The organism is Ruegeria discodermiae (genome assembly GCF_030758345.1).
GTDB lineage: Bacteria > Pseudomonadota > Alphaproteobacteria > Rhodobacterales > Rhodobacteraceae > Ruegeria_C.
The window spans coordinates 402,051-446,313 of the sequence record NZ_JAVAMO010000002.1; the positions used below are offsets into that span (position 1 = coordinate 402,051).

The 44,263-nt window shown below is 57.4% G+C and carries 38 protein-coding genes and 1 pseudogene (1 of these 39 running past the window's edge); 19 read left to right on the forward strand and 20 right to left on the reverse strand.

Going from position 1 to position 44,263, the window contains the following annotated elements:
• Positions 1 to 8, reverse strand: the beginning of a protein-coding gene (locus Q5Y75_RS08865) for a beta-ketoacyl synthase N-terminal-like domain-containing protein (protein ID WP_306196389.1). 1,138 nt of this gene lie to the left of the window's left edge; the window shows 8 of its 1,146 coding nt (coding positions 1–8); its start codon is at positions 6 to 8; the stop codon falls past the left edge of the window.
• A gap of 402 nt (positions 9 to 410) precedes the next feature.
• Here Q5Y75_RS08865 and Q5Y75_RS08870 point away from each other — a divergent pair, with 402 nt between their 5' ends.
• Entirely contained in the window at positions 411 to 1,445 is a 1,035-nt protein-coding gene (locus Q5Y75_RS08870) for a cytochrome P450 (protein ID WP_306196391.1), read from the forward strand.
• A gap of 171 nt (positions 1,446 to 1,616) precedes the next feature.
• On the opposite strand, the gene Q5Y75_RS08875 is transcribed toward Q5Y75_RS08870, so the two are convergent.
• From Q5Y75_RS08875 to Q5Y75_RS08920, 10 genes are all read right to left on the reverse strand, one after another.
• On the reverse strand, positions 1,617 to 3,209 hold the full coding sequence (locus tag Q5Y75_RS08875) for a trimethylamine methyltransferase family protein (RefSeq protein ID WP_306196393.1): 1,593 nt from the start codon (positions 3,207 to 3,209) through the stop codon (positions 1,617 to 1,619).
• Positions 3,206 to 5,269, reverse strand: a complete 2,064-nt coding sequence (locus tag Q5Y75_RS08880) for an oxidoreductase (RefSeq protein WP_371933243.1) — start codon at positions 5,267 to 5,269, stop codon at positions 3,206 to 3,208. The genes Q5Y75_RS08875 and Q5Y75_RS08880 overlap by 4 nt, the downstream gene beginning before the upstream one ends.
• Positions 5,270 to 5,523: 254 nt before the next feature.
• A complete protein-coding gene (locus Q5Y75_RS08885; protein ID WP_306196398.1) occupies positions 5,524 to 7,341 on the reverse strand; it encodes a BCCT family transporter in 1,818 nt (605 codons plus the stop codon).
• A 247-nt stretch (positions 7,342 to 7,588) separates the two neighbouring features.
• Entirely contained in the window at positions 7,589 to 8,749 is a 1,161-nt protein-coding gene (locus Q5Y75_RS08890; protein WP_306196485.1) for a Gfo/Idh/MocA family protein, read from the reverse strand.
• The gene (locus tag Q5Y75_RS08895) at positions 8,749 to 9,516 is read right to left on the reverse strand and encodes a sugar phosphate isomerase/epimerase family protein (protein WP_306196400.1); all 768 of its coding nucleotides are present in this window, start codon (positions 9,514 to 9,516) and stop codon (positions 8,749 to 8,751) included. The genes Q5Y75_RS08890 and Q5Y75_RS08895 overlap by 1 nt, the downstream gene beginning before the upstream one ends.
• A gap of 3 nt (positions 9,517 to 9,519) precedes the next feature.
• Positions 9,520 to 11,895 carry a beta-mannosidase gene (locus tag Q5Y75_RS08900; protein WP_306196402.1) on the reverse strand — a complete coding sequence of 792 codons (2,376 nt, stop codon included), beginning with the start codon at positions 11,893 to 11,895 and terminating at the stop codon, positions 9,520 to 9,522.
• A gap of 47 nt (positions 11,896 to 11,942) precedes the next feature.
• Positions 11,943 to 13,016, reverse strand: a complete 1,074-nt coding sequence (locus Q5Y75_RS08905; RefSeq protein WP_371933244.1) for an ABC transporter ATP-binding protein — start codon at positions 13,014 to 13,016, stop codon at positions 11,943 to 11,945.
• On the reverse strand, positions 13,016 to 13,924 hold the full coding sequence (locus Q5Y75_RS08910) for a carbohydrate ABC transporter permease (RefSeq protein WP_306196406.1): 909 nt from the start codon (positions 13,922 to 13,924) through the stop codon (positions 13,016 to 13,018). The genes Q5Y75_RS08905 and Q5Y75_RS08910 overlap by 1 nt, the downstream gene beginning before the upstream one ends.
• A complete protein-coding gene (locus tag Q5Y75_RS08915; RefSeq protein ID WP_306196408.1) occupies positions 13,917 to 14,789 on the reverse strand; it encodes a carbohydrate ABC transporter permease in 873 nt (290 codons plus the stop codon). Before Q5Y75_RS08915 ends, Q5Y75_RS08910 begins: the two co-directional genes overlap by 8 nt.
• A 127-nt stretch (positions 14,790 to 14,916) precedes the next feature.
• On the reverse strand, positions 14,917 to 16,146 hold the full coding sequence (locus Q5Y75_RS08920) for an ABC transporter substrate-binding protein (RefSeq protein ID WP_306196409.1): 1,230 nt from the start codon (positions 16,144 to 16,146) through the stop codon (positions 14,917 to 14,919).
• A gap of 172 nt (positions 16,147 to 16,318) precedes the next feature.
• Between Q5Y75_RS08920 and Q5Y75_RS08925 the strand changes: the two genes are divergently transcribed.
• The 5 genes from Q5Y75_RS08925 (at position 16,319) to Q5Y75_RS08945 (ending at position 20,293) form a co-directional block, all read left to right on the forward strand.
• The gene (locus Q5Y75_RS08925) at positions 16,319 to 17,320 is read left to right on the forward strand and encodes a LacI family transcriptional regulator (protein WP_306196411.1); all 1,002 of its coding nucleotides are present in this window, start codon (positions 16,319 to 16,321) and stop codon (positions 17,318 to 17,320) included.
• Between the two features lie 480 nt (positions 17,321 to 17,800).
• Positions 17,801 to 18,172: a YciI family protein gene (locus Q5Y75_RS08930; RefSeq protein ID WP_306196414.1), complete on the forward strand. Its 372-nt coding sequence runs from the start codon at positions 17,801 to 17,803 to the stop codon at positions 18,170 to 18,172.
• Positions 18,173 to 18,176: 4 nt separating this feature from the next.
• On the forward strand, positions 18,177 to 19,412 hold the full coding sequence (locus Q5Y75_RS08935) for an RNA polymerase sigma factor (RefSeq protein ID WP_306196415.1): 1,236 nt from the start codon (positions 18,177 to 18,179) through the stop codon (positions 19,410 to 19,412).
• A 70-nt stretch (positions 19,413 to 19,482) separates the two neighbouring features.
• Positions 19,483 to 19,869 (forward strand): VOC family protein, encoded by a 387-nt coding sequence (locus Q5Y75_RS08940; RefSeq protein ID WP_306196417.1) that lies wholly within the window; start codon positions 19,483 to 19,485, stop codon positions 19,867 to 19,869.
• Between the two features lie 25 nt (positions 19,870 to 19,894).
• Complete coding sequence (locus tag Q5Y75_RS08945; protein ID WP_306196419.1) at positions 19,895 to 20,293, forward strand: MAPEG family protein; 399 nt, start codon at positions 19,895 to 19,897, stop codon at positions 20,291 to 20,293.
• A gap of 182 nt (positions 20,294 to 20,475) precedes the next feature.
• On the opposite strand, the pseudogene Q5Y75_RS08950 reads toward Q5Y75_RS08945, so the two are convergent.
• Positions 20,476 to 20,691 (reverse strand): annotated as a pseudogene (locus Q5Y75_RS08950) (winged helix-turn-helix domain-containing protein); the annotation flags it as partial.
• Positions 20,692 to 21,283: 592 nt separating this feature from the next.
• Between Q5Y75_RS08950 and Q5Y75_RS08955 the strand changes: the two are divergent.
• Together Q5Y75_RS08955 and Q5Y75_RS08960 are read left to right on the forward strand one after the other, a co-directional pair.
• The gene (locus Q5Y75_RS08955; RefSeq protein ID WP_306196421.1) at positions 21,284 to 22,438 is read left to right on the forward strand and encodes an efflux RND transporter periplasmic adaptor subunit; all 1,155 of its coding nucleotides are present in this window, start codon (positions 21,284 to 21,286) and stop codon (positions 22,436 to 22,438) included.
• Positions 22,439 to 25,558 carry an efflux RND transporter permease subunit gene (locus Q5Y75_RS08960; RefSeq protein ID WP_306196422.1) on the forward strand — a complete coding sequence of 1,040 codons (3,120 nt, stop codon included), beginning with the start codon at positions 22,439 to 22,441 and terminating at the stop codon, positions 25,556 to 25,558.
• Between the two features lie 346 nt (positions 25,559 to 25,904).
• Here Q5Y75_RS08960 and Q5Y75_RS08965 read toward each other — a convergent pair whose 3' ends face one another.
• Positions 25,905 to 26,675 carry a DeoR/GlpR family DNA-binding transcription regulator gene (locus Q5Y75_RS08965; RefSeq protein WP_371933245.1) on the reverse strand — a complete coding sequence of 257 codons (771 nt, stop codon included), beginning with the start codon at positions 26,673 to 26,675 and terminating at the stop codon, positions 25,905 to 25,907.
• A gap of 264 nt (positions 26,676 to 26,939) precedes the next feature.
• Between Q5Y75_RS08965 and glpD the strand changes: the two genes are divergently transcribed.
• The 8 genes from glpD to glpK all read left to right on the forward strand — a co-directional run bounded on the left by glpD (position 26,940) and on the right by glpK (position 36,188).
• Positions 26,940 to 28,529 carry a glycerol-3-phosphate dehydrogenase gene (gene glpD, locus Q5Y75_RS08970; protein WP_306196426.1) on the forward strand — a complete coding sequence of 530 codons (1,590 nt, stop codon included), beginning with the start codon at positions 26,940 to 26,942 and terminating at the stop codon, positions 28,527 to 28,529.
• 12 nt (positions 28,530 to 28,541) lie between these two features.
• Complete coding sequence (locus Q5Y75_RS08975; RefSeq protein ID WP_306196428.1) at positions 28,542 to 29,630, forward strand: ABC transporter ATP-binding protein; 1,089 nt, start codon at positions 28,542 to 28,544, stop codon at positions 29,628 to 29,630.
• Positions 29,631 to 29,641: 11 nt separating this feature from the next.
• The gene (locus Q5Y75_RS08980) at positions 29,642 to 30,718 is read left to right on the forward strand and encodes an ABC transporter ATP-binding protein (RefSeq protein ID WP_306196429.1); all 1,077 of its coding nucleotides are present in this window, start codon (positions 29,642 to 29,644) and stop codon (positions 30,716 to 30,718) included.
• Positions 30,718 to 31,587, forward strand: a complete 870-nt coding sequence (locus tag Q5Y75_RS08985) for a carbohydrate ABC transporter permease (protein ID WP_306196431.1) — start codon at positions 30,718 to 30,720, stop codon at positions 31,585 to 31,587. Before Q5Y75_RS08980 ends, Q5Y75_RS08985 begins: the two co-directional genes overlap by 1 nt.
• Positions 31,588 to 31,590: 3 nt before the next feature.
• Positions 31,591 to 32,442, forward strand: a complete 852-nt coding sequence (locus Q5Y75_RS08990; protein WP_306196433.1) for a carbohydrate ABC transporter permease — start codon at positions 31,591 to 31,593, stop codon at positions 32,440 to 32,442.
• Between the two features lie 24 nt (positions 32,443 to 32,466).
• Positions 32,467 to 32,739: a DUF2160 domain-containing protein gene (locus Q5Y75_RS08995; protein WP_306196436.1), complete on the forward strand. Its 273-nt coding sequence runs from the start codon at positions 32,467 to 32,469 to the stop codon at positions 32,737 to 32,739.
• A gap of 82 nt (positions 32,740 to 32,821) precedes the next feature.
• Positions 32,822 to 34,543, forward strand: a complete 1,722-nt coding sequence (locus tag Q5Y75_RS09000) for an ABC transporter substrate-binding protein (protein ID WP_306196439.1) — start codon at positions 32,822 to 32,824, stop codon at positions 34,541 to 34,543.
• A 157-nt stretch (positions 34,544 to 34,700) separates the two neighbouring features.
• Positions 34,701 to 36,188 carry a glycerol kinase GlpK gene (gene glpK, locus Q5Y75_RS09005; RefSeq protein ID WP_306196441.1) on the forward strand — a complete coding sequence of 496 codons (1,488 nt, stop codon included), beginning with the start codon at positions 34,701 to 34,703 and terminating at the stop codon, positions 36,186 to 36,188.
• Positions 36,189 to 36,576: 388 nt separating this feature from the next.
• Here glpK and Q5Y75_RS09010 read toward each other — a convergent pair whose 3' ends face one another.
• The 3 genes from Q5Y75_RS09010 to Q5Y75_RS09020 form a co-directional block, all read right to left on the reverse strand.
• Positions 36,577 to 37,581 (reverse strand): peptidoglycan-binding domain-containing protein, encoded by a 1,005-nt coding sequence (locus Q5Y75_RS09010; protein ID WP_306196443.1) that lies wholly within the window; start codon positions 37,579 to 37,581, stop codon positions 36,577 to 36,579.
• Between the two features lies 1 nt (position 37,582).
• The gene (locus Q5Y75_RS09015; RefSeq protein ID WP_306196445.1) at positions 37,583 to 37,840 is read right to left on the reverse strand and encodes a DUF1127 domain-containing protein; all 258 of its coding nucleotides are present in this window, start codon (positions 37,838 to 37,840) and stop codon (positions 37,583 to 37,585) included.
• A gap of 105 nt (positions 37,841 to 37,945) precedes the next feature.
• The gene (locus tag Q5Y75_RS09020) at positions 37,946 to 38,902 is read right to left on the reverse strand and encodes a homocysteine S-methyltransferase family protein (RefSeq protein ID WP_306196448.1); all 957 of its coding nucleotides are present in this window, start codon (positions 38,900 to 38,902) and stop codon (positions 37,946 to 37,948) included.
• Positions 38,903 to 39,011: 109 nt separating this feature from the next.
• Here Q5Y75_RS09020 and Q5Y75_RS09025 point away from each other — a divergent pair, with 109 nt between their 5' ends.
• The gene (locus Q5Y75_RS09025; RefSeq protein WP_306196450.1) at positions 39,012 to 40,622 is read left to right on the forward strand and encodes a winged helix-turn-helix domain-containing tetratricopeptide repeat protein; all 1,611 of its coding nucleotides are present in this window, start codon (positions 39,012 to 39,014) and stop codon (positions 40,620 to 40,622) included.
• On the opposite strand, the gene Q5Y75_RS09030 is transcribed toward Q5Y75_RS09025, so the two are convergent.
• Positions 40,597 to 41,628, reverse strand: a complete 1,032-nt coding sequence (locus tag Q5Y75_RS09030; RefSeq protein WP_306196452.1) for a hypothetical protein — start codon at positions 41,626 to 41,628, stop codon at positions 40,597 to 40,599. The genes Q5Y75_RS09025 and Q5Y75_RS09030 overlap by 26 nt on opposite strands.
• Before the next feature lie 102 nt (positions 41,629 to 41,730).
• A complete protein-coding gene (locus Q5Y75_RS09035; protein ID WP_306196454.1) occupies positions 41,731 to 42,306 on the reverse strand; it encodes a LysR family transcriptional regulator in 576 nt (191 codons plus the stop codon).
• A 145-nt stretch (positions 42,307 to 42,451) separates the two neighbouring features.
• Here Q5Y75_RS09035 and Q5Y75_RS09040 point away from each other — a divergent pair, with 145 nt between their 5' ends.
• Positions 42,452 to 42,874, forward strand: coding sequence for a RidA family protein (locus Q5Y75_RS09040; protein ID WP_306196456.1), 423 nt, complete (start codon positions 42,452 to 42,454; stop codon positions 42,872 to 42,874).
• Positions 42,875 to 42,895: 21 nt separating this feature from the next.
• Positions 42,896 to 43,348, forward strand: a complete 453-nt coding sequence (locus Q5Y75_RS09045) for a VOC family protein (protein ID WP_306196458.1) — start codon at positions 42,896 to 42,898, stop codon at positions 43,346 to 43,348.
• 115 nt (positions 43,349 to 43,463) lie between these two features.
• Here Q5Y75_RS09045 and Q5Y75_RS09050 read toward each other — a convergent pair whose 3' ends face one another.
• Together Q5Y75_RS09050 and Q5Y75_RS09055 are read right to left on the reverse strand one after the other, a co-directional pair.
• Complete coding sequence (locus tag Q5Y75_RS09050) at positions 43,464 to 43,799, reverse strand: type 2 periplasmic-binding domain-containing protein (protein ID WP_371933241.1); 336 nt, start codon at positions 43,797 to 43,799, stop codon at positions 43,464 to 43,466.
• Positions 43,800 to 43,927: 128 nt separating this feature from the next.
• The gene (locus Q5Y75_RS09055; RefSeq protein WP_306196464.1) at positions 43,928 to 44,167 is read right to left on the reverse strand and encodes a transporter substrate-binding domain-containing protein; all 240 of its coding nucleotides are present in this window, start codon (positions 44,165 to 44,167) and stop codon (positions 43,928 to 43,930) included.
• Positions 44,168 to 44,263: the final 96 nt, after the last annotated feature.

The window sequence follows — 44,263 nt, forward strand, 5'->3', positions numbered from 1 at the left end:
TGCATCATTCGATTTACCCGTCTTCGCTTGTGTCAGTGTTTTGAAGGTTGCCACTCGCATATGGACCTGATCCAGCTCTCTGTCTATAAATGGGAACTGCTTGAAATCCATGATGAGCGAAAAGAAATCACCAGTTCAGAAAATCGTCAACCTAGCCTGGCAAACTGCCTATCTTCTTGTGTTCACTAAGAACTTACTTAAGGAATCCCGCTATGCAATTTGATCAGCTTCCACTTCGAAACGAAGGCGGGTTGTTGCGTATGGATATGGGACAGGATCCGTTTCCGGTCTACGAAGAGCTTCGCGAGAAAGACCCGGTACACTTCGATGCGTCTTTGAATGGCTGGGTCATCACCCGGAACAAGGACATCCGAAAGATCCTGAAAGACCCGCGGTTTTCAGTCGACCGTGTGACACCCGTTCGCGCGCATTACGCCGAACGTTTTACACCGGTATTTGACGATTTTGATGGCTTGCTGTCGCACATGGATGGCGATGATCATACCCGCATCCGGAATCTGGTCCACGCGGCCTTCACCCGAACGGAGGTCGATACCTACACGCAATGGATCGAAGCCTTGGCAGACCGATTGATGACCGCCTGTGTAAACAGCGGGGAGGCAGATTTGGTGCAGGATTTCGCGGTGCCGCTTCCAATCACCGTAATTTCGGAAATCGTCGGGATTCCGCCGGAAATGCGCCCACAAGTCAAAGCCTGGAGCGATGACTACGCCGCCGTCGCGGTAGACTTTTATACGTCTGTCAGCACCGAGGTGATGGAACGTGGGATGAACTCCATCAGCGAGTTCCGCGCATATTTGTTGCAACGTATTGAAGAGCTGAGAAACGATGACAGCTCCGCCTTGCTGCGTACGCTCGCTGAGGCGGAAGCAGACGGCGAAGTGCTGTCCAACAATGAAGTGCTGGCAAATACGATCCTGATGCTGGCGGCCGGAAATGAGACCACCACGGCCACATTGGGACATGGGATGCGCCTCTTCTTCGAGCATCCTGACCAAGTGGCTCTGATCCGTGACAATCCGACGATGATGACCAATGCGGTGGAAGAGATCATGCGGCTGCATGGCCCAATCCAGTTCATTGGCCGCTTTGCGCTGGAGGATGTCGAGGTCGGAGGCAAGACGATCCCGAAAGGGGATCTGCTTCTACCCGTCATCGCATCGGCCAACAGGGACCCCGAAGCGTTTCCTGATCCAACCACTTTCGACATCACCCGCGATCACATTCACCATCTGGCCTTCGCCACTGGTCGGCATATGTGCGCGGGTTTACAATTGGCAAAGCTGGAAGCCCGGTTGGGTCTGGAAGCGTTCTTGAAGCACATGGACAGCTTTGAATTGACCGAGACGGAGTTCCCACTCTTCAAGGTCTTCAACATTCACGGCTTTTCCAAGCTACGCGTAAAAACCAAGGCAACGAACTAGGTCATGTCGAACAGGGCTACTCAGCCTGGCAAGGCCAGCGTTGGTGAGACGTAGACTAGCAGGAATGCTGGAGCGGAAAACTTCACGACATCAGCGAAGTTTCATCCCCAAAGCGGCATGTTCTGCCTGATCTGTTCCATGCAGCTGGAGTCTACAGCTTCCGAACCGGATTCAGCTTCTGGAGGTTCGCATTTCCGCTGCACTCAGGATAATTGGAAACTCCTCGCGGATCTGCCGGTCTGCCAGTCCAAAATAATTCGGGAAATGATCCGTTAGAATGGCGTCGGCACTCTCTCCTGCCCGCTCCAGCAAATCGACGCGACCCTGGTTTTCCCAAGTGTCTGTGCGTTCGCGATCCATCAATTGCGGATACACGAATTCAGAGTTCATGAACTGAAGCGTGTGCGGGTTCCCTAGGAAATGCCCCGGCTCGATCGCGCATTTATGGATGATATCTACGGCCATGGTCTCATCCGTCACCTCGATACCCCGCAGCGAGCGCAGGATCATACCGCCGGCCTCGTTGTCTATGACCATACTTTCAAAGCTGCATCCCATGAGGCTGCCCAGCATTCCGCCGAATTCGCAGACCCGGTTGGCTCCGGCATGGGCGGCCAGCGCAAAGGTGAGCGCCTTTTCCAGCCCGTATTGCGCGTCCGGTAGCTTCGCATCGGTCATTCCCGCACCCACCGATGTGGGCAGGCCATAGTAGTTGCCCATCTGAACCGCCGCTGCCCCGATCAGAGCCTGTTCGCCGCTGCCCCCGGTAAACGAGCCACTGCGCAGGTCCGTGATGAAGGGCCATGCGGCAAAGCTGACCGGGCAGCCCGGGGTGATCAGGTTCGCGATGGCGACACAGGCCAGGGTTTCGGCAACCGCCTGAACCAGAGTACCCGCCAAGGTTGCCGGTGCAGTAGCACCCGCTTGGGGCGGCACAGCCAGATCGACGGTTAGTCCTAGCTTGGCCGTGTCGATCAGGATTTCCATATTCTCCCGCCCGATCCGCAGAGGCGAGACAATAGGACAGCCGCCAAAGATCACCGAAGGCTTTTTCATGAAAGCCCCTTCGCCACCGGATGCCAGATCAAACATCCGGATTGCATGGGGGATATGGCTGCGATCACGAAAGGCCATACAGGCCGGTTTCTGGCTGGCCGACAGCATGGCATAGACCATGTTCATGTCATGAGTGAAATCGTCAGGGACATCGGTCGCCAGCACCGTGGCCCCCAGCATGTGGATGTTGTCCAGCTTGTCTACAAGACGGGTGAAATCATAGATGTCCCGCAGATCGGAGGGCCGATAAGACTTTGTTTTCGCGTCGAATGTAGTGACGGCCGTGCCGGAATTGGCGAAGTAGACGCTCTCGGCCGTGCAATGCATGTCATCCTTGCCCGCCCGCTCACCGCGCGCGAAGACGTAGTATTCCTTGGCCGCGTTTGACAGAACATCTTCCATCAGTGCGCGGGGAAAGCACAAACGGTCATGTTCGTTCAGAACGGCACCCTTTGGCAGAACGAGGTCCAGCAATTCCGGGAAGTGATCTGCCAGCCCGGTTTGTTCCAGCACGGTCAGAGCGGAGTGGTGAATGCTCTCCATATCCGTCTGCGACAAAGGGCGATAACGACCACCTGCCAGCCCGCCATGCACCGCTTCGTTGCCCGTTGTCGCTTCTTGCAGCGCGATACGCGCAGCGCGACCACCGCCGCGGCGACGACGGCTTGTGTCAGGGGTGGCTTTCCCGGTCTCAATTCTGTCCGTCATATCGCGTCCTCCCGCAGATCAGTGATTTCCCGGCGGAACCAGTCTTGTTCGGCCTCGGATTTTGGGCGTTCAAAGTCACGCGCGGCGCGGTGGCCGGCAAAGACGGCATCCGCGATCAGTCCCGGAGCCGCCGCATCGCCAACGAGTTCAAGCGTTTCCAGACCCGTGCCGCGCAGCGCTCCGAATAGTGTGGTGTTTCGATGCCGCTCGGTAACCAGCACGGCAGAGGCGCAATCCATCTCGCTTTGCCGCGCCGAAAATCCGCAAGCCACGGTCGCCTCGTGATCGCCGACCATGTGCAGCACCTGATTGCATCGAATGTCGATGTCCAGCTCAATGAGCCGAGCCTGAATGCGATACTGTTCCAGCGTGTTGACAGAAAAGCACGACACAAGGCTTTCGGGCGTTACGAACACCACCTTGCGCCCCGCCAGCGCCAGCTTCTCAGCAATGACACCCGCGAGATAGATATGATCGTCATCATAGACCATGACAGGTCCGTCAGGAACAACGCCTGACATGATGTCATCTGGCGTAAATACCTTGGCCGACGGTTTGATTTGGGGCGGGCGCCGCCGCGTGCTGCGGCCTAACCCATCAGAGCGCCATGACGAACCGGTCGCAAGGAACACATGCGGGATGCCAAGCTCAGCCACTTGGGCGGCGTCGAGAGCACTGTTGGTGAACATCTGAACATTAGCACGCTGCCGCAGCTCGTTTAGCCGGTAGTCCGCAACCCGTGACCAGGCCGCAAGCCCCGGCAATCTGCTCTCACGCAGAACTCTACCGCCGAACTCTGGGTCTGCCTCGGCCAGTGTCACCTCATAGCCGCGACGCGCCAATTGCAGGGCGCATTCCAGACCTGCCGGGCCGCTCCCAACAACCAGTGTTTCGACCGCACGCTTACGTGGGGAGATGTATTCGGGGTGCCAGCCACGCCGCCATTCCTCGCCCATCGTCGGGTTCTGGGTGCAGCGGATCGGAACGCCGAGCGCATCAGAGGCGGCGCAGATGTTGCAACCGATGCATTCGCGGATCTCGTCAATGCGCCCTTCCTCGATCTTGCGCGGAATAAACGGGTCAGCAATCGAGGGGCGTGCCGCGCCGATTAGGTCAACGATGCCTTTGCGCAGCATCGAAACCATCATGTCTGGCGAGGTCAGCCGCCCAACACCCACAACCGGCTTGTTGGTGGTCTGCTTCACGAATGACAGATACTCATTCTGGTATCCGTCCTGGGGCTGAAAGCGCGTGGTTGCGGAATCGTTGGACCAGTCAGAGACATTCACGTCCCAGATATCGGGCAGATCGGCCAACAATTCGACCACAGCACGGCCCTCCTCGGCGGCCTGCATCCCGTCGGGTCCCTGCATCTCGTCTATGGCAAAGCGCAGGGCAATCGCGCAAGTATCCCCGACGGCATCGCGCGTGTCCTCCAGCAACTCGCGGGTCAGGCGCACACGGTTTTCCAGTGATCCGCCATACTCATCGCTGCGGCTGTTCATATGTGGCAGCAGGAAGTGCTGCGCGAGCGTCATCCCATGCCCGGCATAGACATAGACGATGTCGAACCCGGCCTCTTTTGCGCGCAGCGCGGCGTCCCTATGCCATTGCCGAAGGGCGCGGATATCGGCCTTGTCCATCGCGCGACCCTGTTTTGGTTGTGCCGTGCTGATCGACATGTCCGACGGCGCCAGAACCGGTGCGCGCGACAGCAGGTTCGTTGCGTGATTGCCGTTATGAACCAGTTGAATGGCAGCCAGCGCGCCATGCTCGTGAACCGCGTCAGTCATCAAGCGCAATGCCGGAACATCTCGCGCGTCCCACAAACGGCCTTCGGCATAAGGCGACAAATCCGAAGTGGGATGAATCTCGGTTTCCTGCGTCGAAACGACCCCCCAGCCGCCTTCGGCCTTCATGCCGCGCAGCGCGGCCTCGGCCCGTGGTCGCACGTGCCCCAGCCCGGTGCAATGCGGCACCTGGTAAAAGCGGTTTTTTGCAGTGACCGGCCCCAGCCGGACCGGCTCAAAAAGCGGTGCGTAAACCTGTGCGTCAAACATCATGCGCCCCTTCTTGGCTGTATGGGGAGTGCATCGCACTCTGGACGTCCGAACATGCCAATTGCTTGGCGGGATCGTGGTGTTAGAGCCGTTTGCTATTCAGTATGGCCGTAAAGATACGTGATCGTTATCGCTAAGGAGATGCAGCGTAGTTCTTTGACGGTTCCGACAGACTTAGAGATAACAGATTAAGACCAGCACACGTCAAAGATTAAGAAAGACCCTCCCAACGTTAACAATTCGGCAATACCCGGTCAGTTCGACATGTCCGGGTGCTCTTCGTTACTTGATCGGCGCAGGTCGTTGATCATCGCCTTGGCCAGCGAGACACACATGAGCAGCAAAACAACGCTAAATGGCAATGCGCCGATGATCATCGAGTTTGTCAGTGCCTCCAAGCCACCGCCACCAGCAATCAGTAGTGTCCCAATCACCAGCGTCAGCAAAACACCCCAAATGATGCGATGCAACAATCCGGTATCCTCTGATCCACCCGACATGATGGTGTTCATAACCAGGATGCCGGAATCAGCTGACGTGACCAGAAATGTCATGGTCAACAGCACACACATGATGCTTATGATCGTCAAAAAATGACCCGAGATCATTTCGCCCAGCGTGACAAACAATGTGGCCGTGGTGGACGCGGCAAGGATTGCTCCGTTGGCACCCCCGTTCAATTCCAGATCGATGGCCGATCCCCCCAGAATTGTCATCCAGGCAAAACACACCAGGGACGGCGCAACGACCGCCCCGATTATGAATTCGCGCACTGTGCGTCCCTTGGAGATACGCGCCAGAAACAGACCGACAAAAGGTGAAAACGCGATCCACCACGCCCAGTAGAATGTCGTCCACCCGGCCTGCCACTCAAACAACCGCCCCTGTGTGCCCGCCTCATAAGCCGCGGCTTTGGTCTGATCGGAGAGACCAGCGGCATCAGCGCTCAACGCGTCCAGAAAGGTCTCTTTTGTTCCCCAGGCATCTGTTGCGCCCGTGAACAGTTCCCCGACAAAAGGCGCTGCCTCGGCAGGCAGAACGGACGCGAAATCCGCCTGTGACATCGGACTGTAAGCCTGAAAACTCAGCGGTATGAAATTTGCGATATAGTCCACCAAAGCGGCGGCATAGGTCGTCATTGCAAAAGAAAATGAGCCGAAGGCAATGAAGACCGCCAGTAACACCAGAGACAAAACCAGGTTGATATTCGACAGGTATTTGACGCCGCGCCCGACCCCGGAAACGGCCGAGAGTGTCGACATCATCATAACCAGTGCCAGCGCGGCGATCAGCCCGGCGGTCGACGGGTTCGCTGTGGCTTGGGCACCGTCCACAAGCCATTGCATGCCGGTGATCAGAAACGCGCCATCCACCAGTTGAGACACGCCATACCCAATCGTCACAGCCACGCCCAGTATCGTTGCCACGACGCCGAGGATATCGATCACATGACCCGCAACCCCGTTGGCATATTCTCCGAGTAGCGGGGTCAACGCCGCGCGGATCGTCAGCGGCATATCGCGTGTATACGCGTAGTAGGCCAGGCTGAGGCCGGTGACCACATAGATGGCCCAGGCATGGAAGCCAGTGTGCAGAAACGTATAGCGGTAGGCCCCCTCGATGGCCTCCTCGCTCTTGGGCGCGACTTCCCCTGACACGGTCAGCGGGTTGGTTTCCCACAGGCCCAGCGGCTCGGCCGTTGCATAGACCATCAGGCCCACACCCAGACCCGCACCAAACATCATCGAAAACCACGAGAAGTTCGAGAATTCGGGCCGTTCATCTTCGGCCCCGAGCCGCATGCGACCGGTTGCAGGTATGAGCGCGATTAGCAACAGGAAGAATGCAAACAGACCGACCGAAACATCGTAGAATGTGTTGAACTCGCTCAACAACCCCGATTTCCATGATCGCAGTGTATCATTCGCCGCAAATGGCCAGACCAGCGCCCAAAGGACCAACAGCGACACGGACAGTTTGCTGACCAGGGCAATCGGTAGGCTATAGCCCTTATAAAACCCGGACGACTGCGTTTCTATTTTGAGGTCAGTGAAGGGGTCCTCAAGCGACATCTCGTCCCGGTCTCACAAATTTGACTGCCTCGCACGCAGCGCTTCCGGGTTCGATCTTTCGAAGGAATGTGCGTCGGATTTTCAACATCCAAAAAAAACGCAGGGACTGCAACATTTTTCCGGGTTTCAAAATTACGACGCCGGGACAGAACACTTAGCGCAGGGCGGTGCGACTCTTGCGCTAGCGCGGGTTATCCCACCAGCTTGGCAACATGCGCAAACGGGCCTCTCAAATGGGTCGATTTGATCAAACAGAGCTCGCTGAATGTCTTTCAGACTCTAAGATTCTCGAAGCCAGTTCAGGCGGCAAGGGTGCAGGTCGCTGGCAAGTTGTGGTCATATTGACGAATTCACCGCTCTCAGCCGACTGCAAGATTGCCGTCATCACATCAACGCTATGCACCGCTAACTCAAGCGCGCAACGATGGGGCGTGTCAGATTGGAGGCTAGCGATCATATCGGCCAGCCCTGCACAACGGTAGTTTGCGCGGGGATCGGTGCCCTCGACACCTTCGTTGGGAACCCCGAACGGGTGGTCCCAGGGGTCAATGGACTGAAACTGGCCATCCTCGCCCGCCATGCTCAGCGCACCGCCAAAGAAATTCGGGTCCGGTACCAGCAGCGAGCCATGGCTGCCATACAGCTCCATATTGCTATGGGCATGCGCCTTCACGTCCCAGCTTGCGCCCAGTGTAATGACGGCACCGCTTTCAAATTCCAGCAGCGCCATGAGCGTTGTTGGCGTCTTGACAGGAACCGTTTCCCCGCGGCGCGGCTCCGAAGTGATTGTACGCTCTGAAAAGGCCGTCTGCGACAGAGCTGCCACCTGCCGGACCGGACCAAGCAGATTTATCAGGTTGGTGATGTAATACGGCCCGATGTCCAGAACCGGCCCTGCGCCGGGCAGAAAGAAAAAGTCGGGATTGGGATGCCAATGTTCCATACCCGGACCCATCACATAGGCCGTCCCTGAGACGACCCTGCCGATGGCCCCATCGTCGAGCAAATGTCTGGCCTGCTGATGGCTGCCCCCCAGGAACGTGTCAGGTGCCGAGCCGACACGCAGATTGTGCTCTGCAGCCAATGCGGACAGGGCTTCGCCCTCGGATTTGGTCAGGACAACGGGCTTTTCCGAATACGCGTGTTTTCCTGCTTTGAGGATTGCTTTGGTCACCTCAAAATGCGCCGCGGGGATAGTAAGGTTTACCACGACATCAACATCGTCTGCCGCCAGCAACGTGTCGACCGTTTCCGCCCGAATTCCGAACTCCGCCGCGCGTGCAGCGGCCGCTTCCATATCCAAATCGGCAATCGCGCGGATTGCGAAGCCTCTGAACAGCGGAGCCAGCCGCAGATACGCAGCCGAAATGTTCCCTGCGCCGATAATACCAACGCCCATATGCTCCATCACTGACCCTCTCCAAGTGATCTGGCGGCGGCCAGCGACCGCGTTGCGAAACGGACATGATCGGATGGATTGTCATGTTCCATGATGAAATGCCTTGTTGAGGTGCCCTGCAGGGCAGCGTGTAGGCTGACCCAGTCCAGCGTTCCCTGGCCAACATCGGCCCAGCCGTCTTCGTCCGCGCAAGCACCATCCGGCGCGGTATCCTTAATATGCGCGGCGCGGAGTCGATCCTTGTAGCGGCTGATATAGTCAAACGGATCGCGCCCGCCCCTTGCGACCCAGGCGACATCCAGTTCCAGCACCAAATCCTCTGAGGCTTGCAGAATCAGATCAAGCGGCGCCTCGGGCACGCCTAGATCGGCCAATTCGAAATCGTGATTGTGCCAGCCAAAGGCCAACCCCGCGTCCTGCAACGGCTTGCCGATCTCGGACAGGGATTTGCCGAAGGCCTCCCAACCTTGCGCATCGCTCGGCCGCTTCTCGGGCATCAGAAATGGAAAGAACACCGTCTCGATACCGATTTGGCGGCAGAGGCCGGTCACCTCGGTCGGGGATTGTCGGACAAAATCCACCCCGAAATGGGCGGTTGGCATGCGTAACCCGGTTTGCTCCATTGCTATGCGTAGTTCACGCAGCAGGTTTGCGTCCTGAAACAGCGCCCCGTATCCCTCAATCTCTTCGTACCCAAGTCCAGCCAGCATGGGCAGCGTGTCTGTGAGGGGCGGAAAGTTCCGAGAACTATAAAGCTGATAGCCGAAAGCGGTCATGAGTTATCCTTTTGAGGTCTCGCCATAGGTGGCAGAGTGCAGATCGCGCAGGGTGAATTGGGGGTCCGCCCCGGATATTGATGGCGTGAATGTCAGGTGTCGTGGCGCACCCGGCAGTACCAGCAGCGCATTGTCAGAAAAGCGTCCGGGCTGATCCGCCTCAATGCCGGCATAAAGCGCTGGCCGGTCGGCGCTCAGCGTCAACTCGATCTGATCACCTGCCCGCTGTGTTGTCAGGCGCAGGCCCGTTTGAAGCAGATCATAGGACTTATAGGGCAGCGGCGCGTAGTGGTCGGTCTGCACCGACCCATCCGGCAAGGTCATGCGATAGAGCAGGATTTCATCCGCCGCCAACGCGGTCTTTGGGATTTGCAATAGGGTTGCGGCGGCATCTGTCGCGACGCCGCACCTGGCCTTGCCAACCGGTCGCTCGCTGCCATTAAGACGGAGGGCAGCGACGGATAAGCTGACAGTCACCGGGGTTGCCGTATCGTTGACGGCCACCAAATTGTATCCATCGCGCGTGGGCACCACAGTCACAGCGACCGGGGCATAGAAACGGCGCGCCATGTGATGCAACAGCTTCCAGCCGCCGCCGTAATCCAGCGAAGACCAGCTCGCCACCGGCCAGGTGTCGTTCAATTGCCAATAAAGCGTGCCCATGCAACGCGGTTTTTGCGCCCGCCAGTGCGACACGGCGGTTTTGATCGCAAGCCCCTGCTGAATCTGACTGAGATATACGAAGTTCTCGAATCCTTCCGGGAACCGGAAATAGCGGAACATGGTCTCTGCGATCCGCGCATTGCCGCCCGCGTTTTTCTGATGGCTTTCCAGTACCGGAGCGGCGATGTTGAAGTCCCGCTCGGTAGCGAAACTGCGGATCACATCCATCGACGGGTAGGATTGGAATCCGAACTCGCTGCAGAACCTCGGTGCCACATCGCGGTAATGGTCGAAATCGCGGCGCTCGTGCCAGACCGACCAGAAATGCATGTCGCCTGCCTGATCGTCATGCCAGCCATCGCCGAAATTGAGCGGCCCGAGCGATGGAGAGGACGGCCACCAATTCACATCCTCGCCCAGCGTGTCATTGATCGCACGCTCGATCGTGCGGTTCAGCCGGTCATAAGCGACCAGATACCGGTCGCGATCCTTGACGCTTTCCTCATACCACCCCAGCGCGCCGACCAGTTCATTGTCACCACACCAGAGCGCAAGACAGGCATGGGTCGAAAGGCGGGCAGCCTGTTCGCAAAGCTCATTATGGACGTCGTTCAGGAACGCATCATGCGCCGGATAAAGGTTGCAGGAGAACATCGCGTCCTGCCAGATCATCAGACCCAGCTCGTCGCAGGCTTCATAAAAGCTGTCCGGCTCGTACCGTCCGCCACCCCAAATACGCAGCATGTTCATGTTGGCGTCGACCGCCGATTGCAGCAGATCGCGGGTCTTCTCAGGCGTGATCCTGCCCGGCAGCGCATCGGCAGGTATCCAGTTCGCACCTCGACAGAACACATCAACGCCATTCACACGCAGCTTGAAGCTGGTACCGATCTCATCTGGCTCGGTGATGAGTTCTATGTTTCGCAGCCCGACCTTGCGGGTTTCGCTCGTAGGGCCGGAGGTGAGCGTCAACTCATGCAAGGTTTGCGCGCCAAGCCCCCTCGGCCACCAAAGTTCGGGGCTGTTGATGACGAAGTCCGCAGTGATCCCGCCGCTGGCATCGGATGAGACGGATTGCGTTTCTCCGGCGAGGGTCACATCGGCCTTATCGGCCCCATCAAGCTGCGCCCGAACGGTCAGGGTGACGTGCCCCTCGGCATGATGTTGCGTGGTTCGGAGTCGTGAAAAGCTTGGTGCGTCCTTGGGGACCAACCGCATTTCGCCATAGATGCCAAACGGGGCCAGTGCGATGTTCCAGTCCCAACCGAAATCGCATTGCACCTTGCGCAGCATATTGCCGTTGGGGATCGGGCAATTCCGGGGATGGCTGGGTACAGGGTAAGGTAGCGCCGCCTGGCGCGCCGCGCCCTCATTCACACTGGATCTTATCGTGATCTGCAAGGTGTTCTCACCCGAACGCGCCGCATCCGACACATCGACGCGATGGCTTCGGAACACATTTTCGGATTGCGACACCGGCATCCCGTTCAGCGTGATCTCGGCGACGGTGTCGACCTCGGACAGGTGCAGATAAAATGCGGAGTTTTCCAATTGAAAGCGGCGCTCGAACACCCAGTCCCGCTCGGCGATCCAGCGCAGTTCATATTCGTTGCGACCAAAATACGGCTCGGGGATCGCACCGGCATTGTGCAACGCCGTGATCCCGTCACCCGGCAGGTTGATCATGAGATCATGCACGCCCTCTGCGTCATGCATCCTCCATGGACCTGTGAGGTCAATGGATCTGTCACCGATGATATCCTTCACAGGCGCACCTCGGTTTCTGCGTCAAAGAACGAGGCTTTTGACAGGTCGATACCGATCTTCAGCCGGTCACCGGGCCGAATGCTGGTTTGACCATCAAGCCGCACGCGAAATGGCTCATCCGCGAGGCGGGTCCAGGCGAGCGTGTCCGAGCCCATCGGTTCAATGACTTCGACGGGTACGTCAGTGTTGAATGATAACGCCTCAGCAGCAGCGCCAGTTGCCACATGTTCGGGACGGATGCCCATTGTAGCTAGGCCGCCAGGCTGTTTGGCAAAGGGATAGTCCCGGATTGACAGCACCTGATCCCTGGCTTCGAACCGATCCTCGATCAAGAGGCCTTCGACAAAATTCATCGCCGGTGAGCCAACGAAATCCGCCACATAGCGGTTGCCCGGCCGGTTATATATCTCCGTTGGCGAGGCCAGCTGCTGGATTTGCCCGCCCTTCATCACGGCGATCCGGTCGGCCAGCGTCAGAGCCTCGACCTGATCATGGGTCACATAGATGATCGTGTTTTTCAGCTGTTGATGCAGGCGTTTGATCTCGACCCGCAGGTCAGCGCGCAGCTTGGCGTCGAGATTGCTGAGTGGCTCGTCGAACAGGAACACATCCGCATCGCGAACAAGCGCCCGACCAATGGCCACACGCTGTCGTTGTCCGCCTGACAAAGCTGCGGGTTTGCGTTTGAGCAGCGGTTTGATCTGTAAAATCTCTGCCGCCCGTCCCACGCGCTTTGCAATCTCGTCCTTGGACATTCGCGCGTTTTTCAGGCCAAAGGACAAGTTCCCCTCGACCGTCATCTGCGGATAGAGCGCGTAAGACTGAAACACCATGCCGATGCCCCGGTCCGAGGGTTCCTCCCAGGTTACATTGCGGTCCTTGATGAAAATCTGGCCATCGGTGACCTCCAGCAGTCCGGCGATACAGTTCAGCAATGTGGACTTTCCGCAGCCGGACGAACCGAGCAGAACCAGGAACTCTCCGTCTTCAATGTTCAGGTTCAAACCCTTGAGCACCTCGATGGCGCCAAAGCTCAGATCCAGATCGCGAATTTCGACAGAATGCATGATTAACCCTTCACGGCGCCAGCAGCGATGCCACGCACGAACAGTTTGCCGGAGACAAAGTAGATGACGAGTGGAACAAGCCCGGTCAGCAAGGTGGCGGCCATGTTGACATTATATTCCTTCACGCCCTGCACCGAGTTGACGATGTTGTTGAGCTGCACCGTCATCGGGTAGGTTTCAGGCTTGGTGTAGATCACGCCGAACAGGAAATCATTCCAGATACCAGTGACTTGCAGGATGATCGCCACCACGAAAATCGGCAGGGACATCGGCAACATGATACGGAAATAGATGCTCCAGAACCCGGCGCCATCGACCCGTGCGGCCTTGTGCAGATCTTCGGGGATCGAGGCGAAATAGTTACGAAACAACAGTGTCAGGATCGGCATGCCGAAGATCGTATGCACCAGGACCAATCCCGAAAGGTCGCCCATCAACCCGATCTCGCGCAGGATGATCACGAGCGGGTAGAGCATCGTCTGATAGGGAATGAAGGCGCCCACGATGAGGATGGTGAAGAACACTTCTGAGCCCTTGAATTTCCAGCGCGCCAACGCGTAGCCGTTGACCGAGGCTACGGCGATGGACAGCACAATCGACGGGATCAGAATCTTGACCGAATTCCAGAAGCCCCGGCTGAGCCCATCGCAATTGATGCCGGTACAGGCTTGCGCCCAGGCCTTGACCCAGGGCTGAAAGGTGATCTCAAGCGGCGGCGAAAAGATGTTGCCCGCCCGGATTTCCGGCATCCCCTTCAGCGAGGTGACAACCATCACATAGAGCGGCAGCAGATAATAAACCGACACCACGATCAACGTGCCATAAAGAAAGATATTCGCCCGGCTAAAGCTGCGCCGAGGCTTGGGGCCGCGTGGCCCCTCGGCATAAGGGGAGGAGGTCAGATCAACCACGTTTGCGCCCTCCGAATTCCAGATAGGCCCACGGGATCAGAATGATCGCCACTGAAACCAGCATCATGGTCGAAGCGGCAAAACCCTGCCCCAGATTCTGCGCGCGAAACATGTACTGGATCACGTATTTCGCCGGCACCTCCGAGGCGATGCCCGGCCCGCCATTGGTCAGCGCGACCACCAGGTCGTAAAGCTTAATGATCCCACTCATGATCAGAACCAGCGCAGTGACAAAAACCGGTCGCATCATCGGGATGATCACCACGATATAGGTCTTGATCGTACCGATCCCGTCGACCCGCGCGGCCTTCCAGATGTCTTCGTCGATGCCACGCAACCCGGCCAGCATGATCACCATGATCAGCCCCGTGCCCTGCCAGAGCCCTGCGATCAGAATGCCGTAGATCACGATGTCGGGATCGTTGAGCGGGTTGAAGGTGAAGCTTTCCCAACCCAACCCGCGCACCACGTGTTGAATCCCCAGATCGGGGTTCAATATCCATTGCCAGGCCAGCCCGGTGACAATGAAGCTGAGCGCAAAGGGGTAGAGGAAGATGGTGCGGAACACGTTCTCTCCGCGGATCTTGCGATCCAGCAGCGCGGCCAGCGTGAACCCGATAACCAGCGTGAAAATCAGCGACAGCATCCCATAGAGCGCCAGGTTCTCGATCGATACCAGCCAGCGCCGCGTCGTCCAGAGACGTTCATACTGATCGAAACCGACAAATTTCGTGTTGGGCAGCAACTTGGACGAGGTGAAGGAGTGAACCACCGTCCAAGCAGTGCCCCCTACAAAAACAACCAGCGCGGTCAGTATCATGGGGATGGAGGCGATCTTGGCGGGCAGGTTGCGAAACAGCGACATAGGTCTCTGCGCACGCTTTCCGTCTGGCGAGTGGGAGGAAGACAGGTCTGCCATAAGGGTCCTTTCGCGCAGTTTTCACTAGCCCGGGGCCACAAGGACCCCGGACCAGCGCGCGAGTGGCTGCGCTTTATTCTGCGGCTCGGATCAGGTCGGCATAATGTGCCTGGGCATCCGCGGCTGACATGTCGGTTGACCAAAACTCGGCCATCAGGTCTTCGATCTGTGTCTGGGTATCCGGGGTTAGGTTCATGTCACCCGATGGCAGAATGCCCCCAGCCTTGAGGATGTCCAACCCCTTTTGCATGCAGTCATTTGCAGCTGAAAGGTCTATATCGCCGCGCACCGGCAGAGAGCCCTTCTTGAGGTTGAAGGCCACTTGCACATCCGGTGAAATTAGTGTCGAGGCGAGCTCCAACTGCGCCTTCTGAACTTCCGGGTCGTCGATGACCGGGAAATAGAAAGCATCACCTCCGGTATCGAGAACTTCGTTCATACCGAGACCGGGCAGGCAAGTGTAATCCTCTCCGGCAACCTGTTCGGCAATCTGGAACTCGCCCTGCGCCCAGTCGCCCATGATCTGGGCTCCGGCCTTGCCGGTAATGACCATGTTGGTGGCCTGGTTCCAGTCCTGAACATTTGAATCGGCGGCCAGTTGGCGCGCTGTTTCGATCGCCGCGAAGACGTTTTGATATTCCGGCCCCATCGCGGCGCCCACATCGCGATTCACAACCACTTTGCGCCAGGCGTCGACACCCGCAATTGCAACGGAAAGCACATCAAACGCGCCACGTTGCTGCCAGCTTTGCTGACCTATGGCCAGCGGCACGATACCCGCTTCCTGCAGTTTTGGAGCGCTCTCGATAAACGCGTTCCAGTCAGATGGCACGGGGATACCCGCAGCGTCATAGGCCCCGTGGCTCAACCACATCCACTGCCAGGAATGGATGTTCACCGGGACGCAATAGATGCGGCCCTCGAAGGTGCAGGCCTCCAGCAGCGAGGGCGGGTTCACAATGTCCTTCCACCCCTGCTGCTCGGCCAGTTCCGTCAGATCGGTTAGCAATCCCGCCTCAATCAGCTCTTCGGCCTGACGCCCATGGTTTAGCTGAGTGGCCCCCATCGGATCGCCTCCGATGATGCGGCTGATGATGATCGGGCGCGCCGTACCACCCGAGCCCGCTATGGCTCCATCGATCCAGTTGTGATCGGTATTCTCATTGAAGGCTTTTGCAAATTCAGAAACGGCGGCGGCCTCTCCTCCAGATGTCCACCAATGCGTGACCTCCAGGTCTGCCGCATGGGCTGTTCCAGCTCCGGCCAGGAATGTTCCAGCAAGCATCTTTGCCAAGCGATTCATTGATTCCTCCCAATCTAAATCGATATAGATCGCTACTATAACGATTTAGAAACCTCTTGCAACGGATTTACACGCGCAGCTAGGCGGACTAGTTTATCCGGGAGGAAGCTGGGGCTGTGCCGCAAAAAACTAAGTTGCAAAGGTCGGGATCAGCAGAAAGGCCAATTGTTCAATGCCCGAATCCGGGAAAAGCCGACCAACTTTGCGCACCATTGCCGAACTTTCGGGGCTGGCGGTGCCCACCGTGTCGCGCGCGCTCAACGATGCGCCCGATATCGGGACGGCAACCAAAGAGAAAGTGCGCGCCATCGCGGCCCAGATCGGTTACATTCCAAACCGGGCCGGACTGCGCCTGCGTACTGGCAAAACCAACGTGATCTCTATTGTCCTCTGCTCGGACCACGAAGTGACAGATCATACCGGACAGCTCGTCTCGTCAATTGCGCACGCGCTGCGGGACACCCGCTATCACCTTATCGTCACGCCCTATTTTCCCGATGAAGACCCGATGCAACCTGTCCGCTACATCCTGGAAACCGGGTCGGCGGATGCACTTATCCTTAACCGCATCGAGGTCGATGATCCGCGCGTCGCCCACCTGCTTGAGCGCAAGTTTCCCTTTGCCACTTATGGGCGCTCGAAATGGCGCGACCTGCACCCCTATTTCGACTTCGACAACACGTCCTTCGGTCACCTCGCGGCGGAAACCCTGATAGGTTCGGGGCGCAAAAACATCGCGATGCTGACGCCGCCGCTGAACCAGAACTACGCGCAGGATATGCTCAAAGGCGCTAGAGAGGTGATTTCGCGATCTGATGCAACTTTCGAAGTCGTTCCAGGTATCACCAGCGATGTAACCGGCGAGGATATCAAACAGGGCATCGCGGCTTTTCTACAAAACCGTGCCGACATTGATGGCATCATCGCGCCCTCCTCCACCTCAGCCATATTCGCCAGCGTCGGTGCCGAACGCGCCGGTCGCGTGATTGGCAAGGACCTGGACGTCTTTGCCAAAGAAGCCGTACCCTTCCTGAAGCACTTTCGAGAAGCCATCAAAGTTGTAAAAGAAGACGTTCAGAACGCCGGGGCGTTTCTGGCCACGGCAGCGATACAGGCGATCGAGTCGCCGGACAAAAAGCCGAGGCAGAGTCTCATCTCCGCTCGCCTAACTTAGCATTGCATCTCATCAAGCCATACATCCAGCGTGGCAGGGCGCGGCCAGCGAGTGCATCAAAGTGTGATGGTCGGACCGGCCTGGGCTTAGGCAGCAACAAAACAAGGCAGCTTGAGTTCTACTTTGGCGACGCGTTGGCACAGGATGCGGATACGATCCCGATTATCGATGCGGTTCAGTCAAACTTTGCTCGTTTCGGCGCAGCTACGGCTGCACGGCTGGGTCTGAAATCCGTTCTACAATTTGAAGAGCGCGTGACGAACATGGACTCAGAATATTACAAATCCGGGAATGGCCGCACAGCCCACGCCTATAAAAAGAGCGGCAGACATGTCTGAGCTATTCTGGCCAACGGATGCTCAGATGGCGCGTCTTGCGTCCTACTTCTCCGGATACAACGACAAACCGAGCGGCGATGTCGGATTTGCATTCTCTCGCGCGTCCTTGCAGCATTGAAGTGTTGAGCGGAGACAAAGCGGCATGTTGTATGCGATTGCGATTTACGGCGAAGCGGGTGTGTTCGAGGCCTTGAACGGCGCGCGTCAGGACGAGGTGATGGGCGGCCATCGCGCCTTGCAGACAGCACTGGAGGCGCGGGGCGACTACCTTTCGGTCAAACTCATGCCGCCCTCAACCGCTGTCACCGTCGATCCGCCGGGATCGCCCGGTCAGGCGCCGTTGATCGTCGATGGGCCGTTCGCCGAAACCAAGGAGAGTTTCCTTGGCTTCTATGCCGCCGATTTCCGCGATCTGGACGAGGCGATTTCGTTTGCGCGCATGATCTCGTCGCCGGTCGCGCGGCTGGAGGTGCGACCCATCGCCTGGGCGGGCGGTGTGATCTCTTCGGACTAGGCACGTGTCCGATTGGTTCGAAGCAACCTTCCAGACGCAGCGGCCAAAAGCGCTGGCCGCTCTGACGCGCTATTTCCGCGATGTGGAGATCGCCGAGGAGGCGTTTTCCGAGGCTTGCGTCAAAGCGCTCGTCGACTGGCCCAAACGCGGCACCCCCCGCGACCCATTGGCCTGGTTTCTGACCACGGCGCGGAACGCGGGACTGGATCGCGTCCGCAAGGCGCAGCGGCAGCGGCGGCTTCTGTCTCAGGCGCCGGAGGACCTGATTGTTCCGGAATATCCCGTGCCCGACCCTGATGCCTTGCGCGACGATGTTCTGCGGCTCTTGTTCATCTGTTGTCATCCCGCGCTGGAACGGCAGGACCAGATTGCGCTGGCACTGCGCATCGTTGGCGGGCTGACGGTTGCGGAAATTGCCCGTGGGTTTCTGGTGAAGCACAAGGCAATGGAGCAGCGCATTACCCGTGCAAAAAAGAGGATCGCCGCCAACCCTGTCGCGTTTCAGACACCCAGCCCGCAGGAACGCGGCAGGCGGCTGGGTGAGGTATCGCTAATGATCTACCTCATGTTCAACGAGGGCTGGTCAACCTCGGATAGCGACACCCAGATCCGGCTGACGCTCTGTGAAGAGGCCATCCGTCTGGCCCGATTGCTTGCCGAGTTGTTTCCCGGGATGGGTGAACAGGGCGCGCTGCTGTCATTGTTGCTGTTTCAGCATGCAAGACGCGACGCCCGCATGGACGGCGCCGGCAAATTGGTGGCCTTCGAAGTTCAGGACCGGACGCTCTGGCATCGGGGCGAAATGCAGGAGGCGCGGGCCTGGCTGCAGAAGGCGCAGCGGATCGACCATGTCGGCCCATACCGCATTCAGGCGGCCATCGCTGCCGAACATGCGTTTTCACGCACGGCTGATGAGACCAACTGGCCCGTAATCGAAGCACATTACGCCGCTCTTTATGCGATGCTGCCCTCGCCGGTGATCCGGCTCAACCATATCGCGGTGCAGGCCAGAACCAGGGGGTCGCGATATGCTCTGGATGCTTTGGCGGAGATCTCGGAGGAGTTGGGCGGATATCGCTGGTTCCACACGCTGCGGGCGGGCCTGCTGCAAGAGACCGGAGAGCCTGATGCAGCGGTCGCCGCTTATGAGCGAGCGCTTGCGCTGGGGCCAACCGGGCCGGAACAGGTGGTGATCCGCGAAAAGATCGCAGCTTGTCAGAAAAATCCCGGCAGGCTGTAGGTTCACAGCTCAGCCATGCGTCCTTGTGTCAGTCCCGAAAGAGCGGGGCGCGCAAAACGGAGCACAGATCATGAGCATTCTAGACATGACCACCCCCGGCAATTCCGGCTGGATCGGACATTCCGGTCCGGATCAGGCCAAAGCCAAGGCGTTCTACAAAGACGTGCTGGGCTGGACCATCAACGACATGCCGATGCAGGACGGATCGAGCTATTCCGCCATCGCCATCGATGAGACGGCCATTGGGGGGTTTTCGCCGATGCCCGAGGAGAACGGCAACTGGACCATCTATTTCACAATCACCGACGTGGATGCTGGCGTCGCCCGGGCGCAGGCGCAGGGGGCAGAGGTAATCGCACCAGCGATGGATGTGCCCGGCGTGGGCCGCATGGCGACACTTTGCGATCCGCAGGGCGCGCGATTTGCGCTGATTACCTACGAAAGCATGACGGCCTAGGCCGCAGGAACGAGGAGGTATGCAGATGGGCTTTGCACTTCAGATCACCCTCTTTTTCACCGCGATATTCGTGATCATCAGCGTTCCAATGTCGATTGCGGTGGGGCTCAGGCGCGTCCAGACCGGGATCACGCTGTTGCACGGCGAGGACGAGGAATTGCTCCGGCGCATGCGCGCGCATGGCAATTTCATCGAATATGTTCCGCTTGGGCTGATCGCCCTTGCCGCAGCCGAGGTAGCCGGCGCGCCGGTTTGGCTGCTGATCCTGTGTGGTTGCACCTTGTTGCTCGGGCGGGTGCTGCACTACCTGGCAATGCGCTGGTCACCCGACGGCAAGGGACGCCCCGCCGGGGCACTGCTGACCTCGGTCACGCTTGTCGCGCTAGGCGTGACGATCCTGCTCCGCCTCGCCAGTGCGATCTGACGAAACGCCCGCCTGGGCGATGGCCTGCCCCGATCCGCTATACCGCGCGGGGCGGTCCACACCCGAGGCTTCGATCCACGACAATCAAGCACGCGTATTCGGGATGGGATACTCATTAGGGTTGATTGGAGGGTACGATAAAATACGGAACTTTCGGCACCACTGGCGCGCTCCGACAGCAACTAATCCATCCGGTATCCGACGTTTCTCAGCGTCACAATCCGTGAGCCTTCTTCTCTGATTTTTCGCCTCACCCGGCCCACATAGACGTCGACAACATTGGTGAGCGAGTCGGCATTGAGACCCCAGACGGCGTTCAGTATCCGCTCGCGAGACAGCACTCGGCCGGTATTGGTGAGGAACAGCATCAAGAGATCACGTACTTTTTTTGACAGATCAACTTCGGCGCCCTCAACCGATACCTGTAACGAAGAGCGCCGGTCGCAGTGGCAAGCGCATCGCGCAGGTCAAAAAGGGTAATGTCCGGGTCCTGGGCCACCAGTTCCGGGAAGAACCCAACATGGGCCGCTAACTTTCCGCTCCCTCGTAGGCGACCCATAGGAGCGACAAAGGCCGCGCCAGATTTGTATATCTGATGCCGCCAGCGCGCCGGTCGCAGCGGACAATTGAAGGTGTCGCGATGCCTCCCTCCCCGACAGACCCTCTTCGATCAATCAAGCAAAACGGTCCTGGAGTTCTTTCGGCAAAGGTGCCGGCATGTTCATGATCCTCCAACAAAAATGATCCACAAATCAAACCTCACGAGAACCCCGCAGATCCAAACTTTGATCGAAACGATTTAGGGCCCCGTGTGAAGCGTGGACCCTTGCGTAGCAACCAGCACGGCGTCTCTGTTTCCATCATCTCGTTAGGGGATGCCCATTCCATCAGAACCCAAAGAAGTAAATTTCTGCTAAAAACAGTTGTTCGTGAAAACGCAGGCAATTTAGGCTAGTCATGAACAAGGGTGACATAATTTGGGGGGAATGAGTGCGTTTTCGGCAGATCACGACCAGGAACAGGAGCCTGCGCCAGCTAGTGGTGTTGTGCCTGCTGGCACCGCTAGCGGGTTGCTACGAGAAAAAGTCGGAAGCGCCGGCAGCCACAGCGCCGAAGGTTGTTGTTGAAAAGGCAACGGCAGAAGATGTACCGCTCTATCTCGAACTGACGGGACGCACCGAAGCGCCCAACACTGTTTTCATTCGATCACGTGTCGACGGTCATGTTGAGGCCCGACCCTTCAAAGAAGGCGCCGATATTGCCAAAGGCGACACGCTGTTCGTTGTCGACCAACGCCCCTACACTACTGAGCTCAAACGGCTCAAGGGCGAGCGAAATAGGGACCAGGCCAGCCTGGATTTCGCAAACAGGGAGAAGGAGCGGTTTACTGCTTTGGCAAGTGACGGAACCGTCGCGCAGGAGCAATTGGACCAAAAGACCACCAGCGCGGCCGAAGCACAGGGCGATCTCGACAGCAGCCAGGGCGCGGTTGAGTCAGCGCAGGTCAACGTTGACTACACCACCGTATCGGCGCCGATCAGTGGACGCATCGGGCGGGTTTTTCAGGATGTCGGCAATATCGTATCGGCCAATGACACGGTATTGGCTGAGCTTGTCGAGATGGACCCTCTCTACGTCTATGTAAGCCCCAGCGAAACGCAGTTTTTGCAGTTGGAAAAATACAGATCGGCCAATCCTGATCTCAAGGTCGCGATCACACTGATTGACGGCAGCGTCCACCCACATTCAGGCGCGCTCGACTTCTCCGATCCCGGTGTTGATCCCACAACGGGCACGATCGCGGTGCGGGCGGTGTTCCCCAACCCCGAAAAGACATTACGCCCCGGTCAATATGCAACTGTGAACATCGAGCTTACCGAACAGACGGGGCAGATAACCGTACCCTCAGAAGCCATTGCGCAGGATCAGGCCGGGTTCTTTGTGTTTGTTGTCGGCAAAGATGACAAGGCAGACATGCGGCGCGTAACTGTTGGCCGCACCTATGAAGGTCGGCGCATCGTCATGACCGGATTGAAAGAGGGTGAAACGGTCATCGTGCAAGGACAGCAACGGGTCCGATCGGGCATGGCCGTGCAAATCAAAAAACCATCCGACGGCTCGGATGGCAATAAGGCTGATGGCTGAATGCTGAGCCGGTTCTTCATCTTCAGACCCGTCTTTGCCTCGGTGATCGCCCTGGTCATTGTGATCGCAGGGTTGATTTCTATACCCCTGCTTCCCGTTGGTGAGTTTCCGGAGGTTGTGCCGCCGACGGTTGTCGTCAGCGCCACATATACCGGTGGCAGCGCCGAAGTGGTCGAAGAGACGGTAACCATTCCCCTAGAGGAGCAGATAAACGGCGTTCAGGGCATGGTTTACATGTCATCGACCAGTTCCAACGACGGAACCTCGAATATCACCGTAACCTTCGAGGAAGGTTATGACCTCAGTATTGCCGCAGTGGACACTCAAAACAGGGTCTCCACGGCCATGGCGCAGCTTCCGGATGAGGTCGTTGCCTCTGGCGTGACGGTCACAAAAGAGTCGGTTGACCTGACCATGGGGGTCAACCTGATTTCACCAAACGGACAGTTCGACGAACTGTTCATCTCGAACTACGCAGACATCCACATAACCGACCGGCTCAAGCGTATCCCGGGCGTCGGAACGGTGATGGTATGGGGCGAGCGGGTTTACGCGATGCGTATCTGGCTTGATCCCGAAAAGATGGCAAGCCTCGGCCTGACCGCTTCTGACGTCTACGACGCGATTACCCAGCAAAACCAGCAGGTCGCCGCCGGTTCTCTGGGTGCGCCCCCGACGGGCGATAATCAAAAGTTCCAACTGACACTGACCGCAAAGGGACGGCTCGATAGCAAGGAAGAGTTCGAGGATATCATCCTGGGCGTCGGCGACGACAGCGCTGTCATTCGGCTGAAAGACGTGGCGCGCGTCGAACTGGGCGCCGAAGATTACTCGTTCACTTCCACGCTGGACAGCGGGCCGACAGTGGGCCTTGGTATCATGCAGCTTCCCGGGGCCAACGCTCTGCAACTGGCATCGCAGGTTCGCGAGACCATGGCAGAGCTGTCCCAGGACTTCCCCGATGGCCTTGAATACACCGTCATCTACGACACGACGAATTTCGATCGCGAGGCAATCCGGGACGTTCTTTTCACACTTGGGCAGGCAATTCTGCTTGTCGTTTTTGTCATCGTGATCTTCCTGCCCAACCTGCGGGCGGCGATTGTTCCGGTGATTACAATCCCGGTCTGCCTGATCGGCACCTTCGCCCTGATGCTGGCCCTTGGCTTTTCCATCAACTTGCTGACGTTGTTCGGTCTCGTGCTAGCGGTCGGATTGGTCGTCGATGATGCAATCGTTGTGGTGGAAAACGTCTCGCGCCATATCGAGAATGGCGAGACGGACGCAAAAAAAGCGGCAAGCCTTGCCATGGATGAGGTCACCAGCCCGATTGTGGCCACCTCACTGGTGCTTATGGCAGTGTTCATACCCGTGGCATTGATGCCGGGTCTGACAGGGAAGCTATACCAGCAGTTCGCTCTGACCATCGCGTCGGCAGTCGCCATTTCGGCGATCAACGCCCTGACGCTTAGCCCGGCTCTGTGTGGATTGCTGCTGGGCGGTGCCCGACCCAAAGCCAAGATCATCCAACGGTTCGATGCTGGCTTTGCTTGGTTTACGCTTCGCTATGAAGCGGTGGTTGGGTGGTTTATCCGGGTTTGGCAGCCGGTGGCATTGGCGTTCGCTGCTCTTTTGGCGGGAACTGTCTATATGTTTACCGTTGTGCCTGCTGGATTTATCCCAAACGAAGACCAGGGCTATTTCATCATCAGCCTCGAAACGCCTGAAGGTACGGCACTGGGACAGACCCAGAAGGTCGTCGATGAAGCGTACGAAATCCTGCATGATCTGCCCGGCGTCAAAGGCGTCATCACTTTTGCAGGCTTCAGTTTTCTCACAAACACCACTGCCTCCAACCAAGGCAACCTGTTCGCCGTTCTCGAATCTTGGGACAAGAGGAAAGGCTCGGGTGAAAGCGTAACCGCGCTCATGGCGAAGGCGCAGGCGCAGTTTGATGAACTCCCCGGTGGGGTGCTCACCACCTTCAATCCGCCGCCCATCTTCGGCCTGTCCCCTACCGGCGGATTCCAATTCGAACTGCAGGATACGACTGGCGGTTCACTGCAGGATCTGGAACAGATAACGCAAGAAATGGTTACGGCTGGAAATGCCCGGCCTGAACTTTCCGGTCTGTTCAGCCCGTTTTCGGCCAGCACGCCGCAGCTCCATCTCGAACTTGACCGGACCAAAGCGCTAACCGAGGGCATTTTGGTCGATGATGTATTCGATGCGCTGCAAACCTTCTTGGGAGGCATCTACGTCAACGATTTCAACATCTATGGCCGGGTTTACAAAGTTTATCTGCAGGCCGACATAAATGCGCGACAGGCCGAAGAGGATATCGGCCGACTTTATGTGCGCAATGACCAAGGCGGCATGGTGCCGTTGAGCGCGTTGGTAACGGTGCAGCCCCAAATCGGGGCGCGCACGATCAACCACTACAACCTGTTCCGCTCAACCAGCATCAACGGCGCCGCCGGAGAGGGGCACAGTTCCAGTCAGGCTATTGCCGCCATGAACAGCCTTGCAAAACAGACATTACCGCAGGGCTACAGCTTTGAATGGACAGGAAATGCCTATCAGGAACTCAAGGCCGGGAATGTTGCGCCGATCCTGTTCGGGCTGGCCGTTGTCTTTGCCTTCCTCTTTCTGGCCGCCCAGTATGAAAGCTTCGTCATGCCCCTGATGGTTTTGCTGGCGGTCCCGCTTGCGATCTTCGGCGCGCTCGTGGCACAGTGGCTACGCGGCTATGACAATAACCTCTACTGCCAGATCGGGCTGGTCATGCTGATTGGTCTGGCAAGCAAGGGGGCCATCCTGATCATCGAATTTGCCCGGCGTCGACGCCAAGAGGGCCTGTCGGTCGAGGAATCAGCGATGGAGGCCGCACGCATCCGTATCAGACCGCTCCTGATGACCGCGTTTGCTTTCATCCTCGGCGTTCTGCCGCTGGTGATTGCCAGCGGCGCCGGCTCTGCTGCCCGACGGTCTCTTGGAACCGCCGTCTTTGGCGGCATGATAGTCGCAACTGTGTTGAGCCTAGTATTGGTGCCGGTTCTATACGTCATTATCGAACGGCTGCGGGAGCGAGCGTCTGGCAAGCGGACAATTTCCGAATGAGACCATGTTGTAAGGCCAAGCCCGCTCCGTCAGGTGCTTCAACGTGACGTTGCCACGCTAATTTTTCCAAAAGTGGATCTGAAGTTGCAGACAGTCTAAAGACGCGCCATTTGTTCGGCATTCAGCCAGAAAAGATCAGACATGTTCACCGCTCATTTTATGCTGTCGGCCCTTATCCCAAGCCACTTTCACTCGCGCGAGTCCGGCGTCAGTCAGCAACGGGCTCTTTGCTCTGGTTTTTTTGATGCTCGAATGGTTTCGTCCATTGGAAAAGATTGCCGATGCCCGCGTGCCGCGCGGTAACGACCGGCGCAGCTTCAGGTTTCAGTTTTCGAAACCGAGTGCTTCAATCGCTTTGGCCCGGATGTCGAATCAATGTCGAGTTCTGGTCGCAAACTCTCTTGCACATCGGGTCCACCGGCTGGTCTGAAAAGAACACATCGATATCCGCCAGGGACCCGATCAGGACAGGCGCATCTCTTTCGAATTTCGACGTGTCCGCAACCAGGAAGACCTCCTTGCAATGTTTGATGATCGTCTTACTTACGCGCACTTCCTGAATATCAAAATCGAGTATATCCCCGGTATGTGTCAGGGCTGAGCAGCCGATAATGCCATAGTCGAAACGAAACTGTTCGATGGTTTGTTCAGCGAGGTAGCCGATCAGCCCACCGTCCGATCGCCGCAGGCTACCACCCGTCACAACGACATCAACCTTGGGGTTCTCGGACAAAATCAGAGCCACGTTGATGTTGTTTGTCACAACAAGCAAACCTTCGTGGTTTAAGAGCTCATTGGCCACAGCCTCGGTCGTGGTGCCGATGTTCAGAAACAGCGAGCAATCGTTGGGGATGTTTTGGGCGCACAGTTTTGCAATGTCGAACTTCGCGCTGAGATTGAGCTCGCGGCGATCGCTGTACCCGATATTGGTGGTACTCGAAGGCAGAACCGCACCACCATGTATCCGATCAAGGTGGCCATCGTCAGCGAGCTCGGAAAGATCCCGCCGAATAGTCTGGGGTGTCACCCCAAAGTGGCCAACGAGGCCTTCGACGGTTACTCGACCATCCCGCCGCGCCATGCTGATGATCTCCGGTTTTCGTAATGTGCGCGCCATGTCGAATTCCTCGTCAGCGAACTTTTCGTTTTCCGTATTTTGCGAGCATATGCGCTTCACATCAAGCATACGCACAGTTTTGGAAGTAACTTAGCCCATCAGAGCCTCGTCATAGCTTTTCGGCACCTTCAGCTTACAAAAAATATTTAAAATGAGATGGTTACAGTAAAACGAAACAAAGCGAACATTTTTTCTTTCAATTTCGCGCGCTTTTTGCAATAACAGAACCGGGGAGCAAAACAATTCGTGATCGGGAGGAGAGTCATGGATGCGGACGTCGACCTGCTGATCATTGGCGGGGGCATCAACGGATGCGGCATTGCACGAGACGCTGCTGGCCGGGGTATGTCTGTCGCCCTTGCGGAAATGAACGATATCGGATCAGCGACATCAGCATCATCGACGAAGCTGTTCCATGGCGGCCTACGCTATCTTGAGTATTTCGAATTCAGGCTCGTGAGAGAGTCGCTGATTGAGCGCGAACGCTTACTGCGCGCTATGCCGCACATCTCATGGCCGATGCGCTTCGTGTTGCCGTTTCACTCGAGCATGCGGTTCGAATCCGATACGCCGACCTCAAGATTGCTGAATGTCTTCATGCCCTGGATGAAAGGGCGCAGGCCTGTGTGGCTTATCCGTCTGGGCTTGTTCATGTATGACAATCTTGGAGGCCGCGAAATTCTGCCGGGCACAAAAAGCATAGATTTGCGCAGCGACCCGGTCGGACGGCCTTTGAACGAAAAATTCCGCAAGGCCTATGAGTACTCTGATTGCTGGGTCGAAGATTCGCGGCTTGTCGTTTTGAACGCGCGAGACGCACAAGCGCGAGGTGCGCGCATCTTGCCACGGCACAAGGTGGTCAAGGCCAACGCGGCAGATGGCATCTGGCGGGTGACACTCAGAGACACACGGAGCGGTGACGAAGAAGAAGTAACCTGTCGCATGTTGGTAAACGCCGCCGGTCCGTGGGTTGCAGAAATGGCGCGGGGTACCCTGCGCAGCAATCAGCAGGCCAGCGTACGCCTAGTCCGTGGCAGTCATATCGTGACCAAACGGTTGTTCGATCACGACAAATGCTACTTTTTCCAGGGCACCGACGGGCGCATCATCTTCGCAATCCCGTATGAGACTGACTTTACGCTGATCGGTACGACCGATGCGGATCATTCCGAACCGTCAGAAAAACCCGAATGCACCGAAGAAGAGCAGCAGTACCTGCTGGGCTTTATCAATCAGTATGTCGCCAAACCAGTTACTAGCGATGACATCGTCTGGACCTACTCTGGCGTTCGGCCACTTTATGATGACGGGGCAAGCAGTGCGAGCGCGGCCACACGAGACTACGTGCTGAAGGTCGATGAATCGATCGGCGCTCCGTTGTTGAACATATTTGGCGGCAAGATCACGACGTACCGGCGGCTGGCGGAAAGCGCAATGAAGGAAATTCGCACCTTTTTTCCGAAACTGTCTGAGGATTGGACGGCCGGAGTGGCTCTGCCTGGAGGTGATTTTCCTGTGCAGGGATTTGATGACCTAGTCACCAAGCTTAGGCAGCAAAATACCTTCTTGGATGATCGTTGGGCGCGCCGTCTGGCGCGGGCTTACGGCACCGAAGCGATGAAAATCCTCCAAGATGTTCGCAGCGCTGCTGATATGGGCGAAGAATTTGGGGCAACGCTGACCGAAAAGGAAGTCCATTGGCTTATGAACAACGAATATGCCGAAACTGCTGAAGACGTGCTTTGGCGCCGTAGTAAGCTGGGCCTGCACATGTCTCGCGATCAGATCGAACGGCTGGCCGAGTGGATGGAAGACAAACAACCAGTTCAGCCCGTTGGCGCTGCAGCTGAATAAGGGGAGGATTTGATGACACTGGAGCTCAAAGGCGTCATGCGGAAAGTTGGAAGCGAGACGCATATTCACCCAACAAATCTGACGCTTGAGAAAGGAACGATGAACGTTCTGCTTGGGCCGACGTCGTCCGGAAAAACCACATTGATGCGGCTCATGGCGGGTTTGGATGCGCCGACAACCGGACATGTGTACTGGGAAGGCGAGGACGTCACAGGAGTCCGCGTTCAGGATCGCCAGATCGCTATGGTCTACCAGCAGTTCATCAACTACCCATCGATGACGGTTTATGACAACATCGCATCTCCGCTACGGCTGCTTGGTGCGTCTTCGTCTGAGATCGATGCGGCGGTGAAAAAGTCCGCCGACCTCATGAAACTGACCCCGATGCTTGATCGCAAACCACTGGAGCTTTCGGGTGGTCAGCAGCAGCGCTGCGCGCTTGCCAGGGCTTTGGTAAAGAATGCCGGTCTGGTGCTGTTGGATGAACCACTGGCCAATCTCGACTACAAACTGCGCGAAGAACTGCGCGTCGAGATTCCCAAGATTTTCGAAGAATCCGGTTCCATCTTCGTCTATGCGACGACGGAACCCGAAGAAGCGCTGCTGCTGGGCGGAAACACCGCAACCCTATGGGAAGGTCAGGTCACACAATTCGGTCTGACACCAACGGTTTATCGGCAGCCCGCCGACGCGGCGACCGCGCGCGTGTTTAGTGACCCACCAATGAACTTCCTTTCGATCAGTAAGACCGGCGCCCAGCTGATGTTCGGCGACGGCCAGAGTGTTGCGGCCGAAGGAGCGCTTGGTTCTCTGGCAGATGGTCGCTACATCGCCGGGTTCCGCCCCAATCACGTAGAGATCGAACGCCATGGTGCCGACGCTATGCAGTTCGAAACCAAGCTGGTGGTCACCGAACTGACTGGGTCCGAGACCTTTGTTCATTTGGATCATCACGGCGAGCGCTGGGTTGGCCTGGTGCATGGCGTTCATGAGCTGGAACTCGGCAGTGCGCTGAACGTCTATCTCGACCCCAGCCATGTCTACATTTTCAGCGAAGCCGGGCAGTTGGTCGCGCCGGCCTCATACGCGATTGCGGCCTGAGGAGGGGCACAATGGCAAAAATCACTCTCGACAATCTCGCGCATTCCTACTTCCCGAACCCCAAATCGGAAGATGACTTTGCGCTCAAAGAACTAAACCATGTCTGGTCGGACGGGGAAGCATATGCACTTCTTGGATCGTCAGGCTGTGGTAAATCCACGCTTCTCAACATCATTTCTGGATTGCTTATGCCAAGCCAGGGGCGGATTCTTTTTGACGATGTAGACGTGACGGCGGCCTCTACGGCAGACCGCAACATCGCGCAGGTTTTCCAGTTTCCAGTTGTCTACGACACTATGACTGTGCGCGATAATCTGGCATTCCCGCTGAAGAACCGCGGCGCCAGCGCATCATATGTGGCTCAACGTGTTCAGCAGATCGCCGAGATGATCGGCATGGAAGCGGAACTGGATCGGCGCGCGCGCGGTCTGACGGCAGACGCCAAGCAGAAAATCTCGCTGGGTCGCGGTATGGTGCGCGAAGACGTGAACGCGCTTCTGTTTGACGAACCGCTGACCGTGATTGACCCGCATATGAAGTGGGAGCTTCGTACACAGCTCAAATCGCTGCACCACGAGTTCGGCCACACCATGATCTATGTGACCCACGACCAGACCGAGGCGCTGACCTTCGCCGACAAGGTTGTGGTCATGTATGACGGTCGCGTGGTTCAGATCGGTACGCCCGAAGAGCTGTTTGAAAAGCCCGAGCACACATTTGTCGGCTACTTCATCGGTTCGCCGGGGATGAACGTCATCCCTGCACAGGTCGAAGGCAATATGGCAACCGTGCACGGCTCGTCGGTAGAGCTATCCCAGCGGTTCCCAACCCTGAACGGCAACGTTGCATTGGGCGTCCGTCCCGAGTTTGTGACGCTAACCGAAGGTGACGGCCTGCCCGTTAAAGTGCGCCGCGTCGAGGACGTGGGTCGCCACAAGATCGTACGCGCTGAGCTTTTTGGAAATGAAATCAATATTGTAGCCAGCGAAACCTTATCGATCTCACCAGACATGAACCGCGTGGTGTTCGATCCATCGCGTGTCAATGTCTATGTCGATGAATGGCTCAAGGAAGGGGAGGCAGCCTGATGGAAAAGACGGTCAATCAAAGAGCCTGGTTTTTGATCCTACCGGTTCTGATCCTGGTTGCATTCTCAGCGGTCATTCCGTTGATGACGGTGGTCAACTACTCGGTGCAGGACACTTTCGGCAACAACCAGTTCTTCTGGGCCGGTCTGGAATGGTTCGCCGAGATGCTCAGCAGCGAACGTATGTGGGACGCTCTTGGTCGCCAGATCATGTTCTCGGCAATCATTCTGGCAATCGAAATCCCCTTGGGTATTTTCGTTGCGCTGAACATGCCCAAAAGCGGGTTCTGGTCCAGCTTCTGCCTTGTGCTGATGTCCCTGCCATTGCTGATCCCGTGGAACGTGGTTGGCACGATCTGGCAGATTTTCGGTCGCGTTGACATAGGTTTGCTGGGCTTTGTTCTTGATAAGCTGAACATCCCCTACAACTACACGCAGGACATCGTCTCGGCCTGGATCACCATTGTTGTCATGGATGTCTGGCATTGGACTTCACTGGTTGCGCTGCTGGCGTTCGCGGGCCTCAAATCGATACCAGATGCCTACTACCAGGCCGCAAAAATCGATCAGGCATCACGCTGGAAAGTGTTCCGCTTCATCGAACTACCGAAAATGATGGGCGTTTTGATGATCGCCATCCTGCTGAGATTTATGGACAGCTTCATGATCTATACGGAGCCGTTCGTTGTCACCGGTGGCGGGCCGGGCAATGCCACGACGCTGCTTTCCATCGACCTCGTCAAAATGGCCCTTGGACAGTTCGACCTTGGACCCGCAGCAGCTTTCTCGATCATGTACTATCTGGTGATCCTGCTGATTTCCTGGGTGTTCTACACGGTCATGACCAACCTCGACAAACAGGACGGCTAAACAATGACTGATATGACTGCAACCGCATCCGTAAAACGGTCACGTAGCCTGCCGAAGATCAACAGCAGTGCCATCGTGATGACGCTGTATCTCTTGTTCCTGCTACTGCCTCTCTATTGGCTGTTGAACATGAGCCTCAAGACGAACACGGAGATTCTGAACCAGTTCACACTTTGGCCGCGCAATCTGACATTTGACAACTACCTGACGATACTGACGGATCCCGCATGGTACATGGGCTATGTCAACTCACTGATCTACGTGGTCATGAACACCGTGATCAGCTTGACGGTGGCGCTGCCAGCAGCCTATGCGTTCAGCCGCTACAGCTTTATGGGGGACAAACACCTGTTCTTCTGGCTGCTCACCAACCGGATGGCGCCGCCCGCGGTCTTCGCGCTGCCATTCTTCCAGTTTTACTCCTCGGTGGGGCTGTTTGATACGCATTTCGCCGTGGCGCTTGCGCATTGCCTGTTCAACGTGCCGCTGGCCGTCTGGATCCTCGAAGGCTTCATGCGCGGTGTGCCGAAGGAAATTGACGAGACCGCCTATATCGACGGTTACGGCTTCGGCAAGTTCTTCGTGAAGATCTTCATGCCACTGATCGCTTCCGGTATCGGTGTGGCTGCATTCTTCTGCTTCATGTTCTCGTGGGTGGAACTGCTGCTCAGCCGAACGCTGACAACCACTGCCGCCAAACCCATTGCGGCCATCATGACCCGGACACAAGGTGCCGCCGGTATCGACTGGGGGGTGCTTGCCGCTGCGGGTGTGCTTACAGTGGTTCCCGGCGCGCTGGTCATCTACTTCGTACGCAACTACATCGCCAAGGGTTTCGCCCTGGGTCGCGTGTAAACCGAGCCTGAAAGGAAAACGATCATGGAATGGATGGCTTGGACATGGCCCACTGCTGCCTTCTTCGCAATCATTGCCTCGATATTGATCACGCTTACAGTGCTGGCAATCAAGTTTCCCGAAACACCCCGCGTCGGGATACTCGGTATCGAGACGACGCGCGGAGACCGGCTCTTCATCTCACTTCTCGGCTCAGCCTTTATCAATCTGGGCTGGCTGGGAGTTGTCGGCGCGAACCAAGGACTCGCGCTGATCCTCTGCCTGATTTACGCCGCTATCGTTTTCAAGTGGGTGTAAATCGCAGAAAACGGCGACCTCAGGGTTAGCGAAACCTGAGGTCGTTTCTCAAAACTCAGTTCCGAAATACAGGGAGGACATAATGAAAGTATCGCTAAAATCCACCACCGCATTGATGCTGGTGGTGGGACTGACAGGCAGTCCCGCCTTCGCCGACATGGATGCGGCGAAGAAGTTCCTCGACGAAGAGATTGCAGGTGTTTCCGTCCTTCCGCGCGCGGAGCAGGAAGCAGAGATGCAGTTCTTTGTTGACGCAGCAAAGCCGTTCGAAGGCATGGACATCAAGGTTGTCTCCGAGACCATCGCGACCCATGAATACGAAAGCCAGGTTCTGGCTCCGGCATTCAGCGCCATCACCGGCATCAATGTCACGCATGACCTGATCGGTGAAGGTGACGTTGTTGAAAAACTGCAAACACAGATGCAGTCGGGCGAAAACATCTATGACGCCTATGTCAACGACTCCGACCTGATCGGTACGCATTGGCGTTACCAGCAGGTTCGCAACCTGACCGACTGGATGTCGGGCGAAGGCCAGGACGTAACCCTGCCGACGCTGGATCTGGATGATTTCATCGGTCTGTCGTTCACAACCGGCCCCGATGCCAAGCTGTATCAGCTGCCCGACCAGCAGTTCGCGAACCTCTACTGGTTCCGCTACGACTGGTTCAACGACGACAAGAACAAGGCCGACTTCAAGGAGAAATACGGCTACGATCTTGGTGTTCCGGTCAACTGGTCGGCTTATGAGGACATTGCCGAGTTCTTCACCGGCCGCGACCTGAGCCATATGGATGTCGAGGGCGAAGTCTTTGGCAACATGGATTACGGCAAGAAAGACCCATCGCTAGGTTGGCGTTACACCGACGCGTGGATGTCCATGGCTGGCATGGGCGACGTTGGTGAGCCGAACGGCTTCCCTGTTGACGAATGGGGTATCCGCGTCAACGACAACAACCAGCCGACTGGCTCGTGCGTTGCACGTGGCGGTGCCACCAACTCGCCTGCTGCTGTCTATGCGGTCGCCAAGGCAATCGAATGGCTGCAGAAGTTCTCGCCGCCAGCCGCTGCCGGTATGACCTTCTCGGAAGCAGGTCCGATCCCGGCCCAGGGCAACATCGCTCAGCAGATGTTCTGGTACACCGCGTTCACCGCAGCAACGGTCGAGCCCGATCTGCCGGTGATGAACGAGGACGGCACGCCGAAATGGCGTATGGCACCCAGCCCGCATGGCGTTTACTGGAAAGAAGGCCAGAAGGTTGGCTACCAGGATGCGGGTTCGTGGACATTGATGGAATCGACCCCGGTCGATCGTGCCAAAGCGGCCTGGCTCTATGCCCAGTTCGTCACCTCCAAAACGGTTGACCTGAAGAAAGCCGATGTCGGTCTGACCTTCATCCGTGAATCGACCATCAACTCCGACCACTTCACCGAGCGCGCACCGCGTCTTGGCGGACTGATCGAGTTCTATCGCTCGCCTGCGCGTGTCCAGTGGTCGCCCACCGGCACCAACGTTCCGGACTATCCGAAACTGGCGCAGCTGTGGTGGCAGAACATCGGTGATGCGATGTCCGGGGCAAAGACTCCTCAGGAAGCACTCAACGCGCTTTGCGCTGACCAGGAAAAAGTCCTGATCCGTCTGGAGCGTGCCGGTATCCAGGGTGACATCGGTCCCAAGATGAACGAAGAGCAGGATCCGAGCTACTGGTTCGACCAGCCTGGTGCACCCTACCCTAAGCTTGAGAATGAAAAGCCTCAGGGTGAGACCATTGCCTATGACGAGCTGATCAAGTCCTGGAACTGATCGAACTCTGAATGATGGCGCGGGAGTCCTGCTTCTTCTTCTCTCGCGCCATCAGTCTAAAACTCCCCGATGGCCTAAACTGACCTTGGGGCGCGACTTTGGGCGGTGGACGCCACCGCCCACCTTTTAACTCACTCCCAATTCCGGCGATGTTGCTATGAAATACGTGCTTTCAATAGATCAGGGAACCACATCGACGCGCGCCATCCTCTTTGATGACGCACTTGAGGTTGTCCGAAGCTCGCAAGAAGAGTTCCCGCAGATTTTTCCGCAATCCGGTTGGGTCGAACACGATCCCAATGACCTCTGGGGGACAACGGCCGGAACCTGCCGCGAAGTCATTGAACGCGCAGGCATCAAAGCAACCGATATCGTGTCGATCGGGATCACCAACCAGCGCGAGACAACCCTGGTCTGGGACAAAGAAACCGGACAACCGATCTATAACGCAATCGTCTGGCAGGATCGTCGCACCTCGGATTTCTGCAAACAGCTCCGTGATGCCGGGCATTCAGAAATGTTCTCGGACCGCACCGGTCTCTTGATCGATCCGTACTTCTCCGGCACCAAGCTCAAGTGGATTCTCGATAAAGTAGATGGCGCCCGCGAGCGTGCCAAACGTGGCGAGTTGCTCTTTGGCACGGTAGACACCTACCTGATCTGGAAGCTGACCGGAGGCGAGGTGCATGCAACGGATGCCACCAACGCCGCGCGCACTATGCTCTATGACATCCGCAAGGGACGCTGGTCACAGACCATCTGCGATCTCTTTGATATCCCCATGGAGTTGCTGCCGGAAGTGAAGGACAGCGCCGATGACTTCGGGTCTTCGCGCGCAGATCTGTTCGGGCACCGCATCCCGGTGATGGGCGTGGCCGGCGACCAGCAAGCCGCAACCATCGGGCAGGCCTGTTTTGAACCGGGCATGATGAAATCCACCTATGGGACGGGTTGCTTTGCGCTGTTGAATACTGGCGAGAACCCGGTTCGTTCGAATAACCGGCTACTGACGACCATCGCTTATCAACTCGACGGCAAGCCGACCTATGCCCTGGAGGGGTCAATCTTTATTGCAGGTGCGGTCGTGCAATGGCTGCGTGACGGCCTGAAGATCATTCGCGAAGCTTCGGAAACGCAATCGCTCGCGGAACAGGCAGACGACACGCAACCGGTCATTCTTGTCCCAGCCTTCACCGGTTTGGGTGCGCCCTATTGGAACCCCGACTGCCGCGGCGCGGTTTTTGGTCTGTCCCGGAATTCCGGCCCGAATGAACTGGCGCGCGCAGCCCTGGAAAGCGTTGGATACCAAACCCGCGATCTGCTGGATGCGATGCATGCAGACTGGGGTTCGGATACCGGCAACAGTGTTCTGCGCGTCGATGGCGGCATGAGCGCATCGAACTGGGCTATGCAGTTCCTGTCGGATATCATCGGCGCGCCCGTTGATCGCCCAAAAGTGCTGGAAACGACCGCCCTTGGGGCTGCCTGGCTGGCTGGCATGCGGGCCGGGCTGTACCCGAGCCAGGCCAAATTCGCAGAACAGTGGGCCCTCGACACCACTTTTGTACCAAACATGCAGCCGGCTCTGCGTGACCGGAAATACGGCGACTGGAAACGCGCGGTCAGTGCCACGCTTATGTATTGAACATCGGGTGAGCAGGTCATTCGAACTATGCTACCTTAAAGCGTTATGCGAAAAGCTTGAGTCCCTTAACGCTGCCTGAAATCATAGATTTCAACGCGTTAAGCGACGCTTGATGTCTCAGGTTTTTCGTCAAACGCTATAGACAACAAGACCAACCTCGTCTGGCATGGATTTGTCGCGAAGCTCCGGGGTTTTCACCAATGTTGCCTGGGTGTTGATCAGCATTCGGGTTGGGCTGGCTTGAGCACCTGAGCTATGGCGCATCGCGCCGGTGGGAGCAGGAGCTATCCACCCCATCGGTAGTGCACCCACACCCGCTCGCATGAGACCTTCAACATGCGCCCTCCTGATCGGGTTCTCGTCAACTTGGGTGATGCGCGCCAGAAACCTAGACCGCAAAGCCGATCAGTTTCCGGTGGTGCTTTTCGATTTCCCAGCACTTTTTGAGATGGTTGATGCAGATCCGCGCCTCGGCAAGAAGTTTCTGGTATTGCTTTTTGCCCCGCTCGCCAATTTTCAGAAGATCGTCGTCGCGCATCGTTTTGAAGTTGCGCTCGAACTCTTGCTTGAGGTCGTTGAGGATCATGTTCTCTGCCTCGTAACTGACATAAGCGTTATCGGTCGCTGAAAAGACTTTCATGGCCTTGTCCGCAAAGGCGCTGACCTCGGGGTCTTCGTGCCTGAAGCAATCGCTCTGGATCTCCTGCATACGCTCCTTGACCGCCTCCAGACGCCTTAGGTTCCGCTTAAAGACGGGATAGTAATTCTGCACCGGCCAGACCACGCGGCTGCGTTTGTCGATGGCGCTTTTGGTTTCGGATTCGATCCGACCGATATCGATGATATGGCCGTAGAAGACGGCGGAATTGTCGCTGAAGACGCCCAGCTTTTTCTTCGCCTGAGCGATCAGCGCCTCGCGTTTTCGCACCTCCGAAAACGGAAGCTGGTCGAATTTATGCTCCGCAAATCCGATATCCGATAACGGGTCGACCACGCCAGCATAGACCTTGTCGAGCGTTTTTCCGGCCTTCTGCATCTCTTCCTTGAGCTTGGTGATGCTATAGGTCTTGTGTTTGGACGCGAGCGCAATGGTGGCTTTGACGATCTTGCGGGCGTTTACATAATGCTTGTCCACCTCGCGCCGGTCCGGCAGGACCTCATCCAGCGGCCAGTTTCGCGTCTTTCCGGCCAGACCAAGTGCGGTGAGTGTCTTTTCACAGGCGACGCCGGATCGTTTTAGCCGGGATTTCTTTTGGAAGGTTTTCACCGCAGTCTCGGTCTTGTCCCCGAACTTGCCATCGGTTTTGAGCTTGGGCCGCGCCCCGGCTTTGTTGAGCGCGCCCTGCAGTTCCTTGACCTGCGTGCCTTTGGCACCTTTCTTCAGGATTTTCATCTCAGGCCCTCCAATAGATGTCGCGCCCAAAGCGCGGGGCGTCCGGGTGTTTGCTGCGCTCAAGCCCGATATCTTTGAGCAAGCGATCATTGAGCTGGGCAAACTGACGGCTGTCGCGCCGGATTCGGTGTTCGCGAAGGCGGGCGCGCTGCACACCTGCATAGAGGCGGCGCAGGTTCAGAACCGGGGCGCTTAACCCGCCCTCGGGGGCGATTGAGATGCCCGGAGCCCGGGACAGGCAAATACGATAGATACTCATCTTTGGTCTCCTAAATCAGGCGCGTTTGCGCCGAGTTCACCCGGCGCCCCTTTGGTCGCGAAAGGCGGGTCTGGGGCGCCGGAATTGTGTGATCTGAACCGAGCGTCAGAGGGTTTCGACATCGGGATGACGCGCTGCCTTGCAGACATGCTCGACATGGCGATGGTCGGTACCGCAGCAGCCGCCGATGACGGTCAGATTGGGCAGAAGCCCCACAAGCTCTTGGTGAAGCTGGCCGAACTCCTGCGGGTTTCCGTCATCCAGCTCTTCGGCCTCGTCCAGCTCGGCATGCGACAGGCGCGAGGCGTTGGCGCGCAAACCCATGATCCGCTTGGTCCAGTCGCCTCCCTGTTCCAGGACTGACCGGAAATGGTCGGGATGGGCGCAGTTAATCATGAAGTAAGCCGCAGCGCCGTTGGTGGCGATTTCGACCTGTTCAATGGCGGCATCCAGGGCCTGACCCGAAGGCAAGCGGCCATCGGTTTCGACCGTGAACGAGATCACCACCGGGATGCCTGCGGATTTCGCGGCCCGCACGATGCCAATGGCTTCTTCGGCATAGGTCATGGTGATCGCCGAAATCATGTCGGCGCCCATTTGTGCGAACCAACGCGCCTGGGTCTGGTGATAGGCCTCGGCTTCGGTTTCGGTCAGAATCTCGGTCGGGGCATAGCCGTCGCTGTGCGGGCCGATCACGCCATTGATCACAAATGGGGCCTCGGGTGTTTCATGATCGTCGCGCATCTTTATGAGCGTTGCTACAACCTCGCGATGCACCTCTTTGAGCTGTTCACGATCCACCCCCAGTTCAGCGGCCCAACGCGGGCTGGCGCGCCAGGTCGGTGTGTCCATCACAAAACCCCGGCGGTTGCGCACGGCAAGCTCGGCAAACGCGCGCATGTAGCGATTGATGGCGTCGATGCCGTCCTGACTGTCCAGCGCCTTGAAAGCGGCAAACAGCGGTAGGTCGATCCCGTCGTGAAAGACGAGAGTGGTTTCGAGCCCGCCATCGGCCAGCATCTGTGTACCGTTCAGTTGAGGCAGCGCGTTGCGATATTTCATTGCTATTCTCCTGTTTCAGGTCCCTGTGGCGGACCGGTGAAGATGAAACGGGGATAGCGTCGGAGCGGATTCGTGACTCGAGCCGCATCTGAGCTTTTCCTGAGAAAACATGAGGGCTAGGCTTGGTCCCGACGAAACCTGGCCGGGTCACCATTGGTTCTGGAACATGAAATACACGTTCAATGAGTGTACGATTGACACCGATCTCTTTCAGATCTCGCTCAAGGGCGCGCGCAACAGCCTGACGCCACAGACCCTGCATATTCTCGAATATCTCATTGCCAACCGCGACCGGGTGGTTCTGAAGGACGAGTTGGTCGAACAGGTATGGCAGGGCCGGTTCATCACCGATGCAACCCTATCGACGGCCATGAAGGAGGCCCGCCAGGCGGTGGGCGATAGCGGTCGCGATCAGCACACGATCCGCACGATCCACGGCAAGGGGTTTCGCTTTGTAGCCGAGATCGAGCCGTCCGTTCACGAAACCGCGCCCCTGCCCGAAAGAGACCGAATCGTTCTTGCGGTTCTGCCGTTCCGCAGTCTGGGTTCCAGTCCCGATGATGCGTTTCTGGCCGAAGGTTTGACCGAGGACACGATCACAAACCTGTCCCGGTTTCGCGAACTGACCCTGTTGTCGCATCGGACAACCGCCCTGCTTGCAGCCGAGAACCTGTCGAATTCGGGAATGTCAGAGCGCTATGCCGTCACGCATGTAGTCGAGGGTAGCATTCGCAGGTCTCAACGCCATTTGCGGGTGACGGTGCAGGTGACCGAGGCCAAAGGCGGCAGGTTGATTGCGACCGAGCAGTTCGATCGGGGCGGCGGGCCCGAGGATCTGTTTGATATTCAGCAGGACATTGCCGGCTTGATAGCGGGGCGTCTTGGCAGTCGACACGGGTTGGTGGCGCAACAGGTCGCGCGATCGATCCCGGAGGGGCGCACCCAATCCTGGGACACTTATTTTCTGGTTGCGCAGTTCTACGAGTACTACCGCAGCTACGATCAGACGCTCCATGCCGATATCCGCGACAGGCTGCAAGACGCGTTGAAAGAAGACAGCGGATCGTCCGATGGTTGGGCGGCTTTTGCGATGCTATTGCTGGAGGAATACCGTTATCACATCAATCCGCGACCCGATGTGGATGCCTTGGCGCTGTCCGCACAGGCCGCGCGCCGGGCTGTGGATTGCGACGCGCGGAATGCTTTTGCCCGGATGACCCTGGCGCTGACCATATTCTATCAGACGGACATTGCCGGGTTTCGCGCCGCAGCCGAACAGGCGCTTGAACTGAATTCCGGTCATTGCGATGTTTTGGCCGAGATCGGATCCTGCCACATGTTTCTGGGCGAATACGACCGGGCGGTCGAACTTCTCGACCGCGCGATTGACCTCAGCCCGGTGCATCCCGGCTGGTATCATTATGCGCGCTGCTGGCTCTATGCGTCGCAAGGGTTCACCGAGGCCGCCCTGGTCGAGATCGAGAAAGTGCCGATGCCCGATTTCTTCTGGTATCAAGCGCATCTGGCCTGGCTGCATGGCGAGTTGGGCAACATCGGACGGGCCCAAGCGGCCGTTGCAGCTATGCGAGAGATGTTTCCGCAATTCGAGGATGTCGCCTATGAGGAGCTTGCATTGACCGGCATCACCCCGGAACGCGGCGAGATGGCTGTCCGGGGCTGGCGCAAGGCCGGGCTCAGGATCGCGGAACGTCCGGCTTAGGCCGTGAACGTCGCAGCGCTGGCAAGGCGATCAGGCCCGAGGCGGCGACTGTCACCCCCAGAGCCGGATATCCACCCAGCGCAATCGCAAGGCTTCCGGCTCCGCCACCCAATGCAAAGCCAAGAAGGTAGCGCGCCATGCCAGCAGCCGGCGCATCTGTCCGGTCCAGATAGAGCGGGAAGAACAGGAAAAGGCCGAAAGCATTGATGAGGATCGATGCGCCAAGCAACATTTCGGTCTGCGACAGATAGGTGAGACAACCGGCAAATCCGGCCAGAAGCAGACCGGCTATTCGCGCATGCGAGGTGATCCGGTCTGGCGTTGCTCCGGCAAGGAACGAACCGATTGCGGACAATAGCAGGCTCGCGGCTAACCAGCCGCTGAGACCACCAAGCTCTTGTTCGGCGGCAAAAATTTCCAGGAAGGTCCAGTAGGCGCCCATGCAGATAAAGAAAGGCAGCAGGATCAGGTCCCGTGCCCAATCAAGGCGCTGCGTGTTGCCATTTCCGGGCAGGGGCGGCGGTTGCTGCTGCAACAACAACGCCTGCGCGCCCGCCAGAGCGGCCAACAGAGGCAATATCGGCAGCCCGGCTGCAAAAGTACCGGCCAGAAGGACAAAAGAGGTCACGCAGCCAATCGCGATCCCGTTGCCGATCATCCGTAGCATTGCTGCTTCACTGTGCTTTCGCGACAGGGACAGGGCCAGAACGATGCCCTGCAAAAGACCGACGACGCAGGCTCCGGCAAAAAGAACCGGCGGGGCGATGGTCTGGGCAATCGCGGCACCCGCTAACCCGCCGCAGACAACCCCTCCGGCGCTCCGCAGCAACAACGGGCGCATGGCGGAGGATCCAAACAGGCAACCCAGCGCTGCGGAAACCAAGACTGCGCTGGCCAACAGACCGACGGCAACCTCAGACCCTCCACTTTTGAACGCAAGCTCGGCCAGCCAGATCGGCATCGTATTGAGAATGGTCACCGCAAAGGCGAGTATGAAAATGGACATCCGTTCCAGCTAGATCACCTCGCGCCGATGGGCTTACCAATGCGCCCAAGGTTTGTTCAACTGGACTGTCAGGTCAATGACACCGAATGGTCTGCAGCCAGGTCAACGCGACAGTTCGTCAATAATTGCTTGCGTTTGGCGACAGTTTGCGAGGCCGTACCGCGTGACGATGAAGAACGCGTGGGCACCGTCTCCCGCAACGATCTCATGTTCGGAGAGGTTTGCCTGCCGAGTCTGACGGTCGAGAAGAAGCGCATCGAGATCATTGCTCCAAATGAGTTCCACATCTTCGCTGATGCGCGTTTCGCGTATATAGGCGTCAAGCGCCTTCGAATGACGTGGCCAGCCCTTGGGCAAATGGGCAATCAGGCGTTCCGATATCCCGACACTCAGTTTTCTGCCATTTAGCGCTGGCGCGACAGCTTCGGTTGCATCGGTCAGCAGATCAAAGGCCCGCGATACTTTAGGCAGATAGGCGCCCCCCTCTCTGGTTAGCAAGAGGCCCTGCGGCAATCGCCGGAACAATGAAATACCCAGAGAGGCTTCGAGGCGCTTCACCTGCTGACTAACGGCGCCGGGGGTCACTCCAAGCTCTGCCGCAGCGGCCTTAAAGCTCTGGTGCCGAGCTGCTGCTTCGAAAGCTTTGAGCCCATTCAAAGAAGGAAATCGATAGGTCATTTGGTCACCTCTCCGGCATTCGTAGCATGTCAATTCAACCGGATAGAGTGAGATTTTCTATGCCTTGCAGACAATTTTTGTCGTTTGAGATCGAGCCCGAAACCATGTCCTACATGCTCTGGAAGTCAAAAGCAGGAACGACATCATGACCATCAGATACAACCCACCAACAGGTTGGCCGCAACTTGGCAGGCCCTTTCATCACGGAGTGATAGAGCCGCCGGGCAGAGTGCTTCATGTGACAGGTCAGGTTGCCTGGGACAGAGATGGCAAGGTGATTGGCAAGGGCGATTGCGAGGCGCAGGCCCACCAGTGCTTCGACAATGTGGATCATATCTTGCGCGCAGTGGGCGGTCGCTTGGAAGATATCGTCTCGCTCACTGTCTTCTATGTCGATCCGACCGATATGCCCGCCATTCAAAATGCACGCGCCGACCGGCTGCGGTTGGAAGAGGGGCCGGTTAGCATCCTGATTCAGGCGGCTGGTCTGATTGCGCCGGAGCTGCTGGTCGAGGTGGTGCCCATCGCGGTGATCCCGGAAGACCGATTCAAAGAACCAGCGATCTAAAAGCACTAACTGGAGTTCGATATGACCATGAATAGCGGTTTCGGCTCGATTCGGAGCTTGGACTACGTCATCATTCTTTGTGACGACCTGGAGACAATGCAGAGCTTCTACGAGGGCCTGTTCGGCTTTCAGGTCGAAGAGGACATGCCCGGCAAAATGGTGATTTTTCGTGTTGGCACCTTGTACCTTGGCCTGCGTCGCAGGGGGCGCCCCTATGATGGGCCGTCAGTCCCGGCGGCCTGCGCCTCCATTCAGATCAGCTTCCGGGTACCACCGGCAGATGTCGACATCGCCTATCAGTCGCTACTCAGTCGGGGCATCGAAGTGATTGAAAAACCTGCAAATCAGGATTGGTGCCATCGGACATTGTTCTTTCGCGATCCCGAAAACAACATTGTCGAGGTCTTCGCGGATATACATCCACGTGAGACATTGCCATCACCCTCTGGCGCACATGAACTGATCACGCCGTGATATGCAAACCGTTATGGGCATGTTTAAGCGAATTTTTAGCATCGATAGTTCCAATGCGCCGCGTTCCGAAATCTTCGACGCTGACGAATGCCCTCAGATCTCTCGGTGTGATCAATCAGAGGATACGATTGATGTCATCTAGCTCAAACCCGAACTCGCTCATCAACTTGAGGTGCCCTGCTCCGCCAAAGAACTGGTTTAGAACGCGATCAACGCTGTTCTTAAGATCGGTGGCGGCGCTTGCAAAGGCGAAGCAACCAAGAGCAGGCGGCTTCTCGCGGGGCGAGACTTCGACCAAGGCCAGATCGGGTCGACCGTTTTGCAAGTAGCCAAGATGGGCGCGCGCAACGCTGGCATATGCGTTGACGCGACCGTCCTGAACAGCTTGCGCAGCATTCGCATAGGTGCCGAACACATGGATGCGATCTTGGGCAACACCGGCTTCAACCATTGTTTGATACTGGATCTGGTTGCGTATGATCGCAATGCTAAGATCGTCAGATCGTGCAAGGCTTTGGTATCCAGGTATGCAATCCGCGTCTGTTTTGCGAACAAGCAGGCCATCTGGCAAGGCTCAGATCAGCCTGCTGCACAAGGCATGTCGCCGACGGTCGTCGGTTGCAAAAAGACCGGTGGTATCTGCCGGTCCCCGCATGCAAGGCCCGGCAGCAAATGAGCGAACTCAGTCTCGACAAACTCCACGGTTTCGAATCCAAGCTGTCGAAAGGCATCGCGTGCAAGCTCAACATCGCATCCGGTGACTTTTCTACCTTCGTCCAGGTAGTTGAATGGCGGCTCCATGAGATATGCAAACTTCATACTTCGCGCCTCAGCCAACGATCACAACCTGGCCGATGATGGCCCGGTCGACGCATTTTGCCACCCAACCGCCGTCAAAAGCCAAACATATCGCCC

Bases quoted from the DNA above. Each gene is read 5' to 3' on its own strand.
- Q5Y75_RS09045 (WP_306196458.1), top strand. From the start codon at position 42,896: ATGACCATGAATAGCGGTTTCGGCTCGATTCGGAGCTTGGACTACGTC.
- Q5Y75_RS09030 (WP_306196452.1), bottom strand. From the start codon at position 41,628: ATGTCCATTTTCATACTCGCCTTTGCGGTGACCATTCTCAATACGATG.
- Q5Y75_RS08930 (WP_306196414.1), top strand. From the start codon at position 17,801: ATGTTGTATGCGATTGCGATTTACGGCGAAGCGGGTGTGTTCGAGGCC.
- Q5Y75_RS08965 (WP_371933245.1), bottom strand. From the start codon at position 26,675: ATGGCGCGCACATTACGAAAACCGGAGATCATCAGCATGGCGCGGCGG.
- Q5Y75_RS08945 (WP_306196419.1), top strand. From the start codon at position 19,895: ATGGGCTTTGCACTTCAGATCACCCTCTTTTTCACCGCGATATTCGTG.
- Q5Y75_RS08915 (WP_306196408.1), bottom strand. From the start codon at position 14,789: ATGTCGCTGTTTCGCAACCTGCCCGCCAAGATCGCCTCCATCCCCATG.
- Q5Y75_RS08925 (WP_306196411.1), top strand. From the start codon at position 16,319: ATGCCCGAATCCGGGAAAAGCCGACCAACTTTGCGCACCATTGCCGAA.
- Q5Y75_RS09035 (WP_306196454.1), bottom strand. From the start codon at position 42,306: ATGACCTATCGATTTCCTTCTTTGAATGGGCTCAAAGCTTTCGAAGCA.
- Q5Y75_RS09000 (WP_306196439.1), top strand. From the start codon at position 32,822: ATGAAAGTATCGCTAAAATCCACCACCGCATTGATGCTGGTGGTGGGA.
- Q5Y75_RS09015 (WP_306196445.1), bottom strand. From the start codon at position 37,840: ATGAGTATCTATCGTATTTGCCTGTCCCGGGCTCCGGGCATCTCAATC.
- Q5Y75_RS08885 (WP_306196398.1), bottom strand. From the start codon at position 7,341: ATGTCGCTTGAGGACCCCTTCACTGACCTCAAAATAGAAACGCAGTCG.
- Q5Y75_RS08985 (WP_306196431.1), top strand. From the start codon at position 30,718: ATGGAAAAGACGGTCAATCAAAGAGCCTGGTTTTTGATCCTACCGGTT.
- Q5Y75_RS09025 (WP_306196450.1), top strand. From the start codon at position 39,012: ATGAGGGCTAGGCTTGGTCCCGACGAAACCTGGCCGGGTCACCATTGG.
- Q5Y75_RS09010 (WP_306196443.1), bottom strand. From the start codon at position 37,581: ATGAAAATCCTGAAGAAAGGTGCCAAAGGCACGCAGGTCAAGGAACTG.
- Q5Y75_RS08920 (WP_306196409.1), bottom strand. From the start codon at position 16,146: ATGAATCGCTTGGCAAAGATGCTTGCTGGAACATTCCTGGCCGGAGCT.
- Q5Y75_RS08890 (WP_306196485.1), bottom strand. From the start codon at position 8,749: ATGGAGCATATGGGCGTTGGTATTATCGGCGCAGGGAACATTTCGGCT.
- glpK (WP_306196441.1), top strand. From the start codon at position 34,701: ATGAAATACGTGCTTTCAATAGATCAGGGAACCACATCGACGCGCGCC.
- Q5Y75_RS08875 (WP_306196393.1), bottom strand. From the start codon at position 3,209: ATGACGGACAGAATTGAGACCGGGAAAGCCACCCCTGACACAAGCCGT.
- Q5Y75_RS08990 (WP_306196433.1), top strand. From the start codon at position 31,591: ATGACTGATATGACTGCAACCGCATCCGTAAAACGGTCACGTAGCCTG.
- Q5Y75_RS08980 (WP_306196429.1), top strand. From the start codon at position 29,642: ATGGCAAAAATCACTCTCGACAATCTCGCGCATTCCTACTTCCCGAAC.
- Q5Y75_RS08900 (WP_306196402.1), bottom strand. From the start codon at position 11,895: ATGCATGACGCAGAGGGCGTGCATGATCTCATGATCAACCTGCCGGGT.
- Q5Y75_RS08995 (WP_306196436.1), top strand. From the start codon at position 32,467: ATGGAATGGATGGCTTGGACATGGCCCACTGCTGCCTTCTTCGCAATC.
- Q5Y75_RS08940 (WP_306196417.1), top strand. From the start codon at position 19,483: ATGAGCATTCTAGACATGACCACCCCCGGCAATTCCGGCTGGATCGGA.
- Q5Y75_RS09020 (WP_306196448.1), bottom strand. From the start codon at position 38,902: ATGAAATATCGCAACGCGCTGCCTCAACTGAACGGTACACAGATGCTG.
- Q5Y75_RS09050 (WP_371933241.1), bottom strand. From the start codon at position 43,799: ATGGTTGAAGCCGGTGTTGCCCAAGATCGCATCCATGTGTTCGGCACC.
- Q5Y75_RS09040 (WP_306196456.1), top strand. From the start codon at position 42,452: ATGACCATCAGATACAACCCACCAACAGGTTGGCCGCAACTTGGCAGG.
- Q5Y75_RS08895 (WP_306196400.1), bottom strand. From the start codon at position 9,516: ATGACCGCTTTCGGCTATCAGCTTTATAGTTCTCGGAACTTTCCGCCC.
- Q5Y75_RS08975 (WP_306196428.1), top strand. From the start codon at position 28,542: ATGACACTGGAGCTCAAAGGCGTCATGCGGAAAGTTGGAAGCGAGACG.
- glpD (WP_306196426.1), top strand. From the start codon at position 26,940: ATGGATGCGGACGTCGACCTGCTGATCATTGGCGGGGGCATCAACGGA.
- Q5Y75_RS08880 (WP_371933243.1), bottom strand. From the start codon at position 5,269: ATGTTTGACGCACAGGTTTACGCACCGCTTTTTGAGCCGGTCCGGCTG.
- Q5Y75_RS08960 (WP_306196422.1), top strand. From the start codon at position 22,439: ATGCTGAGCCGGTTCTTCATCTTCAGACCCGTCTTTGCCTCGGTGATC.
- Q5Y75_RS09055 (WP_306196464.1), bottom strand. From the start codon at position 44,167: ATGAAGTTTGCATATCTCATGGAGCCGCCATTCAACTACCTGGACGAA.